The organism is Micromonospora sp. NPDC049201 (genome assembly GCF_055586805.1).
The window spans coordinates 115,099-171,635 of the sequence record NZ_JBVJHM010000006.1 but is presented as its reverse complement, the minus strand read 5'-3'; the positions used below and the strand labels follow the sequence as shown (position 1 = coordinate 171,635).

51 protein-coding genes (2 of these 51 only partly in view) are annotated in these 56,537 nt (G+C 74.5%); 29 read left to right on the top strand and 22 right to left on the bottom strand.

Annotated elements, in window-relative coordinates; all coding sequences use genetic code 11:
* Together ACZ6O5_RS14915 and ACZ6O5_RS14910 are read right to left on the bottom strand one after the other, a co-directional pair.
* Positions 1-21, bottom strand: the start of a protein-coding gene (locus ACZ6O5_RS14915; protein ID WP_465977461.1) for a GNAT family N-acetyltransferase. The gene continues 1,107 nt to the left of window position 1, outside the view; 21 of the gene's 1,128 nt are visible here — the first part of the coding sequence; the start codon lies at positions 19-21; its stop codon lies beyond the left edge, outside the window.
* A gap of 81 nt (positions 22-102) precedes the next feature.
* Positions 103-807 carry an ACT domain-containing protein gene (locus ACZ6O5_RS14910; RefSeq protein WP_465977459.1) on the bottom strand — a complete coding sequence of 235 codons (705 nt, stop codon included), beginning with the start codon at positions 805-807 and terminating at the stop codon, positions 103-105.
* Positions 808-955: 148 nt separating this feature from the next.
* Here ACZ6O5_RS14910 and ACZ6O5_RS14905 point away from each other — a divergent pair, with 148 nt between their 5' ends.
* Positions 956-2,029 (top strand): phosphotransferase family protein, encoded by a 1,074-nt coding sequence (locus tag ACZ6O5_RS14905; RefSeq protein WP_465977457.1) that lies wholly within the window; start codon positions 956-958, stop codon positions 2,027-2,029.
* Positions 2,029-3,240: an acyl-CoA dehydrogenase family protein gene (locus ACZ6O5_RS14900; RefSeq protein ID WP_465977455.1), complete on the top strand. Its 1,212-nt coding sequence runs from the start codon at positions 2,029-2,031 to the stop codon at positions 3,238-3,240. The genes ACZ6O5_RS14905 and ACZ6O5_RS14900 overlap by 1 nt, the downstream gene beginning before the upstream one ends.
* Positions 3,241-3,395: 155 nt before the next feature.
* Here the strand turns inward: ACZ6O5_RS14900 and ACZ6O5_RS14895 are convergent, their stop codons facing one another.
* The 5 genes from ACZ6O5_RS14895 to ACZ6O5_RS14875 all read right to left on the bottom strand — a co-directional run bounded on the left by ACZ6O5_RS14895 (position 3,396) and on the right by ACZ6O5_RS14875 (position 9,288).
* Positions 3,396-4,442, bottom strand: coding sequence for a LacI family DNA-binding transcriptional regulator (locus tag ACZ6O5_RS14895; RefSeq protein WP_465977453.1), 1,047 nt, complete (start codon positions 4,440-4,442; stop codon positions 3,396-3,398).
* 84 nt (positions 4,443-4,526) lie between these two features.
* Positions 4,527-5,960, bottom strand: a complete 1,434-nt coding sequence (locus ACZ6O5_RS14890) for a GH1 family beta-glucosidase (protein ID WP_465977451.1) — start codon at positions 5,958-5,960, stop codon at positions 4,527-4,529.
* Positions 5,957-6,859 carry a carbohydrate ABC transporter permease gene (locus tag ACZ6O5_RS14885; RefSeq protein ID WP_396776187.1) on the bottom strand — a complete coding sequence of 301 codons (903 nt, stop codon included), beginning with the start codon at positions 6,857-6,859 and terminating at the stop codon, positions 5,957-5,959. Before ACZ6O5_RS14885 ends, ACZ6O5_RS14890 begins: the two co-directional genes overlap by 4 nt.
* A 10-nt stretch (positions 6,860-6,869) precedes the next feature.
* Positions 6,870-7,847, bottom strand: coding sequence for a carbohydrate ABC transporter permease (locus ACZ6O5_RS14880; protein WP_405093066.1), 978 nt, complete (start codon positions 7,845-7,847; stop codon positions 6,870-6,872).
* Between the two features lie 121 nt (positions 7,848-7,968).
* The gene (locus tag ACZ6O5_RS14875) at positions 7,969-9,288 is read right to left on the bottom strand and encodes an ABC transporter substrate-binding protein (RefSeq protein ID WP_425790792.1); all 1,320 of its coding nucleotides are present in this window, start codon (positions 9,286-9,288) and stop codon (positions 7,969-7,971) included.
* Positions 9,289-9,620: 332 nt separating this feature from the next.
* On the opposite strand from ACZ6O5_RS14875, the gene ACZ6O5_RS14870 reads away from it, so the two are divergent.
* The 10 genes from ACZ6O5_RS14870 (at position 9,621) to ACZ6O5_RS14825 (ending at position 21,664) form a co-directional block, all read left to right on the top strand.
* Positions 9,621-10,394 carry a pyrimidine reductase family protein gene (locus ACZ6O5_RS14870; protein ID WP_465977449.1) on the top strand — a complete coding sequence of 258 codons (774 nt, stop codon included), beginning with the start codon at positions 9,621-9,623 and terminating at the stop codon, positions 10,392-10,394.
* 316 nt (positions 10,395-10,710) lie between these two features.
* The gene (locus ACZ6O5_RS14865; RefSeq protein WP_465977447.1) at positions 10,711-12,459 is read left to right on the top strand and encodes an ATP-binding protein; all 1,749 of its coding nucleotides are present in this window, start codon (positions 10,711-10,713) and stop codon (positions 12,457-12,459) included.
* Between the two features lie 13 nt (positions 12,460-12,472).
* Positions 12,473-13,621, top strand: coding sequence for an exonuclease SbcCD subunit D (locus ACZ6O5_RS14860; RefSeq protein WP_465977445.1), 1,149 nt, complete (start codon positions 12,473-12,475; stop codon positions 13,619-13,621).
* Positions 13,621-16,095 carry an AAA family ATPase gene (locus ACZ6O5_RS14855; protein ID WP_465977443.1) on the top strand — a complete coding sequence of 825 codons (2,475 nt, stop codon included), beginning with the start codon at positions 13,621-13,623 and terminating at the stop codon, positions 16,093-16,095. The genes ACZ6O5_RS14860 and ACZ6O5_RS14855 overlap by 1 nt, the downstream gene beginning before the upstream one ends.
* A 207-nt stretch (positions 16,096-16,302) precedes the next feature.
* Positions 16,303-17,283: a hypothetical protein gene (locus ACZ6O5_RS14850; RefSeq protein ID WP_465977441.1), complete on the top strand. Its 981-nt coding sequence runs from the start codon at positions 16,303-16,305 to the stop codon at positions 17,281-17,283.
* Positions 17,283-18,140, top strand: coding sequence for a spermidine synthase (locus tag ACZ6O5_RS14845; protein ID WP_465977439.1), 858 nt, complete (start codon positions 17,283-17,285; stop codon positions 18,138-18,140). Before ACZ6O5_RS14850 ends, ACZ6O5_RS14845 begins: the two co-directional genes overlap by 1 nt.
* 82 nt (positions 18,141-18,222) lie before the next feature.
* Entirely contained in the window at positions 18,223-18,927 is a 705-nt protein-coding gene (locus ACZ6O5_RS14840) for a sigma-70 family RNA polymerase sigma factor (protein WP_465977437.1), read from the top strand.
* Positions 18,924-19,706 (top strand): anti-sigma factor family protein, encoded by a 783-nt coding sequence (locus ACZ6O5_RS14835; RefSeq protein WP_465977435.1) that lies wholly within the window; start codon positions 18,924-18,926, stop codon positions 19,704-19,706. Before ACZ6O5_RS14840 ends, ACZ6O5_RS14835 begins: the two co-directional genes overlap by 4 nt.
* A 208-nt stretch (positions 19,707-19,914) precedes the next feature.
* Positions 19,915-20,571 (top strand): hypothetical protein, encoded by a 657-nt coding sequence (locus tag ACZ6O5_RS14830; RefSeq protein WP_396776173.1) that lies wholly within the window; start codon positions 19,915-19,917, stop codon positions 20,569-20,571.
* 178 nt (positions 20,572-20,749) lie between these two features.
* Positions 20,750-21,664 carry a DNA-3-methyladenine glycosylase family protein gene (locus ACZ6O5_RS14825; protein WP_465977433.1) on the top strand — a complete coding sequence of 305 codons (915 nt, stop codon included), beginning with the start codon at positions 20,750-20,752 and terminating at the stop codon, positions 21,662-21,664.
* A gap of 4 nt (positions 21,665-21,668) precedes the next feature.
* Here the strand turns inward: ACZ6O5_RS14825 and ACZ6O5_RS14820 are convergent, their stop codons facing one another.
* Positions 21,669-22,196: a DUF1990 family protein gene (locus ACZ6O5_RS14820; protein WP_281935234.1), complete on the bottom strand. Its 528-nt coding sequence runs from the start codon at positions 22,194-22,196 to the stop codon at positions 21,669-21,671.
* Positions 22,197-22,241: 45 nt separating this feature from the next.
* Between ACZ6O5_RS14820 and ACZ6O5_RS14815 the strand changes: the two genes are divergently transcribed.
* Positions 22,242-22,730 carry a GNAT family N-acetyltransferase gene (locus ACZ6O5_RS14815; RefSeq protein ID WP_465977430.1) on the top strand — a complete coding sequence of 163 codons (489 nt, stop codon included), beginning with the start codon at positions 22,242-22,244 and terminating at the stop codon, positions 22,728-22,730.
* A gap of 21 nt (positions 22,731-22,751) precedes the next feature.
* Here the strand turns inward: ACZ6O5_RS14815 and ACZ6O5_RS14810 are convergent, their stop codons facing one another.
* Entirely contained in the window at positions 22,752-22,964 is a 213-nt protein-coding gene (locus tag ACZ6O5_RS14810) for a hypothetical protein (protein WP_465977428.1), read from the bottom strand.
* Positions 22,965-23,099: 135 nt separating this feature from the next.
* Here ACZ6O5_RS14810 and ACZ6O5_RS14805 point away from each other — a divergent pair, with 135 nt between their 5' ends.
* The gene (locus ACZ6O5_RS14805; protein WP_465977426.1) at positions 23,100-24,212 is read left to right on the top strand and encodes an ATP-dependent DNA ligase; all 1,113 of its coding nucleotides are present in this window, start codon (positions 23,100-23,102) and stop codon (positions 24,210-24,212) included.
* A gap of 43 nt (positions 24,213-24,255) precedes the next feature.
* The gene (locus tag ACZ6O5_RS14800; protein WP_465977876.1) at positions 24,256-25,842 is read left to right on the top strand and encodes an alpha/beta hydrolase; all 1,587 of its coding nucleotides are present in this window, start codon (positions 24,256-24,258) and stop codon (positions 25,840-25,842) included.
* Positions 25,843-25,857: 15 nt separating this feature from the next.
* Here the strand turns inward: ACZ6O5_RS14800 and ACZ6O5_RS14795 are convergent, their stop codons facing one another.
* Positions 25,858-27,129 carry a YncE family protein gene (locus tag ACZ6O5_RS14795; protein WP_465977424.1) on the bottom strand — a complete coding sequence of 424 codons (1,272 nt, stop codon included), beginning with the start codon at positions 27,127-27,129 and terminating at the stop codon, positions 25,858-25,860.
* A gap of 168 nt (positions 27,130-27,297) precedes the next feature.
* On the opposite strand from ACZ6O5_RS14795, the gene ACZ6O5_RS14790 reads away from it, so the two are divergent.
* Positions 27,298-28,446 (top strand): RsbRD N-terminal domain-containing protein, encoded by a 1,149-nt coding sequence (locus tag ACZ6O5_RS14790; protein ID WP_465977422.1) that lies wholly within the window; start codon positions 27,298-27,300, stop codon positions 28,444-28,446.
* A 10-nt stretch (positions 28,447-28,456) separates the two neighbouring features.
* Here ACZ6O5_RS14790 and ACZ6O5_RS14785 read toward each other — a convergent pair whose 3' ends face one another.
* Positions 28,457-28,939, bottom strand: a complete 483-nt coding sequence (locus tag ACZ6O5_RS14785) for a potassium channel family protein (RefSeq protein WP_465977420.1) — start codon at positions 28,937-28,939, stop codon at positions 28,457-28,459.
* 51 nt (positions 28,940-28,990) lie between these two features.
* Between ACZ6O5_RS14785 and ACZ6O5_RS14780 the strand changes: the two genes are divergently transcribed.
* Positions 28,991-29,443 carry a GNAT family N-acetyltransferase gene (locus ACZ6O5_RS14780; protein ID WP_465977418.1) on the top strand — a complete coding sequence of 151 codons (453 nt, stop codon included), beginning with the start codon at positions 28,991-28,993 and terminating at the stop codon, positions 29,441-29,443.
* A gap of 81 nt (positions 29,444-29,524) precedes the next feature.
* Complete coding sequence (locus ACZ6O5_RS14775; RefSeq protein WP_465977416.1) at positions 29,525-30,124, top strand: hypothetical protein; 600 nt, start codon at positions 29,525-29,527, stop codon at positions 30,122-30,124.
* A 53-nt stretch (positions 30,125-30,177) separates the two neighbouring features.
* On the opposite strand, the gene ACZ6O5_RS14770 is transcribed toward ACZ6O5_RS14775, so the two are convergent.
* The 4 genes from ACZ6O5_RS14770 to ACZ6O5_RS14755 all read right to left on the bottom strand — a co-directional run bounded on the left by ACZ6O5_RS14770 (position 30,178) and on the right by ACZ6O5_RS14755 (position 37,941).
* Entirely contained in the window at positions 30,178-30,891 is a 714-nt protein-coding gene (locus tag ACZ6O5_RS14770) for an ABC transporter ATP-binding protein (protein WP_465977414.1), read from the bottom strand.
* Complete coding sequence (locus tag ACZ6O5_RS14765; RefSeq protein ID WP_405093046.1) at positions 30,888-31,922, bottom strand: ABC transporter ATP-binding protein; 1,035 nt, start codon at positions 31,920-31,922, stop codon at positions 30,888-30,890. Before ACZ6O5_RS14765 ends, ACZ6O5_RS14770 begins: the two co-directional genes overlap by 4 nt.
* 1 nt (position 31,923) lies before the next feature.
* Entirely contained in the window at positions 31,924-34,641 is a 2,718-nt protein-coding gene (locus ACZ6O5_RS14760; protein WP_465977412.1) for an FtsX-like permease family protein, read from the bottom strand.
* 114 nt (positions 34,642-34,755) lie between these two features.
* Positions 34,756-37,941 carry an ABC transporter permease gene (locus ACZ6O5_RS14755; protein ID WP_465977410.1) on the bottom strand — a complete coding sequence of 1,062 codons (3,186 nt, stop codon included), beginning with the start codon at positions 37,939-37,941 and terminating at the stop codon, positions 34,756-34,758.
* A 272-nt stretch (positions 37,942-38,213) separates the two neighbouring features.
* Here ACZ6O5_RS14755 and ACZ6O5_RS14750 point away from each other — a divergent pair, with 272 nt between their 5' ends.
* Entirely contained in the window at positions 38,214-39,047 is an 834-nt protein-coding gene (locus ACZ6O5_RS14750; protein ID WP_465977408.1) for a hypothetical protein, read from the top strand.
* A gap of 22 nt (positions 39,048-39,069) precedes the next feature.
* On the opposite strand, the gene ligD is transcribed toward ACZ6O5_RS14750, so the two are convergent.
* Positions 39,070-40,101, bottom strand: coding sequence for a non-homologous end-joining DNA ligase (gene ligD, locus ACZ6O5_RS14745; protein ID WP_465977406.1), 1,032 nt, complete (start codon positions 40,099-40,101; stop codon positions 39,070-39,072).
* Between the two features lie 47 nt (positions 40,102-40,148).
* On the opposite strand from ligD, the gene msrB reads away from it, so the two are divergent.
* Positions 40,149-40,559, top strand: a complete 411-nt coding sequence (gene msrB, locus ACZ6O5_RS14740) for a peptide-methionine (R)-S-oxide reductase MsrB (RefSeq protein WP_396776144.1) — start codon at positions 40,149-40,151, stop codon at positions 40,557-40,559.
* A gap of 10 nt (positions 40,560-40,569) precedes the next feature.
* Here the strand turns inward: msrB and ACZ6O5_RS14735 are convergent, their stop codons facing one another.
* Entirely contained in the window at positions 40,570-40,845 is a 276-nt protein-coding gene (locus ACZ6O5_RS14735; RefSeq protein ID WP_465977404.1) for an isoamylase early set domain-containing protein, read from the bottom strand.
* 153 nt (positions 40,846-40,998) lie between these two features.
* On the opposite strand from ACZ6O5_RS14735, the gene ACZ6O5_RS14730 reads away from it, so the two are divergent.
* From ACZ6O5_RS14730 to ACZ6O5_RS14715, 4 genes are all read left to right on the top strand, one after another.
* Complete coding sequence (locus ACZ6O5_RS14730; protein ID WP_107159255.1) at positions 40,999-41,259, top strand: Prokaryotic metallothionein; 261 nt, start codon at positions 40,999-41,001, stop codon at positions 41,257-41,259.
* A gap of 138 nt (positions 41,260-41,397) precedes the next feature.
* A complete protein-coding gene (locus ACZ6O5_RS14725) occupies positions 41,398-42,075 on the top strand; it encodes a hypothetical protein (RefSeq protein WP_465977402.1) in 678 nt (225 codons plus the stop codon).
* A 62-nt stretch (positions 42,076-42,137) separates the two neighbouring features.
* On the top strand, positions 42,138-42,578 hold the full coding sequence (locus tag ACZ6O5_RS14720; RefSeq protein ID WP_396776141.1) for a GNAT family N-acetyltransferase: 441 nt from the start codon (positions 42,138-42,140) through the stop codon (positions 42,576-42,578).
* A 112-nt stretch (positions 42,579-42,690) separates the two neighbouring features.
* Positions 42,691-43,806 (top strand): lytic polysaccharide monooxygenase auxiliary activity family 9 protein, encoded by a 1,116-nt coding sequence (locus tag ACZ6O5_RS14715; protein WP_465977400.1) that lies wholly within the window; start codon positions 42,691-42,693, stop codon positions 43,804-43,806.
* Between the two features lie 115 nt (positions 43,807-43,921).
* Here the strand turns inward: ACZ6O5_RS14715 and hemQ are convergent, their stop codons facing one another.
* Genes hemQ through hemE form a run of 3 tightly spaced genes read right to left on the bottom strand, consistent with a single transcriptional unit; the run spans position 43,922 to position 47,129 of the window.
* Entirely contained in the window at positions 43,922-44,623 is a 702-nt protein-coding gene (hemQ, locus tag ACZ6O5_RS14710) for a hydrogen peroxide-dependent heme synthase (protein WP_107159247.1), read from the bottom strand.
* Positions 44,620-46,029 (bottom strand): protoporphyrinogen oxidase, encoded by a 1,410-nt coding sequence (gene hemG, locus ACZ6O5_RS14705; RefSeq protein ID WP_465977398.1) that lies wholly within the window; start codon positions 46,027-46,029, stop codon positions 44,620-44,622. Before hemG ends, hemQ begins: the two co-directional genes overlap by 4 nt.
* A gap of 8 nt (positions 46,030-46,037) precedes the next feature.
* Positions 46,038-47,129: a uroporphyrinogen decarboxylase gene (gene hemE / locus ACZ6O5_RS14700; RefSeq protein WP_465977396.1), complete on the bottom strand. Its 1,092-nt coding sequence runs from the start codon at positions 47,127-47,129 to the stop codon at positions 46,038-46,040.
* A gap of 183 nt (positions 47,130-47,312) precedes the next feature.
* Between hemE and ACZ6O5_RS14695 the strand changes: the two genes are divergently transcribed.
* Positions 47,313-47,885, top strand: a complete 573-nt coding sequence (locus ACZ6O5_RS14695) for a DUF3000 domain-containing protein (RefSeq protein ID WP_281935285.1) — start codon at positions 47,313-47,315, stop codon at positions 47,883-47,885.
* A 98-nt stretch (positions 47,886-47,983) separates the two neighbouring features.
* Here ACZ6O5_RS14695 and ACZ6O5_RS14690 read toward each other — a convergent pair whose 3' ends face one another.
* Positions 47,984-48,880: a hypothetical protein gene (locus tag ACZ6O5_RS14690; RefSeq protein ID WP_465977394.1), complete on the bottom strand. Its 897-nt coding sequence runs from the start codon at positions 48,878-48,880 to the stop codon at positions 47,984-47,986.
* 110 nt (positions 48,881-48,990) lie between these two features.
* On the bottom strand, positions 48,991-50,280 hold the full coding sequence (locus ACZ6O5_RS14685) for a S1C family serine protease (RefSeq protein WP_465977392.1): 1,290 nt from the start codon (positions 50,278-50,280) through the stop codon (positions 48,991-48,993).
* A gap of 663 nt (positions 50,281-50,943) precedes the next feature.
* On the opposite strand from ACZ6O5_RS14685, the gene ACZ6O5_RS14680 reads away from it, so the two are divergent.
* From ACZ6O5_RS14680 to ACZ6O5_RS14665, 4 genes are all read left to right on the top strand, one after another.
* On the top strand, positions 50,944-52,266 hold the full coding sequence (locus tag ACZ6O5_RS14680) for a ribonuclease D (RefSeq protein ID WP_465977390.1): 1,323 nt from the start codon (positions 50,944-50,946) through the stop codon (positions 52,264-52,266).
* A gap of 106 nt (positions 52,267-52,372) precedes the next feature.
* Positions 52,373-53,569 (top strand): thiolase family protein, encoded by a 1,197-nt coding sequence (locus ACZ6O5_RS14675; protein WP_465977388.1) that lies wholly within the window; start codon positions 52,373-52,375, stop codon positions 53,567-53,569.
* The gene (locus ACZ6O5_RS14670) at positions 53,566-55,665 is read left to right on the top strand and encodes a 3-hydroxyacyl-CoA dehydrogenase NAD-binding domain-containing protein (RefSeq protein WP_465977386.1); all 2,100 of its coding nucleotides are present in this window, start codon (positions 53,566-53,568) and stop codon (positions 55,663-55,665) included. The genes ACZ6O5_RS14675 and ACZ6O5_RS14670 overlap by 4 nt, the downstream gene beginning before the upstream one ends.
* A gap of 184 nt (positions 55,666-55,849) precedes the next feature.
* A protein-coding gene (locus ACZ6O5_RS14665; RefSeq protein ID WP_281935295.1) for a hypothetical protein crosses the window boundary here: on the top strand, positions 55,850-56,537 show its 5' portion. 83 nt of this gene lie beyond the right edge of the window; the window shows 688 of its 771 coding nt (coding positions 1-688); the start codon lies at positions 55,850-55,852; its stop codon lies beyond the right edge, outside the window.

The window sequence follows — 56,537 nt, the reverse complement described above, 5'->3', positions numbered from 1 at the left end:
TCGGATCCGCCACAGCGCCATGGTTGTCTCCCTTCCTCACCACCGACCATGCCGGTCGCCTGTTGCGCGCCCGTTGCCCCGGCGTGACGCCCCGCCACCGGGTCAGGTGACGGTGGTCACCGGCGGCGCGCCCACCAGGTCCAGCCGGTCACCGAGGATCACCGCGCTGGCGCGGACGAGTTGGGCGAGCCGGTCCACCTCGGTGGCGTGGAACGCGGCCGCCGAGAGCGGCTCGCCGTGGTCGCGGGAGACCACCAGCACCAGCCCGGCCCGGCCGAACGGCGCCACCGCGTAGTGGTGCCCCTCCGGGCTGGTCAGCGCGCGGGCGCGCAGCGGGGTCACCTCGGGCAACCGGGGCGGCGTCGGGGCCCGCCAGCTCGCGTGCCCGACCGTGGCCGAGCCGGCCCCACCGGGACGCGCGGCCCAGTCCAGCGGCACCACCGCGGCCACCGCCCAGTCCGCGGCGAGCAGGCCGGGCACGGCGTCGACGAGCGTGGCCACGCCGTCGGTCGGGTTCGCCGCCACCTGGGCGAGCAGCTCGGCGTCCTGACCGGTGGTGGTCGGCGTGCCGATCGCCCGCCACACGCCGTCCACCCGGACGCCGGGGATCGCGGCCAGCCCGGCGAGCAGCCGTTCCACCCGCGCCGCGCCCGGCCAGACCACGGTGAAGTCGTCCACCGCCCGCCCACCGAGCCGCTCCAGGACCACCACCTGGACGATGTCCGCCCCGGAGACACCGAGTGTCCGGGCCACCTGGCCGAGCGTGCCCGGTCGGTCGGGCAGGGTCACCCGAACTCTCAGCAGCATGTCTGATCCCCTCCGCTCGGCGGGCCGGCGCGTGGCCGGCAGGCTGTTCCCAGCCTGCCGGCCGGCCGTTTCGTCCCCGTTGCCGCGGCATGTCCCGCCGGGAAAATCCGACCTTGACAACAAAGCTGAGCTGCCGTCGACTATCCGGATGACCGATCCGGCCGTCGACGCCACCCGGCCACCGACCGGTCCGGCCCCGCGCGGGCTCGACCTCGACCGACTCGCCGCCCACCTGGCCACCCACCGGCCCGAGCTGGCCGGGCCGCTCTCCGCGCGGCTGATCGCCGGCGGCAAGTCCAACCTGACCTACCTGCTGCGCGCCGGTGACCGCGAGGTGGTGCTGCGCCGGCCCCCGCTCGGGCACGTGCTGGCCACCGCACACGACATGGCCCGGGAACACCGGGTGATCTCGGCGCTGGCCCCGACCGGCGTGCCGGTCCCCGAGGCGCTGCTGCTCTGCGCCGACGAGAGCGTCATCGGCGCGCCGTTCTACCTGATGGCCCACGTCGACGGCGAGGTCTACCGGCGGCGCGAGCAGACCGACGCGCTCACCGCCGGCCAGCGGCGTGACCTCGCCATGGCGATGATGGACACGCTCGCCACGCTGCACCGGGTGGAGCCGGCCGAGGTCGGGCTGGCCGACTTCGGCCGCCCCGACGGTTACCTGGCCCGGCAGGTCCGGCGCTGGGCCGGGCAGCTCGACCGGTCCCGCAGCCGCCCGCTGCCCGGCATCGACGAGCTGCACGGCGCGTTGGCCGGCAGCGTGCCGGAGGGCGCGAACGCGGGCCGGATCGTGCACGGCGACTACCGGCTGGACAATCTGCTCGCCGCCGTCGACCCGGTGACGGTGCGGGCGGTGCTCGACTGGGAGATGGCCACGCTGGGCGACCCGCTGGCCGACCTCGGCCTGCTGCTGACCTACTGGGACGTGCTGGGCGACAGCGACCTCGCCGAGGGCAACCCGGTGGCCGACGGGATCGGCCCCCGGGCCGGCTTCCCCACCGGCGCCGAGCTGATCGACCGCTACGCCGGCCGCAGCGACGTCGACGTCGGCCCGTTGCACTGGCACGTGGCGCTCGGCTGTTTCAAGCTGGCGGTGATCTGCGAGGGCATCCACTACCGGCACACCCTCGGGCAGACGCTGGGCGAGGGGTTCGACCGGATCGGCGAGATGGTGGCGCCGCTGGTCGCGCACGGTCTGCACGCGGTGAGGGAGAAGTGATGGAGTTCGCGTACGACGACCGCACGGTCGAGCTGCGGCAGCGGTTGGAGGCGTTCCTCACCGAGTGCGTCCTGCCGGCCGAGCCGGTGCACCACGAGCAGGTGCTCGCCGCCGGCGACCCGTGGGCCCGGCCGCCGGTGATGGCCGAGCTGAAGGCCGAGGCCCGGGCCCGGGGCCTGTGGAACCTGTTCCTGCCGGACGCGCGCTACGGCGCCGGCCTGACCAACCTCCAGTACGCGCCGCTGGCCGAGCTGACCGGCCGCAGCCCGCACCTGGCCCCGGAGGCGCTGAACTGCGCCGCGCCGGACACCGGCAACATGGAACTGCTGGCCGAGTTCGGCTCCGACGCGCAGCGGGAACGCTGGCTCGCGCCGCTGCTGGACGGCACGATCCGCTCCGCGTTCTGCATGACCGAGCCGGAGGTCGCCTCCTCCGACGCGACGAACATCGCCACCCGGATCACCCGCGACGGCGACCACTACGTGGTCGACGGCCGCAAGTGGTGGTCGTCCGGGGCGATGGACCCGCGCTGCGAGATCTTCATCGTGATGGGCAAGACCGACCCGGACGCCGACCGGCACCGCCAGCAGAGCATGATCCTGGTCCCCCGGGACACCCCGGGCGTGACGGTACGCCGCGGGATGACCGTCTTCGGCTACTCCGACGCCCCGCACGGCGGGCACGCCGAGATCGACTTCACGGGTGTCCGGGTGCCGGTGGAGAACCTGGTCGGCGCCGAGGGCACCGGCTTCGCCATCGCCCAGGCGCGGCTCGGTCCGGGGCGGATCCACCACTGCATGCGGCTGGTCGGCATGGCCGAACGGGCGCTGGAGCTGCTCTGCCGCCGCGCGCTGGACCGGGTGGCGTTCGGCCGCCCGCTCGCCGAGCAGGGCGTGGTGCGGGAGTGGATCGCCGAGTCCCGGGTCCGGATCGAGCAGGCCCGGCTGCTGGTGCTCAAGACCGCCTGGCTGATGGACACCGTGGGCAACAAGGGCGCGCACACCGAGATCCAGGCCATCAAGATCGCTACTCCGGCGATGGCCGAGTGGGTGATCGACAAGGCGATCCAGGCGTACGGCGGGGCCGGCGTCAGCCAGGACACCCCGCTCGCCGCGCTCTGGGCCCAGGCCCGCACGCTGCGCCTGGCCGACGGCCCCGACGAGGTCCACCGCGCATCCCTCGCCCGCCGAGAACTCCGCCGCTGGTCCTGACCCACCCCACCCGCACCCCTACCCCCGCACCACCCACCCCCACCCCCCACGCCCGCTGATTCACGGAAAGCGTGGTCATCGCGCGCCGAATGACCACTCTTTCCGTGAATCAGCGCGAATCGCGCGGGGGTGGGGTGGGGGGTGGTGGGGGTGCGTCAGGCGGAGGTGCGGTGGATCAGCTCGGTGTTCAGGAGGACGTGCGGGGAGGGGACGTCGTCGCCGCGGATGCGGGAGACCAGGAGGCGGGCCATCTGCCGGCCCATCTCCTCCACCGGCTGGAACACCGTGGTCAGCGGCGGCTCGGCCTGGCGGGCGATCGGGGCGTCGTCGAAGCCGATCACCGCCACGTCCTCGGGCACCCGGCGACCCGCCTCCCGCAGCGCGCGCAACGCGCCGAAGGCCATCAGGTCGGAGGCGACGAAGACGGCGTCCAGATCCGGGCAGGAGTCCAGCAGCCGACGCATGGCGGCGGTGCCGCTGCCCTCGCTGAAGTCCCCGTACGCGATCAGGCCGTTCTCGACCATGCCCCCGGCGGCGCGCACCGCCTCCCGGTAGCCGGAGAGCCGGGCCAGGCCGGCGCCCATGTCCTGCGGGCCGGCGATGGTGGCGACGCGCCGCCGCCCCCGGGCGAACAGGTGCTCCACCGCCTGCCGGGCGCCGCCGACGTTGTCCACGTCGACGAACCACGCCGGCTGGGCGTTCGGGTGCAGCATCCGGGCCGGCCGGCCGCCGAGCACCGCCGGCAGGCCGCGCTCCTCCAGCAGCGTGGGCAGCGGGTCCGAGTCGTGCAGGGACAGCAGCAGTACGCCGTCCACGTGCTGGTTGGTCAGGTGGTGCTCGACCCGCTCCCGCTCGATCGGCGACTGCACCATCGCCAGCCAGAGCTGCATCGGCGTCTCCACCAGCCCGGAGCTGACGCCCCGGACGATCGCGGCGAAGAACGGCTCGGTGAAGACCCGCTCCCCCGACTCGGAGACCACCAGGGCCACCGAGTCGGTCCGCTGGGTGACCAGCGCCCGGGCGGCCCGGTTCGGCACGTAGCCCAGCTCGGCGATGGCCTGCTGGACGGCCGCCCGGGCCTCCGGACTGACCTGCGGCGAGCCGTTGACCACGCGGGAGACCGTGCCGCGCCCGACGCCGGCGCGGGCCGCGACCGCGTCGAGGGTCGGGCGCCCGAGCGAGCGGGTGCGCTGCGTTGTCATCGTCTTGTGCTCCTCCGACGGTCGGGTGGGCCCGGCACCGGTTGAGGCTCCGGCGCCGGGCCACCCGTTACTGGCTGGCCCAGCTTATTGTGCGGCCAGGCCGTTACGTCGGATCACGTCGGCGTACCACCTGGCGCTGGACTTCGCGATCCGGGCCTGGCTGTCGTAGTCGACATAGACCATGCCGAACCGCTTCGTGTAGCCCCAGGCCCACTCGAAGTTGTCCATGAGCGACCAGGCGAAGTAGCCCTTCAGCGGCACCCCGGCCTCGATCGCGGCGTGCGACGCGCGCAGGTGCGCGGCGAAGTAGGCCAGCCGGTCCGGGTCGTCGACCCGCCCGTCGGCCAGCGTGTCGACGAACGCCGAGCCGTTCTCGGTGACGTAGAGCGGCAGGTCGGTGTACTCCCGGTGGACCCGCTCCAGCGTCTCGGTCAGGCCCGGGGCGTCGATCTCCCAGTCCATGTCGGTCACCGGCACACCCCGGGTGACGAACCGGACGTCCTCGCTGCCCGGCCAGCAGGACGGCGCCCGCCAGTAGGGCTCCGGCTCCCCGCCCTCGACCGGCGCGGCGACCACGTGCCGGCTGTAGTAGTTGACCCCGACCATGTCCAGCGGCGTGGAGATGGTGGCCAGGTCGCCGTCGCGGACGTGCCCGAGGTCGGTGACGTTGCGCAGGTCGGCGATCAGATCGGCCGGGTACGCGCCGCGCAGCACCGGGTCCAGGAAGAAGCGGTTGGCCAGCGCGTCGATGCGGCGGGCCGCGTCGGCGTCCGCCGCCGACCCGGTGGCCGGGGTGACCGGGTAGAGGTTCACCGTGATGCCGAGCTCCGCCTGCGGGCGGGACGCCCGCACCGCCTGCACGGCCAGGCCGTGCCCGAGCATCAGGTGGTGCCCGGCCCGGACCGCGTCCGCGCCGTTCGACCGGCCCGGCGCGTGCACGCCGGAGCCGTAGCCGAGGAACGCCGAGCACCACGGCTCGTTCAGCGTGGTGAAGTACTTCACCCGGTCGCCGAGCGCGTCGGCGACCAGCGCCGAGTATTCCGCGAACCGGCCGGCGGTGTCCCGGGCCGGCCAGCCGCCGGCGTCCTCCAGCGGCTGGGGCAGGTCCCAGTGGTAGAGCGTCACCCAGGGCTCGATGCCGTGCCCGAGCAGCTCGTCGACCAGGCGGTGGTAGAAGTCCATCCCCTCCTGGTTGATTCCGCCGGCGCCACCCGGCTGTACCCGGGGCCAGGAGACGGAGAAGCGGTAGGACCGCAGCCCCAGGTCGGCCATCAGCCGCACGTCGTCCGACATCCGGTGGTAGTGGTCACAGGCCACGTCGCCGGTGTGCCCGGCCACCGTCCGACCCTCGGTGTGGCTGAAGGTGTCCCAGATCGACGGCGTACGGCCACCCTCCGCCGCGGCGCCCTCGATCTGGTACGCGGCGGTCGCCGCGCCCCAGAGGAAGCCGGGCGGGAACGTGACGGCCGGGCCCTCGTCGAGAACGCCGACGGCGGGCGGGCTGGCTGGGTTGCTCACGACTTGACGGCGCCTTCCATGATGCCGCCGATGATCTGGCGGCCGAACAGAACGAACACGATGAACAGGGGCAGGGTCGCGATCAACGTACCGGCGAAGATCTGCGAGTTGTCGGCGAAGTACGCGGTGTTGAGGCTACGGAGCGAGATCTGGACGGTCGGGTTGGACGGGTCGGCCAGCACCACGAACGGCCAGAAGAACTGGTTCCACTGCTCCATGAAGGTGAGCAGGCCGAGCACCGCGGCGGCGGGCCGCAGCGCGGGCATCACCACGTGCCAGTACACCCGCCAGGTCGAACAGCCGTCCACCCGGGCGGCCTCGATCAGCTCGTTCGGGACCGCCTGTTCGGCGTACTGGCGCATCATGAAGATCCCGAAGCCGCCGATGAGGAACGGCACGGTGACCGACGGCATGGTGTTCAGCCAGTCGAGCTTCGCCATCAGGATGTAGAGCGGGAGCACACCGAGCTGGATCGGCACCATCATCGAGGCGAGGATGATCAGCAGCAGCGCGTTCTTGCCCCGGAAGCGGAGCTTGGCGAACGCGAAGCCGGCCAGCGAGCCGAAGAACACCGTGGCGATGGTGATCGTCCCGGAGACCAGGAACGAGTTCATCAGGCCCTTGACGACGTTGGCGTCGCCGTTGGCCAGCACCCGCTCGATGTTCTCGCCGAGCTTGCCGCCGGGCAGGAACGGCGGCGGCCAGGAGTTGGCCGCGTCGTTGGTCCGCGAGGCGATGACGATCATCCAGTAGAACGGGAACAGCGACAGGAACACGCCGAGGACCAGCCCGAACCAGGTGAGCGGGCTGGCCTTGAAGAGCCGCTCGGCCTGGTGGGTGGCCTTGACCTTGGCGGGCGCGGGCGGCCGGGTGGGCGGACGGAGTGTGGTGGTCGTCATCTCGTCACCTTCACTTGTCGGAGCTGATGCGACGGGCCAGCAGGTAGTTGATCGTCGACATCAGTGCGATGAGCACGAAGAGCACGAGCGCGACCGCCCCGGCGTAACCCCACCGGAAGCGCTGGTTCATCACGTCGAGCAGGTACATCGTGATGGTCTGGAACTGGCCCTCGGAGCCGCCGGAGAGGCCGCCCGACCCGCTGGTGAACAGCAGCGGCTCGGTGAAGAGCTGGAGCCCGCCGATGGTCGAGATGATCAGCGTGAAGATGATCGTGGGGCGTAGCTGCGGGACCGTGATCGACCAGAACTGGCGACGCCGGGACGCCCCGTCGAGCGCGGCGGCCTCGTACATGTCCTTGCTGATCGACTGCATGGCGGCCAGGTAGATCAGCGCGTTGTAGCCGACCCACCGCCAGTCGACCATGGTGGAGATGGCGAACCAGGAGGCGAAGCGGTTCGCCCGCCAGTCGATCGGGTCCAGGCCGACGGCGTCGAGCAGCCAGTTGATCAGGCCGAAGTCCTTGGCGTAGATCATCGAGAAGATCAGCGCGACCACCGCGGTCGAGGTGATGATCGGCATCGCGATGGCCATCCGGAAGAAGGTCTGCGCGCGCAGCTTCCGGTTCAGCGCGTTGGCCAGCATCAGCGCCAGCATCAGCTGGGGCACGGTGGAGAGCACGAACATGCCGAACGTGTTCACCACCGCGTTCCAGAACTGCGGGTCGTCGGTGAGCAGTTCGACGAAGTTGTCCAGCCCGACGAAGGAGATCGTCGCGTTGAGCGGGGACCGGTCGGTCAACGCGATCCAGACCGTGTACACGATCGGGTACGCGCTGAACACGGCGAAGAGCAGGAAGAACGGCAGGACGTACAGGTAGGGCGAGTACTTCAGGTCCAGCTTGGTGGCCGAGCTGGCGCGGCGGTGCGAGGTGCGGGCGCGCGGCGGGCGGGGCTCGGGCGGCGCCGTGGCGTGCAGGTCGAGGCTCATCAGGAGTCCTTCTCCTCGGCCGGCGTCGCCCGCCTCACGGGCGGCGCCGGGCTCTGCGGGCACCGCGGGTGGCGCCGGCAGCACAGGGCTGCCGACGCCACCCGCGAGCGGCTCAGCCGGATCACTTACCGGCGGCCGCACCGTTCTTCAAAGCCGCCTGCCACTGCTCGTCGGCGGACTTGCCCTGCTCCACGGCGCGCAGCGTGTTCTCCACGGCGGTGCGGACCGCGTTGTTCTTCGGGCCGAGGTAGACCGGCTTCAGGTCGGTGGCGCCGGCGGCGAAGATCTTGCCGACCGGGGCCTTGCTGAAGTAGTCGTTGGTCGAGTCGGCCACGGCCGGGTCGGTGAGCGCCTGCGGGTTCGACGGCAGGTTGCCGACCGCCTTGTACGCGCCGATCTGACCCTTGGCGCTGGTCAGGAACTTGGCCAGCTCCGCGGCCTCCTTCTGGTGCTTGCTCGACTTCGGCACGCCGAGGAAGGAGCCGCCCCAGTTGCCGCCCGCGCCGGGGGCCTTGGCGATGTCCCACTTGCCGGCCGCCGCGTCACCGGCCTGGCCCTTGATCACACCGGTCATCCACGCCGGGCAGGCGATGGTGGCGAAGGTGCCGTTCTTGAAACCGGCGTTCCACTCGTTGGAGAAGGACTGCAGGTTGTTCGACAGCCCGGCGGAGATCATCTTGGTGGTGAGCTGGTACGCGGCCTGCACGTCCGGGTTCTGGTCGATGACCAGCTTGTTGCTCTTGTCGTAGTACGTGTAGCCGGTGCCCTGGCCCGCGACCTGCATCAGCACCACGTTGTAGAAGTTGGTCGCCGAGTCGACGAACTTGTGCTTCTTGTCGGCGCCGGCGAACTTCTGGCCGGCCTCGATGAACTTGTCCCAGGTCGGCCAGAGCGCGCCGACCTGCTCGCGGTCGGTGGGCAGGCCGGCGGCCTTGAACAGGTCGGTGCGGTAGCACAGCGCCATCGAGCCGACGTCGGTGCCGAGGCCCAGCACCTTGCCGTCGGGGGTGGTGCCCTGCTCCCACTTCCACGGCAGGAAGTTGCCCTTGAGGTCGTTCGCGCCGTGGTCGGCCAGGTTCACGAACTTGTCGGCCTGCGCGTAGAACTGGACGATCGTGCCCTCTTCGAGGGCCACCACGTCACCGGCGCCGGAGCCGGCGGTGATCTGCTGGGTCAGGCGGGTGTTGTAGTCGCCGAGACCGAGGCCCTTGCCGCGCTCCTGGATCTTGACGTTGGTGTGCTCGGCTTCGTACTGCTTGTACAGGTCTTCGTAGCCGAAGCCCTGGTCGCCGAAGACGTCGACGACCAGGGTGACCGGGCCGCCGCTGTCCCCGCCGCCTGACGAGTCGTCGTCATTGCCGCAGGCCGTGGCGCCGGCAAGCACCATGGCGGACGCGAGTGCGATGGCCGCAAAGCGCCGACGGTGAATCGGGACGCTCATCTTCAGACCCCTCTTTTCGGTGGTGAGGCGAGATATCTGTGGTGGGGGGTGCGTTTGGCGCCGGGCCGGAGCGGGCAGAAAGGAGATTCACACCACTGCCGGGAGCGCTCCCATGAGATTGCCGGCAGGTAACAGGGGTGTCAATAGGCCGCTGGGAGCGTTCCCATTTCGTTACCGCGTACGCTCCGCCGTCCCGGCGCGGCATAGGCTGCCAGCATGATCTGCCGAGCCTGCCGGGAGCGGCGGCACCGCGACTGCCGAGGCCGGACGTGGTGCGACTGCCAACACCGCGCACCCGGGCCCACGCCGCCGGTCACCGGGCCGGCCGGCGAATGAGCGGCGACACCCCGATCGAACGGGTCTGGCCCGCACCCGGCACCGGTCCGCTCACCGACCCGCAGCTCACCGCGCTCTACGACCGGGCGGCGCAGCCGCACCTGCGGGTCAACTTCGTCGCCAGCGCGGACGGCGCGGTCACCCTGGACGACTATTCCGCCGGGCTCTCCGGCGAGCCGGACAAGCGCGTCTTCGGGTTGCTGCGGATGCTCTGCGACGGCCTGCTGGTGGCCGCCGGCACGCTGCGGCACGAGGGCTACGGCGCGGTCCGGCTGAGCGCCGACCGCCGCGCCTGGCGCCGCGAGCGGGGTCTGGCCGAGTTCCCGACGCTGGTGGTGGTCTCCGGCTCGCTCGACCTCGACCCGGCGCAGGGCTGCTTCGCCGACGCCCCGGTCCGGCCGCTGGTACTCACCCGCTCCGACGCCACACCACCGGCCGGGCTCACCGAGGTCGCCGACCTGATCCGCTGCGGCACCGACCACGTCGACCTGGCCGCCGGGCTGGCCGAGCTGCGCCGCCGCGGGCTGGGCCAGGTGCTCTGCGAGGGCGGCCCGCACCTGTTCGGCGCGCTCACCGCCGCCGACCTGGTCGACGAGCTGTGCCTGACCGTGGCGCCGCTGCTCGCCGGCGCCGGCCCCGGCCGGATCACCGCCGGGCCCGGCAGCCCCGCACGCCACCTGCCACTGCGGCACGTACTGGCCGCCGCCGACGGCGTGCTGATGCTGCGCTACGCCCGCGACCCGGGCAACCCGCCGCCCCCCATCCCCTGACCACCCCACCCCACCCCACCCCCGCCGATTGCGCGCAGATTCTCGGAAAGAGTCGTCATTTCGCCCCGGACAGGCCCGCTTTCCGTGAATCAGCGCGCAGTCGTACGGCTCGGCGGGCCGGCTCTCCGTCCTGTTGCGGGATCGCCTGCCGAAGGGCACGTCGGGAGCGGGAATCACACGTAGCGTGTTCGCCCGGATCCGCCCGGCGAGCGGCCGGCGTGGCGTCCGACGCGTCGCGTGGCAACCTGTCGCATCCCTCGGGCAGGATGCAGGACGTGCGCCGCCAATCCGACGACCAGCCGACCGGAGACCGCCGATGACCGACGACCAGCTCGACGGCCCCGGCGAGGGGGTCGGCCGGGTGCTCGGCACCGCCGACGCCACTCCGCTCACCTTCTGGACGGCCGTCGCCCCGGGGAGCTATCTGCAACTCGACGACGTGGTGGTGACCCGACGCGAGCTGCCCGACCGGGAGCCGGTGACCATCGCCGGCGTGGTGACCCAGGTGCGCGCCCGGCACGAGGGGGCGCAGTTCGACTCCGACGTCTTCGCCATCGCCGACGGCACGCTGCCGGCGCAGGTGCAGGAGGCCGCCGAGATCACCACCACCCGGGTCGATCCGGAGTTCTACGTCCCGCCCACGCCGGGCGCGGTGGTGCACCGGGCCGAGGGTGACGCCCGGGCCCGGGCGCTGCACTTCGACCGGATGGAGCGGCGGATCCCGATGGGGATGGGCCGCGACGGCGTGCCGGTCTACCTCAACGCCGACTTCCTCGACGGCACCCGGGGCGCGCACATCTCCATCTCCGGCATCTCCGGGGTGGCCACCAAGACCAGCTTCGCGACCTTCCTGCTCTACTCGGTGTTCCGCTCCGGCGTGCTCGGCGGCGACGCGGTCAACGCCAAGGCGCTGATCTTCAACGTCAAGGGCGAGGACCTGCTCTTCCTCGACCACCCGAACACCCGGCTCGACGACCCGACCCGCGCGGCGTACGCGAAGCTCGGTCTCGACGCCGGCGCGTTCCCCGACGTGCGGGTGTACGCCCCGCCCCGGGTCGGCGACTCCTCCGGCACGCCGGACGTGAGCAGCCGGCTCACCGGCGTGGACAGCTTCTACTGGACGCTGAGCGAGTTCTGCGCCGACCGGCTGCTGCCCTACGTGTTCGCCGACGCCGACGACGAGCGCCAGCAATACACCATGGTGGTCCACTCGGTCGCCGCCCACCTGGCCCGGTACGCCCAGCCCGCCGACGGCGGGGTGAGCATCGACGGGGTCCGCCTCGGCTCCTACGCCGACCTGGTCGACCACGTGGTCGAGCAGCTCAACGACGACGAGACCCGGGGCGACTGGGCCGGCAGCGCGGTCGGCCTGGGCACCGTCAACGCGTTCGCCCGCCGGCTCATCGGCAGCAAGAAGGACCTGGGCCGGCTCATCCGCGGTGACCTGGCCACCCGCCGCCCGCACTCGATCAACACCGCGGAGAGCGCCCAGGTCACCGTGGTCGACCTGCACAACCTGCCGGACCGCGCGCAGCGCTTCGTGGTCGGCGTGACGCTCAAGAGCGAGTTCGAGCGCAAGGAGAAGGCCGGCACCGCCAAGCCGTTGCTCTTCGTCGTGCTCGACGAGTTGAACAAGTACGCGCCCCGCGAGGGCTCCTCCCCGATCAAGGAGGTGCTGCTCGACATCGCCGAGCGGGGCCGCTCGCTGGGGGTGATCCTGGTCGGCGCGCAGCAGACCGCGAGCGAGGTGGAGCGGCGGATCGTCACCAACTCGGCGATCCGGGTGGTCGGCCGGCTCGACCCGGCCGAGGCGTCCCGCCCGGAGTACGGCTTCCTGCCGCCCGCCCAGCGCCAGCGGGCGCTGCTGGCCAAGCCCGGCACCATGTTCGTGAACCAGCCGGACATCCCGGTGCCGCTCTGTCTGGAGTTCCCGTTCCCGGCGTGGGCCACCCGGGTCTCCGAGGCGGGCCGCGCCCCGTCGGAGACGCTACGGTCGATCACGCAGGCCGCCGACCCGTTCGCGGTGGTCGGCTCCGGCACCTCCGACGACGACATCCCGTTCTAGGCGGCGACCCACCATGAAGATCCTGCACACCTCCGACTGGCACGTCGGCAAGGTCCTCAAGGGGCAGTCCCGGGCCGAGGAGCACACGCAGGTCCTCGCCCAGGTGATCGACATCGCCCGCGAGGAGCGGCCCGACCTGGTGATCGTCGCCGGTGACCTCTACGACACCGCCGCGCCGACGCCGGAGGCGACCCGGCTGGTCACCCGCGCGCTGACCGCGTTGCGCCGCACCGGCGCCGACGTGCTGGCGATCGGCGGCAACCACGACAACGGCGCGGCGCTCGACGCGCTGCGCCCGTGGGCCGACGCCGCCGGCATCACGCTGCGCGGCAGCGTGCGGGAGAATCCGGCCGAGCACGTCATCGACGGGGTGACCCGCGACGGCGAGCGGTGGCGGGTCGCCGCGCTGCCGTTCCTGTCCCAGCGCTACGCGGTCCGCGCGGTGGAGATGTACGCGCTCACCCCGGCCGAGGCCAACCAGACCTACGCCGACCATCTCGGCCGGGTGCTCGACAAGCTGGCCGAGGGCTTCACCGAGCCGGACCGGGTGCACCTGGTCACCGCACACCTCACCGTGGTCGGGGCGAGCACCGGCGGCGGCGAGCGGGACGCGCACACCGTGCTCGGCTACGCGGTGCCGGCGACCGTCTTCCCGGGCAACGCGCACTACGTGGCGCTGGGCCACCTGCACCGCTCCCAGCGGGTGATCGGCCCCTGCCCGATCCGCTACAGCGGCAGCCCGCTCGCGGTCGACTTCGGCGAGCAGGAGAACGTCGGCTCGGTGACGATCGTGGAGGTCACCGCCACCACCGCCGCCCGGGTCCGGGAGGTGCCGGTGCCCGGCGCGGTGCCGCTGCGCACGGTGCGGGGCACCCTCGCGCAGCTCGCCGAGATCGAGCCGCCGGACGGCTGGCTGCGGGTCTTCGTCCGGGAGCAACCCCGGGCCGGGCTGCGCGAGGAGGTCCAGGAGCTGCTCCCCCGCGCGCTGGAGATCCGGATCGACCCGGAGCTGATGCCGGCGCCGGGCAGCGGCACCCGCACCGCCCAGCGGGCCGGCCGCTCGCCGCGCGAGCTGTTCGCCGACTACCTGGGCAGCCGCGGGCACGCCGACGACGGCGTCCGGGAACTCTTCGACGAGCTGCTCGAGGAGGTGGAGCACTGATGCGGCCGATGCGGCTGGACATGGCCGGCTTCACCGTGTTCCGCGAGGAGACCACCGTCGACTTCACCGACGCCGACTTCTTCGCGCTGGTCGGGCCGACCGGTTCGGGCAAGTCGACGGTGCTCGACGCGATCTGCTTCGCGCTCTACGGCACGGTGCCACGCTGGGGCGGCACGCGCGGGCTGGCCAACGCGCTGGCCCCGTCGGCCGCCGAGGCCCGGGTCCGGCTGGTCTTCGAGTCCGCCGGCGACCGGTACGTCGCCACCCGGGTGGTCCGCCGCGACGGCCGGGGGACGGTGAAGACGGCCAACGCCGGGCTCCAGCTCATGCCGCCCGGCTTCGACGTGACCAAGCTGGACACCGGTCTCAGCCCGGAGGATCTGGGCGACGTGGTGGCCGGCACGCCGGCCGAGATGGAGCAGGCCGTGCTGGACGCGGTCGGCCTGCCGTACGAGCAGTTCACCTCGTGCGTGGTGCTGCCGCAGGGGCAGTTCGCCGACTTCCTGCACGCGAAGCCGGCCACCCGGCAGCAGATCCTGGTGAACCTGCTCGGGCTGGGCGTCTACGAGGGCGTGCAGAAGAAGGCGGTCGAGCGCGCCGGGCAGGCCGAGGCGAAGCTGGAGACGGTCGACAAGGTGCTCGGCGGTCTGGCCGACGTGGACGACGCGCGGCTGGCCGACGCCCGGGGCCGGGTCGAGGCGGTGCGGGAGCTGGCCGGGGCGGTCGCCGCGGCCGTACCGGAACTGGAACGGGCCCGGGCCACGGCCGGTGAGCGGGCCGCGGCGCTGGCCGCGCTCGACGCCGAGCTGGGCGTGCTGTCCGGGGTCCGGCCGCCGGACGGCACCGCCGAGCTGGCCCGCGCGGTGGCCGCGGCCCGGGTGGCCGTCGACGAGGCGACCGCGGCGGTCGGGCTGGCCGAGGAGCGCGAGGAGAAGCTGCGCGGCGAGCTGGCCGCGGCCGGCGACGAGAGCGCGGCGCGCCTGCTGCTGCGGGCGTACGCCGACCGGGAGCGGTTGACCGGCGAGGCGGCGACGGTCCGCGCGGCGGTCGACGCGGCGCGGGCCGAGCACGACACGGCGGTCGCGGCGTTGGACGCGGCGCGGGCCGCCGCCGAGCGGGCCGAGGTCGAGCTGGAGGCGGCGTTCCGGGCGCACGACGAGGCGAAGGCCGCCGACCAGGCGGTGGCGCTGCGGGCGCACCTGGTCGACGGCGCGCCGTGCCCGGTGTGCGAGCAGGTGGTGGTCGCCGTGCCGGCGGTGCCGAAGGGCTCGGCGGTGAGCCGGGCGCTCGCGGCCGGCAAGGCGGCGCGGGCGGCCAGCGAGGCCGCCAAGCGGGTGGTGGCCGAGCGCGACGCCGCCGCCCGTGACCTGGACCGGGTGCTGCTGCGGGTCCGGGCCGAGCAGGACGGGCTCGCCGCGCGGCTGGCCGAGCTGGACGGGCAGCTCGCGGACGCCGCCGCGCCGGAGGCGCTGCGCCGGTCGCTGGCCGAGCACGCCCGGCTCCGGACGGCGTTGGACGAGGCGGGTGGCGCGGTGCGGGCCGGTCGGGAGGCCGCCCGGCGGGCGCGGGGCACGCTCGACGGCGCGCAGGACCGGCTGCGCCGGGCGTGGCGCGACTTCGACGCGGTGCGGGACGGGCTGGCCCGGTTCGGCCCGCCGGCCGCCGACCGGGACGACGTGGCGTCGGCCTGGACGGCGCTGGCCGGGTGGGCGGGCGAGCAGGCCGACCGGCGGCGGGCCGACCGGGGCGGGTTGGCCGGGTCGGTGGACGCGGCCCGGCGGGCGGCGGCCGAGGTGTCCGACCGGATCGGCGCGTTGTTCACCGCCGCCGGGCTGGACGCGCCGGACGATCCGCTGCGCGACGCCGCGGTGGCGGTGGAGCGGGCCGAGGCGGAGTTGCGTCGGCTGACCGAGCGTCGCGAGCAGGCGACCGAGCTGCGGGAGCAGCGGGCCGGCCACGAGCGGCAGGCGCGGGTGGCCCGCGCGCTCGCGAGCCACCTGCGGGCCAACAACTTCGAGCGCTGGCTGCTCACCGAGGCGCTGGACCTGCTTGTCGACGGCGCGTCGCGGATCCTGCGGGAGCTGTCCGGCGGGCAGTACGACCTGGTGCACGACAAGGGTGAGTTCTTCGTGGTCGACCACCACGACGCCGGGCTGCGGCGCGGGGTGCGGACGCTGTCCGGCGGGGAGACGTTCCAGGCGTCGCTGGCGCTGGCGTTGGCGTTGTCGGAGCAGTTGGCCGGCATGTCGACGAGCGCGGCGAGCCTGGAGTCGATCGTGCTGGACGAGGGTTTCGGCACGCTGGACGCGGCCACGCTGGACACCGTCGCCGCCACGCTGGAGAGCCTGGCCGCCCGGGGCGACCGGATGGTCGGGGTGGTCACCCACGTGCCGGCGCTGGCCGAGCGGATCCCGGTCCGCTTCGAGGTCCGCAAGGACGCCCGCACCGCCCGCATCGAGCGGACCGGCCTGTGAGCGCGAGGAGTGCAGCGCAGCGGAGCCCCGCAGTCGCGAACGAAGGCCGGCACGGTGAGCGCGAGGAGTGCAGCGCAGCGGAGCCCCGCGGTCGCGAACGAAGGCCGGCACGGTGAGCGCGAGGAGTGCAGCGCAGCGGAGCCCTCGCAGTCGCGAGCGGAAGGCCGGCACGGTGGGGGCGCGCGACGGCGCGCGGCGGGGCGCCGCGTGACCGGGCCGTCCCGGGCCGGCGCCCGGTTCTTCGTCGACTCGTGGGACCCGGCGTACGGGGCGTCGTTCGAGGCGGCCGGCGGGACCGGGCCGGCGACGCCGAGCAGCGCCCAGGTGGAGGCCGACGTCGAACTGCCGGTCACCGACTGGCGGGCGATCGATCCCCGTCCCGGGGTGCGGTCGCCGGACGTGGTGCTGCTCGTCGACGGCGTCCGCCGGATCGACGCCAGCGTCTGGACGGCCGAGGAGGACGGCGGCTCGTTCCCCGGCATCGCCGCCTCGTACGCGGCCGGGGTGGTCCGCTGCGACCTGGACCGGGGCGCCGCCGAGCTGGCCGGTGCCCGGGTGGGCCGGGGGTTGTTCACCGCCAGCCCGTCGGCGCAGGAGGTGGTGGCCGGCTCGGTCCGCTATCCGGTGCACCGGGTCGGCGGCACCGGCGAGCTGAGCAAGCTGCCGGCCGCGGTGCAGGGCCCGCTGACCGCGCTGGAGGTGGCCGTCTCGGACGCGGTCCGCGCCGACGGCGACCTGCTGGTGGTGGACGGTCCGCTGCGCAGCCGCCGGAACCTGCCGCGCACCCTGGGTTACATCAAGACCCAGCACAGCCAGTATCTCGACGCCCGGCTGACCGCGGTGGTGACCGGGCTGGCGCCGGGCCAGCGCTGCCCGGTGTTCCGGCTGGGCACGGCGTGGGGCGGCTGGTCGTGGTATCTGCGTCTGCCGGTGGCCGCCGGGGCGCCCTGGGCGGGCATCGTCCGGATGGAGTGCTCGGCCGAGCTGACCGTGCCGGAGGCGGTCGCGCTGGCCGACCTGTCCCTGGTCACGCTGCCCCGGTTCGCGTCCACCCCGTACAAGGACCCGCGGGCCCCGCAGAACCTGGTGCCGATCGCCGGGTTGGAGCGCAGGCTGCGCGGGATGCTCGGCGACGCGCGGCTGCTGCACCGGGTGCTCACCTCGGCGGCGCGTGGAATGCGGCGCTGATGGGCCGGCGACGGGACGCCGACCGGGTGGTGGCGGACGTCGACACCGGGCAGGCCGAGCTGGTGCCGGACCGGGACCGTCCCGGCTCGTGGACGCTGCTGCTGGACGGCGCACCGCAGTCGCATGTGGACCTGACCGATCCGACGCACCTGGAGTTCGAGTACGTCCGGCGGCTGGCCGCCGCGATCGACCTGGTCGCGCCCGCCGGCGCGCCGTTGCGGGTGCTGCACCTGGGCGGCGGCGCGCTGACGCTGCCCCGGTACGTGCGGGCCACCCGGCCCGGTTCCACGCAGCGGGTGTCGGAGGTGGACGGCGCGCTTGTGGAGCTGGTCCGGCGGGAGCTGCCCTGGCCGGCCGATCCCCGGCTGCGGGTGCGGGTGGGCGACGCCCGCGCCACGCTGTCGTCCAGCCGGGACGGCGGGTACGACGTGATCGTCGCGGACGTCTTCGCCGGCGCCCGCACCCCGGCGCACCTGACCTCGGTGGAGTTCGCCGCCGAGGTGGCCCGGGTGCTGGCGCCGGACGGCTGCTACCTGGCGAACGTCGCCGACGGCCCGCCGCTGCGGCACGCCCGTGGGCAGGTCGCCACCGTGCGGACCGTGCTGCCCCGGGCCTGCCTGGTGGGCGACGCGGCGGTGCTGCGCGGCCGGCGGTACGGCAACCTGGTGCTGGTGGCGTCCCGGGTGGAGCCGCCGGTGCCGGAGCTGTCCCGGCGCGCGGCCGGCGACTGGTTCCCGGGCCGGGTGGTGGCCGGCGACGAGCTGGACCGGTTCGCCGGCGGTGTCCCGGTGGTCTCCGACGCGGACGCGGTGGACTCCACCCCGCCGCCACCGGGAATTTTTTCCGTCAAACGTTGATCCGATCGGCGGGGCGCTGCGTACCACCGGGCGGCCATGCCCGTGGGGGGCCGGCTGATGTCATTGGACACCGGAGGTCTGCATGCATGCGGTGGCGGCCGGCTGGCACGGCGAGGTGGCGCGGCCCGAGTGGATGTTCGCCCGGGCGCAGCCACACTCCCGCGCGTCGCGTTCGGGTCGGGGGGTCGACGCACGTCCCGCCGATCGCCAGAATGACCCGGTGCCGCCTCGACCCGCCCCCGGACGCCACCAGGCGACCTCCGCCGAGGCCAGCCACTCCGACCAGTTGATCCGTCTGCTCTACGCGGAGCACGCCGGCCCGCTGCTGATGTTCGTGATGCGACTGACCGGCGGGGACCGGCAGCGCGCCGAGGACATCGTGCAGGAGACGCTGCTGCGGGCCTGGCGCAACGCGCACCGCCTCGGCGTGCAGGGTGGTCAGGGGGGCTCGCTGCGCCCCTGGCTGGTCACGGTGGCCCGGCGGATCGCCATCGACGAGCACCGCAGCGAACAGGCCCGCCCGGCGGAGACGTACGACCGGGACCTGACCGCGTTCGCCGAGTCGGACAGCACCGACCGGGTGCTGCGCACGATGACCGTGGCGGACGCGCTGCGTACGCTCAGCCAGTCGCACCGGGAGATCCTGGTGGCGACGTACTTCCGGGGTCGGACGGTGCCGGAGGCGGCGGAGGAGCTGGGCCTGCCGCTGGGCACCGCGAAGTCCCGGGTCTACTACGCGCTGCGCGCGCTGCGCACGGCTCTTCAGGAGAGGGGGGTGACGGAATGAGCCGGGCCGACCACATGGACGTCGCCGCGTACGCGCTCGGCGTACTGGATCCGCAGGACATGGAGCGGTTCGAGGAGCACCTGGCCACCTGCTGGGCGTGCGCGGCCGAGCTGGAGACGATGGTCCCGGTGGTGGGGATGCTCTCCGGCATCGACGGCGAGGCGATGGCCGCGTTGGAGCAGACCCACACCGATCCGGCGCTGCTGGACCGGACGCTGGTGGCGGTACGACGGGACCGGCGGCGTACCCGGGTCCGGCAGTTGCTGGCCACCGCGGCGGCCGTGGTGGTGTTCGGCGGCCTGAGCGGCGTCGCGGCCGGGTTCCTCGGCGACGAGCCGCCGTCGACGCCGCAGGCCGGGCCGACGCAGAGCGTGCCGACCGCGGCGCCGAGCAGCGAGCCGGCCGATCCGAACCGGCCGGGTGTCGGCGGCGAGAAGGACATCGAGGGCGACGAGCACAACGCCACCGATCCGGGCACCGGCGTGACGACCACGATGTGGCTGGCGCAGAAGGAGTACGGCACGCAGATCGCCGTGCAGCTCAGCCGGCTGCCCGGGCCGCGCACCTGCCGGCTGGTGGTGGTGCGCAAGAACGCCACGAGCGAGGTGGTGGGCACCTGGTCGGTGCCGGGCGGCGGCTACGGCACCAATCAGAACCCGCTCGCGCTGGAGCTGAGCGCGTCGACCTCGGCGCCGCTGGCCGACATCGAGAAGGTTCAGGTGCAGTCCGTGGACGTCAACGGCGTGGCGAGCCCGTTGGTGACCGTCTCCGACCTCTGAACCCACCGCGCCGACGGCGCCGGGCGGCCACGGCCGTCCGGCGCCGTCGTGTCGTTTCCGGACCGTTCCGTCCCGTCGTGGTGGCGCACGGGCCACGGACCGGATCGGTTCAATCCGTCCACTGTGAAATGGCCCACCCTTTTGACTTCAACCTTGACAGCACCGTCGCCCGTACTACCCGGCGAACTGCCAAGAACGAGGAGGGCACGTGGCACACCACATGCGGACGACCGTCATCGTCGCGAGCGCGATGGTCGCACTTACGGCCTGCGCCCCCGCAGGCTACGACGGGGCGAACTCGAGCGCGGCGGAGCCGGTCGCCGTCGCCGCGGCCGAACCCACCGCGGCGGCCGAGCCGGAGGCGTCGGCCCCCCCGGAGACGCCCGCCGCCGACCAGGCGCCCCCGTCGGACGTGAAACTCACCGACGAGTTGGTCGGCAAGAAGCTGCCCCGGATGGGCAAGGTCGTCACCGACCAGGACGGCTGGGTGCTGTACCGGTTCGACAAGGACTCGTCGAACCCGGCGCAGTCCAACTGCGTGGACAAGTGCGCCGAGGTCTGGCCGCCGGCGCTGACCGACGGCAACCCGCAGCTCCAGGGCGTCTCCGACGACAAGGTCGGCACCGTCACCCGCCAGGACGGCACCCGGCAGATCACCATCGGGGACTGGCCGGTCTACCGCTACATCGGGGACAAGAAGCCGGGCCAGTGGAAGGGCCAGGGCGTCGGCGGCACCTGGTTCGTCGTGGACCCGAACGGCAAGAAGAACCTGACCTGCCTGCCGACCGGCACCCCGAAGCCGGTCGCCCCGCCGGCGTCGGGTGGCTCCGGCGACTCGGGCGGCGGCTCGGACTACTCGTACTGACCGCACCGGACACGGTGACCGGCCGCCGCCGGGGAGGGCGCGGCCGGTCACCGTGGTGGACCCGGGAGGTGGGGCGTACCGGCATCGCCCCGCCTCCCGGCACCGACCCACCGCCGCGCGCCCGAGGGTGCGCGGCGGTGTCCGTCGTCACCGCGGAGCCGCGTGGCAGAGTGGCGGGGTGACCTCGCCCGCCGCCCGCCGTACGCTGCGCCCCCCGGCCGGCTACCGGCTGGCCGCCTCGGTGCGGGCGTTGACCTTCAGCCCGTACGACCCGTGCGCGCGGATCGCCGCCGGCAGCTTCTGGTGGGCCACCCGCACCCCGGACGGTCCGGCCACGCTGGCGCTGCGCCCCGAGGCGGGCGAGCTGATCGCCGAGGGGTACGGCCCGGGCGCGGCGTGGGTGGTCGACCGCGCCGACCGGGTGGCCGGGCTGGCCGACGACCTGACCGGCTTCGCCGCGCTGGCCGCCACGCACCCGCTGGTGGCCCGGCTGGCCCACCAGCACCACGGGGTGCGGATGCCGGCCACCGGCCAGGTGTTCCCCCGGCTGCTGCGGGCCGTCTTCGAGCAGAAGGTCACCGGCAAGGAGGCCTACCGGGCGTACGCGGCGACCGTGCGGCACTTCCGCGAGCCGGCGCCGGGGCCGCTGCAACCGCTGCTGCTGCCGCCGACGCCGGAGGCGGTGGCCGCCACGCCGTACTGGGTGTTCCACCCGTTCGGGGTGGAGCAGCGGCGGGCCGACACGCTGCGCCGCGCCGCCGCCGTCGCGGACCGGCTGGAACGCTGCGCGGACGCCGCCGAGGCGACCCGCCGGCTCACCGCGATCCCCGGCATCGGGCCGTGGACCGCCGCCGAGGTGGTCCGGATCGCGTACGGGGACCCGGACGCGGTCAGCGTCGGCGACTATCACGTGCCGAACACGGTGGCCTGGGCGCTGGCCGGGGAACCGCGCGGCGACGACGCCCGGATGCTGGCGCTGCTGGAGCCGTTCCGGGGCCACCGGGGGCGGGTGTGCGTGCTGCTGGAGGCCGCCGGCGTGCAGGCGCCGAAGTACGGCCCGCGCGCACCGATCCGCTCGTTCGCCCGTTACTGAGCGGTCACCGGCCGGCGCAGAGCCGACGCAGCGTCCGCCCCAGCCACCACGCGTACCCGAGCTGAAAGCCCCGGGTGACCGGCCCGGCGGCACGCACGTACCAGTGGGCCGGCCGGCTGAACGCGGTCACCTCGAACCAGGTCCCGTCCGCGCCGCGGGTGACCAGGAACGCCTCCTCACCGATCTCCGGATGCCCGGGCAGCGTGCCGTAGCCGAAGCCGGCCCGGTCCGGCTCGTCCACGGCCCAGACCACCTCGGTCGGCCCCCAGATCCGCGCCGGCCCGACGCCCAGCCCCGGCGTGACCCGCACCCCGGGCGCGGCGCGCGGCGCGTCGGCGCGCATCACCACGCCGGCGGCGCGGTGCAGCCGCCAGCCGAGCACCGCGTCCGCCGCGACCGGAAACGCGCCGTCCGGCAGCCGGACCCGGTGGCGCAGGTGGTGGTAGCCGGCCGGTCGACCACCGTCGCGGGTCGCGCCCACCTCGGGGTACGTCAACTCGGGCACGTCGGCCACCTCCTCGCGCGGGGACACCCGCCAGGGTACGTCCGCCCGGGGCGGATGTGGTGAGCTGACCCGGTGACCGACGACGTGACCATCGCCCCCGCCGTCGTCGCGGACGCCGGTGAGATCCTCACCGTGCAGCGTGCCGCGTACCTGGTGGAGGCGCAGCGGTACCGGGACGTGTTCCTGCCCCCGCTGACCGAGACGCTGGACGAGGTCCGGGCGGCGCTGGCCGGCCCGGTCGTGGTGCTCGCCGCCCGGCGCGGGACCCGCCTGGTCGGCTCGGTGCGGGCCCGCCTCGACGGCGACACCGCCCACGTCGGCCGCCTCGCGGTCGCCCCGGACCAGCAGGGACGCGGCATCGGCGGGCGGCTGCTCGCCGCGGTGGAGCACGCCTGCGCCGGCCGGGTGGCGCGGTTCGCGTTGTTCACCGGCGCGCGGAGCGCGGACAACCTGGGCCTGTACGCCCGGCGCGGCTACCGGGTGGTGGCGCACCGGCCGGACGAGAACGGCAACCGGCTGGCGGTCCTGGAGAAGGTCAACGCTCCTCGCAGCGACGCCTGAGCCCGTCCGGCCGGGCTGGGGTCAGGCGGCCTCGCGGAGGTCGGCCAGGCCGACCGGCGCGTACCGCCGGAGCAGACACTCCAGCTCGGCCACGGAGCCCACCTCGCCGACGACGTTCGCGCCGCCGCCGTGCGCCGCCGGGTAGCGGTGCACGAGGCGGTAGCGGTACCGCCCTCGGACCAGTTCCACGCTGACCCGCCAGCGACCGCAGCATCCGCAGCTCCACTCCGACACGCCGCGACGGTAGCTCTGACCTGCGGTTTCACCATCCGGTCCCGGGTGACGAAAGGCTCGCGACGGGACACGCCGCACCCGGGGCGGCGGTGAGATGGCTCACGGGTGTCGGCGGGGTCTGGTTGACTGGTCGCCGTGGACCTGCCGATCAACCCGCCGGTCGAGCCGATGCTCGCCAAGAGCCTGGCCGAACTGCCCACCGATCCCGGCCTGACCTACGAGCCGAAGTGGGACGGCTTCCGCTGCATCGTCTTCCGCGACGGCGACGAGGTCGAGCTGGCCAGTCGCGGCGGCAAGTCGATGACCCGCTACTTCCCCGAGGTGGTCGAGCAGGCACGCCGCCAGCTCCCCCGCCGGTGCGCGATCGACGGCGAGCTGATCGTGATCCGCCGGGACGGTCCCGACGGGCAGCCGCGGCTCGACTTCGAGCTGCTGGCCCAACGGATCCATCCGGCCAAGTCCCGGGTGACCATGCTGGCCGAGACCACGCCCGCCGACTTCGTCGCGTTCGACCTGCTGGCGCTCGACGACGAGCTGCTCACCGACCAGCCCTACCCGCAGCGCCGGGAACGACTGGAGCAGGCCCTGGCCGGGGTCCGGCCGCCGGTGCACGTGACGCAGGTGACCACCGACCCGGCGACGGCCCGGCGCTGGTTCGAGGTGTTCGAGGGCGCCGGCCTGGACGGGCTCATCGTCAAACCGGCCGACCTGCCGTACGAGCCGGGCAAGCGGTTGATGTTCAAGGTCAAGCACGCCCGCACGGCGGACGCGGTGGTGGCCGGTTTCCGCTGGCACAAGTCCGGCCCGGTGGTCGGCTCGCTGCTGCTGGGGCTCTACGACGACGACGGGGTGCTGCACCACATCGGCGTCAGCTCCTCGTTCACCATGGCCCGGCGCAAGGAGCTGCTCGACGAGTTGGAGCCCTACCGCGAGGTCGGCGACGAGCATCCGTGGGCGCACGGCGACCACGAGCGGGGTCAGCGCATCCCGGGTGGGGCGAGCCGGTGGACCGGCGGCAAGAACCTGGAGTGGGAGCCGTTGCGCCCCGAGCTGGTGGTCGAGGTCGCCTACGACGCGATGGAGGGCGACCGGCTGCGGCACACCGCCCGGTTCCTCCGCTGGCGTCCCGACCGGGATCCCCGCTCGTGCGGGTACGGCCAGCTCGACCGCCCGATCCGCTACGACGTCGACGAGGTGCTGCGCGGCGATCCGGCGGCGACGGTGAGCGACACCCGCGGCGGGGCGTAGCCTGGCGGTCGACCCGATCATGGAAGGCGTCCACGTGACCCGTCTGACCGACCGGCCCCGCCGGGTCCGGCCCGCGCTGGCCGCGTTCGTCGCGGCGCTGGTGCTCACCGCCGGTTGCACGCTGCCGGCGTTCGCGCCGCGCGCCGAGAGCGGGGGCGCGGTCGAGGCGGCCCCTCCCGGCAGCGCGCCCACCTGGCGGGCCTGCCCCGAGGTGCCGGGCGAGCTGGTCGGCCGGGGCGCGCCCGACATGCGCTACGAGTGCACCCGGATCGCGGTGCCCCGCAACTGGGGCGCCGGGGCCGCCACCGGCGCGACGGCCGGGCCGGGCACCGGCGAGACGTTCGAGATCGCGCTGATCCGGGCCCGTTCCACCAAGCAGCGCGACCGGATCGGGTCGCTGGTGGTCAATCCGGGCGGCCCGGGGGCGTCCGGCGTGGACACCGCCGTCTACCTCTCCTTCGGCCCGGCGTTCGGCGGGCTGCCGACGGCGGTCACCGACCGCTTCGACATCGTCGGCTTCGACCCGCGCGGGGTGGCCCGGTCCAGCCCGGTCAAGTGCATTCCGGACGCCGACCTGGACGCCAGTTTCGGCTACGACCCCGACCCGGAGAGCCAGGCGTCGTTCGACGGCTTCGTCGACCTCAACCGGCGTATCGGCCAGCGGTGCGGCGCGAAGTACGGCGACCAGCTCCCGCTCTACGGCACCGAGCAGGCCGCGCGGGACATGGACGCGGTGCGCGCGGCGGTCGGCGACGAGAAGTTGAGCTACCTCGGCTACTCCTACGGCACGCTGCTCGGCGCGACCTACGCCCAGCTCTACCCGCAGCGGGTGCGCGCGCTGGTGCTCGACGGCGCGGTCGACCCCCGGCAGCAGCTCGTCGCCGGCTCGGAGAGCCAGGCCAAGGGCTTCGAGCGGGCGTTCGACAACTTCTCCGCGTGGTGCGCGGCGAACGCCGGCCGCTGCCCGATCGCGCCGGACGCCCGCGGCGCGGTCACCGCCGCGATCGCCAAGGCCAACGCCTCCCCGGTCCGCGGCGCGGGCGGCCGGGAGGCCACCGCCGGCTGGGTCTTCTACGCGGTGATCTCGTCGCTCTACACCGAGCAGGGCTGGCAGGAGCTGGCCCGCGCGATCGACGACCTCCAGGGCGGCGACCCGGCGGGCGTGTTCAAGCTCGCCGACGCGTACGCCGGTCGCGAGGACGACGGGCGCTACTCCAACCTGTTCGACGCCAACCTGGCGGTGAACTGCGCCGACGAGACCGAGAAGCCGACCCGGGAGCAGGTCCGGTCGTTGCAGTCGCAGTGGCGGCAGAAATATCCGCTGTTCGGCCCGGCGTTGGCAGTGGGGATGCTCGGCTGCGTGGAGTGGCCGGGCGCGCGGGACCCGTACCCGACCGGCCGGGCGGTCGGCGCGCCGCCGATCCTGGTGGTCGGCACCACCGGCGACCCGGCCACGCCGTACGAGCAGACCGGGGCGCTGGCCTCGATGCTGGGCGTCGGCCGGGTGCTCACCTGGGAGGGCGAGGGGCACACCGCGTACCCGCAGACCGCGTGCGTGAACGCAGCCGTCGACGCGTACCTGATCTCGCTCACCGTCCCCCGGGAGGGGCTGCGCTGCCCCGCCCGGTGACGGTGCGGCGGCCGGTCAGCCGGCGGCCGGGGGCGTCCAGTCGGCCGGCAGGTGCCCGATGCGGACCCGCTGCGGGTGGTCGCCGACTCCGACGCTGGCCACCTTCTGCCCGGTGGCGAAGTTGATGGCGGTGACCTGGTCGGCGCCGGATTCGGAGATCACGCAGTCCCGGCCGTCCCCGCTCACCGTGGCCCAGTACGGCTTGCTGGCCGGCACCAGCGTCCCCGGCAGCAGGGTGGCCCGGTCCACGACCGTCGCGTAGTCGTCCATGGTGCCGGCGACGCAGAGCCGCGAGCCGTCCGGGCTGACCGACAGCCCGTGGTGCCGGGAGTCGTTCACCCAGGTGGTGCGGTCCTCGCTGGTGGCCGGGTTCTTCGGCAGCGTGGCGACCCGGGTGATCCGGTCGGCGGCCACGTCGTACTCGACCAGGCCGTTGAAGAAGGACACCTGGAAGTAGAGCTTGCCGCCGTCCGGGGTGAACACCGCCGGGCGGACCGCGTCGGAGAGGTCGCGGCGGCCGGCGGCGTCCAGCCGTTCCCGCATGTCGATCACCTTGACCACCTGGTAGGTGGCGGCGTCGGCGACGGTGATCCGGCGGTCGCCCTTGGTCCAGTCGAGCCAGGGCGCGTCCAGGTCGGTGTTGACCTCGCCGATGGACATGTTCCACAGTCGATTGTCGCGGGTGAAGATGTTCTCGTGCGGCTTGTCGCCGGTGCCGAACGAGCCGAGTTGCGCTCCGGTGCGGATGTCCAGCACGTGCACCGTGTTCGAGGTGGAGGCGGAGACCGCGACCCGGGTGCCGTCCGGCGACACGGCCATGTGGTCGGCGCGGTAGCCGGAGACCGGGAACCGCCAGCGGGTCGCGCCGGTGGTCAGGTCGATCGAGACCACGTCGGCGAAGCTGGGCCGGGACGCGACGAGCGCGGTGCCGTCCGGCGTGGTGTACATGTCGTCGACGAACTGGTCGTGCCCCTCCCCCGGCCCCTGCCGGATGCCGAGGAAGTAGGCCAGCTTGATCGGGTTGAGGTAGATCTCGCGCAGCCGTGCCTCCCGGTCCGGGATCACGTTGATCCGGCCGAGCTTCGCGTAGTCGCCGCGGGAGCGGATGACGTCGGCGGTGCCGTCCCAGTTGTTGCCGACGAACATCACCTCCTGGAGCGCGACGGCCGCGGCGGCGGGCGTGGGCGTGGCGGCCAGCGGCGTCGGCAGGGCCAGCGCGAGCGCGGCCAGCGCGGCGAGGCCGGCGCGGCGGCGGGATCGGGACGGGCGGGGTGGCACGGGGGTCATGGACGCCTCCTGGCAGCCGGTGGGACATCGACGTTTCTCGGTGCCTCGATCGGTGTTACCTTGCGGTAACAACCAGGAGAGCAACCGGCCGGCCACGGCGGCTAGGAACCGGACGCCAACGCCCGACCGGCCCGGTTGTGCCGCGACGACAACGGGAAGCGGGCACCGATGACCCGGACCGGAGACGCCCCCACGTTCGGCACGCTGCTGCGCGACCTGGCCGGCGACGCCGCCGCCGTGGAGGAGGTGGCCCGAGCGGCCCGCGCGGACTCCCCGGAGGTGGCCCGCCTGCCGGCCGGCGAGGTCCGCCGGCAGGTGGTCCTGCTGCTGACCAGCGGGCTGGGCGCGCTGGAACGGCACGAGGACCCGGCCGGGCGGGACTTCACCGAGGCCCGCCGGTTGGGCGCCGACCGGGCGGCGCAGGGCATCTCCGTCGCCGGCCTGCTGCGCGGCGTCCAGGCCGGCCGGGACCGGGCGGTGGAGCTGGTGGTCCGGCACGGCCGGGCCGCCGGCATCCCGGACCAGGTGCTGCTGGAGGGGCTGCTCGTCATCGGCCGGTACGCCGCCGCGGTGGAGCGGGCGGTGGTGGACGGGCACCGCGCCGCCGAGCGGGAACTGGCCGGCACCGGCGCGACGGTCCGGGCGCGGCTGCTGCGCCGGCTGCTGCTCGACGGGCCGACCGGCGCGGCCCCGGCCGAGCTGGCCCGGTTCGGGTTACGGCCGGACGGGCGCTACCACTGCCTGGTCACCGCGCATCCCGACCCGGTGCGGTCGTACGCCCTGCACCGGCAACTCACCCGGCACGGCGGCCTGGTCGGCACCGTCGAGGACCGGCTGGCCGGCCTGCTCCCCCGGCTGCCCGACGCCGCCCCGGCCGGCCTGCTGGCGCTGGTGGCGCCCGCGCAACCGCTGGAGCGGGCCCCGACCATGTACGCGCTCTGCCTGGCGGCGCTGCGCACCGCGACGCGTCGCCGGCTGCGCGGCCTGCGTCGGGTGACGGACCTGGCCGGGGAGACCGCGCTGGCCGCCCAACCGGCGCTGGCCGAGCTGCTGCGGGACGCGTTGCTCGGCGCGCTCGACCCGGCCGACGAGTTCCACCGCGAGCTGGCCACCACGGCGCTCGCCTGGCTGGATCACGGCCAGCGGCTGGACCAGACCGCGGCGGCGTTGCACGTGCACCCGAACACGGTGCGGTACCGGCTGCGCCGGCTCCGGGAGGTGACCGGCGGGCCGCCGGTCGAGGAGGGCGCCCGGTGCACGGTGCCGCAGACCGTGCACTGGTGGTGGGCGCTGCGAAGCTGGCTGGACGGGTGCTGACCCACCGGCCTCACCGGCGGCGGCGCCGGACCCGGGGCCCGACGGGCCCGGTCTCGGGCGTCGGGCGGGGCGGTTCGGGCACCACGACGCCCTGCCGGGCGGCCATCTCCTCCACGAGCGCCCGCAGCCGCCGGACGTCGGCCTTCAGCTCCTCCTGCTCGGCGTGCTCGAACGCGTCGTCGTCGACGATCAGCCGGCTGGCGAAGTGCGCGGTGATCAGCGGGATCACCAGCAGCACCATGGTGGAGATGAGCAGCGCGGCGAGAAACCGGCCCGCGAGCGTGGTCGGGGAGATGTCGCCGTACCCGACCGTGGACGCGGTCACCACCGCCCACCAGACCGAGTCGGCGGCGCCCTTCTGCTCGGCCTGGCTGTAGAGCACGCCGGCCACCACGATCATCAGCAGGTACGAGGTGATAAGCGTCCGGGGCGAGTTGGCGAACCAGACCAGCCCTCGGTAGATCCAACGGAACGGCAGCAGCAGAAGGTCCATGGCGCCATGCTGCCCGGCCATCGCCACCCGCCGTTGTGCCAGGCTGGGCGGATGACCGAGGTGATCTTCCGGGAGGCGGTCCGCGCCGACCTGCCCGACGTGCTGGCCCTGCTCGCCGACGACGTGCTGGGCCGTACCCGCGACCGGCCCGAGGTCGACGCGGCGTACGAGCGGGCGTTCGCCGACCTGGCCGCCGACCCGCGCAACCACCTGATCGTCGCCGACGACGGTGGTGAGCTGGTCGGCTGCTTCCAGCTCACGTACATCCCGGGGTTGGGCCGGCACGGCGCGGAGCGTGCCCTGATCGAATCCGTGCGGGTCCGCGCCGACCGGCGCGGCCGGGGGTTGGGCCGGACGATGATGCGCTGGGCGATCGACCGGGCCCGCGAGCGGGGCTGCGCGCTGGTGCAGCTCACCACCGACAAGCGGCGCGCCGACGCCCACCGCTTCTACCGCGACCTGGGCTTCGTGGCCAGCCACGAGGGGATGAAACTGCCGCTGTAGGGGGTCCCGACTCCCGCCGGCGGGGGAGGCCGTGCGGCTGGCCGCCGACCAGGCTGGGGGCATCAACGCCGAGGAGGCCTGATGCCCGCCGACACGCTGTCCCCGCCTGCCGTCCACCCCCACGACGGCCGCCCGCCGCCACGGTGGGCGGTCCGCGCCGCCCACCTGATCCCGCTCGTCGTGCTCCCGTCCGGGTTGTGGCGGATCGCGCTGGTGGCCGGCCTGCCGATCGGCGCCGTGGTGGCCGGCGTCCCGATCCGGCCCGGGTTCGGCGAGAGCGTCTACATCGTCGCGCTCAGCCTCGTCTCGGAGGGGTTGGCGCTGCTCGCGCTGGGCCTGGTCCGCCCGTGGGGCGAGGTGTTCCCCCGCCGGCTCCCGTGGCTCGGCGGCCGGCGGGTGCCGCCGCCGTTCGCGGTCACCGCCGCCACCGCCGGCGCCGGCGCGCTCACCGCGATCTGGGGGTACGCGATGTGGGGCGCGCTGGTGCACGGCAACGACCTGGGGTTGCCGAACGGTGGCTTCGCGCTCCTGGTCGGCTGTTACGCCCGCTGGTGCTCTGGGGCCCCCTGCTGCTGGCCGTCACCTGGTCCTACCACCACCGCCGCACCCCCACCCCACCCCCCACCCCCCACACCCTCGCGCCCTGATTCACGGAAAGCGTGGTCATTCGGGCCCGAATGACCACGCTTTCCGTGAATCTGGCGCGACAGGGGGGCGAGGTGTCGGGAGTGGGGTCAGTCGGTGACCAGGTGGCCGTCGCGCAGGACCAGGGTTCGGTCGGCCAGCTCGATCAGCGCCGGATCGTGCGTGGCGACAAGCGCGGTCATGCCCCGGGCGTGCACCACGGCCCGGATCAGGTCCATGATCGAGCGGCCGGTCTCGGAGTCGAGCTGACCGGTCGGCTCGTCGGCGATGAGCAGGTCCGGCTCGTTCGCCAACGCCCGGGCCACCGCCACCCGTTGCTGCTGGCCGCCGGACAACTCGTACGGGCGCTGCGCCGCGTGCGCGCCCAGCCCGACCAGTTCCAGCAGCACCGCCACCCGCTGCTCCCGCTCCGCCGCCGGCACCTTGGCCAGCCGCAGCGGCACCCCGACGTTCTCCGCCGCGGACAGGATCGGCACCAGACCGAACGTCTGGAAGACGAAACCGACGGTGCCCCGGCGCAGCGCCAGCAGTTCCCGCTCCCCCGCCGACGTCACGTCGTGCCCGGCCACCTCGATCCGGCCGGCGTCCGGCCGGTCCAGACCACCGATCAGGTTCAGCAGCGTGGTCTTGCCGGCCCCGGACCGGCCGCGCACGGCGACCAGCTCCCCCCGGCCGGCGGTGAGCGAGACGTCCCGTACGGCGTGCACGGCGTGCTCCCCCCGTCCGAACGTGCGGCTCACCCCCTCGACCCGCACCACCTCGTCGACCGGCGTCGTCGGCAGCACCACAGCCCGGTCGGTCATCGCTCGTTCTCCTCGGCGTACGTCCGGTCGCCGGGGCGGACCTCGACGTGGTCGGGTTCCAGGTCCAGCCGGACCCGGTCGCGCAGGGCCAGCGCCTCCACGAACGGCGCCGGCAACTGCATCCGGCCGGTCCGGTCGAGCACCGCGTACTCCTCGCTGACCAGCTCGGTGCCGCCGTCGGCGGTGACCCGCGCGGTCCGGCGTACCTCGGAGGCGGTCCGGCCGTCGCGGATGGCGACGGTCCGGCGGACCTGGCCGGACACGGCGTGGTCGTGGGTGACCACGACGATGGTCACCCCCAGCTCGGCGTTGATGGTGCGCAGCGCGGCGAAGACCTCCGCGCCGGTCGCCTCGTCCAGCTCGCCGGTCGGCTCGTCGGCGAAGAGGATCTCCGGGTCGTTGGCCACCGCCACGGCCACCGCGCACCGCTGCTGCTCGCCGCCGCTCATCTGACCCGGCCGACGGTCCGCGCAGTAGCCGACCCCGACCAGGTCGAGCAGCCGGCGGGCCCGCTCCCGCCGGTCCCGCCGGCCGCCGGGCCGCCGGGCCAGCCGCATCGGCAACTCCACGTTCTCCACCGCGGTCAGGTACGGCAGCAGGTTGCGGCCGGTCTGCTGCCAGATGAAGCCGACCATCTCCCGCCGGTACGCCAGCCGCTTCCGGTTCGAGAGGGCGAGCAGGTCGTACTCGGCGACCCGGGCGATACCGGCGGTCGGGGTGTCCAACCCGGACAGGATGTTGAGCAGGGTGGACTTGCCGGAACCGGAGGCGCCCACGATCGCGACCAACTCGCCGCGGTCGATGACCAGGTCGAGGCCCTGGAGTGCGACCACCTCGACGCCCTCGGTCTTGAAGATGCGCACCAGCCCGTCGCAGACGATGTGCCCGCGCAGCCGGTCCCGTCCGCCGGCCCGTTCGGCGGCGCGCTCCGCGGCACGCTGTTGCAGGGCGGCCAGGTCCGGCACGGCCGTCGGCGGTCCGGGATCGTGGCGCGGCGCCGGACGCGCCGAGCCGGAGGCGGTCGCGGTCATCTCAGCTCTCCTCTCCGAGCCGCAGCACCTCGCCGAGGCGCATCCGGCGGTTGTTCACGGCCTCCACGGTGATCGCGAAGCCGAGGGCCAGCAGGGCCAGGGCGGACACCCCGGCCACCAGGCCGGGTTCGAACGCCGGACGCACGGTCACCCCACCGGTGAACGCGGGCAGTCCGAGCACCGGGGTGAGCAGCAGCGGCAGCAGCGCGCCGACCACCGCCCCGGTGAGCACCGACACCAGCACCAGCGGCGTCAGCTCGACCAGCAACAGGCCGCGCCACTGCCGTCGGGACAGGCCCATGGTGCGCAGCCGGGACAGCACCTGCCCCCGGGACCGGGCGCCGGCGAGCACCGCGAACGCGAGCCCGAGCAGGCCCAGCACCGCGCCGCCGCCGGCACCGAGCACGAACCCGAACACCAGCAGTCCGTTCACGCCGCTGCCGCCCAGCTCGGCGCGGACGGCGGCGCGGCTGGTCACCTGCGGCGGGCGGGCCCGGTCCCCGTTCTCCACCGTTCCGATCCGCAGGTAGCGGCGCTGCCCCTCGGTCGCCACCCGGTTCACCTCGGCCCGGTCCGCGCCGGGCCCGGCCAGCACGAAGCCGGTGGGGGCGAGCGGGTGCGGGGCGTCCGTCGGCAGGCTCGGCCAGGGCAGCACCACGAACCGGGTCGCCTCGCGGTCGACGAGCGCGAACCCGTCGACGGTGGCGGCGACGCGCAGCGGCAGCCGGTTGCCCTGCACGTCCAGCCAGGCGGGACGGCGTCCCTCGGCGTCCGCGAGCCCGGCGTCGGCCAGCTCCGCGGCGACCGTCGGGGACACCAGCGCCGGCAGCGGGGCGCTGCCGTCACCGCCGCCGAGCAGCGGGCCGGGCACGCGCACGGGTACGCCGGCACGTCGGGCCACCTCGGCGAACCGGTCACCGTCGACCATCAGCACCCGCAGCTCCCGGATCGGGGCCGGCCGGCCGGCCCGGTCGACGTACGGGCGCTGGGCCCGCACGGTCAGCAGCGGGGCCACCGCGCGGACGCCGGGCAGCGCGGCCAACTCACCGGCGGTGTCCGGCGCGAACCGCTCGCCGTCGACCAGCAGGTCGCCGGGGACGGCGCGGGCGGCGGCGGTGTCCCGGCCGGCCTCGATGCCGGTGGCCACCACCCCGCAGAACGCGGCGGTGGCGACCGCCAGCACCACCACGACCAGCGGTCCGGTGCTGGCGGCCCGACCGGCGCGGGCGGTGCCGAGGAACGCGACGCTGCCACGCGCCCGCGCCGTCACGCGGCTGAGCAGCCGCAACGGCCATGGGTACGCGCGCAGCGCCAGCAACGCCGCGGCCACCGCCAGCAGCACCGGCACGGAGACCAGCAGCGGATCCACCGAGCCCGGCGTGAGCCCCCGCCGACGCAGCAGGAACGCCCCGAGCACGGCGACCCCGAGCACCGCCACCTCGACGGTCAGCCGCAGCGCCGGCGACCGGCCACCGAGGTCGGCGCGGCCGGCGACCCGACGGCCCACCGCGAGCGCCGCCAGCGGCGGAAGCAGGGTGGCCAGCACCGCGGCGACCAGTACCCACCGTGCCGACGCGCCGGCGCCGGGCAGCAGGCCGGCGAGCAGCCAGCCGATCCCGGCCGCCGCTGGCAGCACCAGGACGGACTCGGCCAGGCCGCGACGCAGCACGTCGCCGGTCGCGCCGCCGCGCGCCCGGATCAGGTGGAACTCGGCGCGGCGGCGCCGCGCGGCGAGCCGGGCGGACAGCAGGGCGAGCCCGGCCAGCGTGGCGAGCAGGCCGGCGGCGATGACCGCCAGCAGCGTACGGGCGGCGGCGAGCGAGGCGGCGAAGCGGCGCAGCGGAACGTCCACGCCCTGGGTCAGGGTGACCGAGGCGGGCCGGGTCCGCTCCAGCCCGTCGATGCCGGCGATCAGCGCGTCGAGCCGGCCGGCGGCGAGCCGGTCCGGGGCGATCCGGTACCGCCAACCGAAGCTCACCGGCCATCCGACCGCGGCGGCGGCATCCACCCCGGCGTCGCCCGTGTAGGCGACCGCCACGAACGGGTCGCCGTCGCCCTCGGGCGGGGTGAGCCGCAGCATCGAGGGCAGCGCGTCCCAGACCCCGTTTCCCGGGTCGTTCGGCCGCCACACGCCGACCAGTTCGATCGGGCGGGACTCGAGCGGAGCGCCGCTCGGGTCGAGCAGCGACAGGCGGAACCGGTCGCCGGGCCTGACGCCCAGTCCGGTGGCCACCGCTTCCGCGAGTGCCACCTCGATCGCGCCGGCCTCGGTGACGCCGCGTTCCGGCCACCGCCCGCCGGTCAGCGTGGCCGCCTCGCGCAGCCCGGTGCCGCCGCGCAGGGCGAGGTCGATCAGCCCCTTGTCGGTGGAGAGCGTCGGGCCGCGCAGCCGACCCGGCACGGCCTGCGCGACGTACCAGCGTTGCCCGATGACGTCCCGGACCGTGTCCGGCATCCGGTCCTCGATCGCGGCGAGCTGGGCCGCCTGCGGGGCGACCTGGTCGCCGGTCGTGAACGTGGTCGGCGCGGTGGCGTAGGTGACGTCGCGCCGGGCCGGCGGCTGCCCGGCCACGTACTCGGTGAGCCCCTGGCCGGTGAGCCGGTCGGCGACCCGCGGCACGCCGGTGATCAGCAGCGCGGTCACCGCGGTCAGCACGGCGAGCAGCAGGAACTGCCCCCCGTACGCCCGGACCCGCCCGGCGGCGCCTGGCAGCCTCATCGGTACTCACCTTCATTCGCGACTGCGGGACTCCGCTGCGCTGCGTTCCTCGCGCTCATCGGTGCTCACCTTCATTCGCGACTGCGGGACTCCGCTGCGCTGCGTTCCTCGCGCTCATTGCTCCCCCCCGATCCGGAGCTGCACGGCGGCGATCCGCTGGCGGATGCCGGTGGTGACGACGGCGGCGAACGCGAGCGCGGCGAGCAGCAGCCCGGCGGCGGTCAGCCCGACCGGCGGCCAGGGCACCGTGAAGACCGCCTCGGGCACCGGCCGGCCGGCCGCCGGGGTGAGGATCACCAGCGGCACCATGGTCGCCGCCACCACGGCTCCGACCAGCAGCCCGACGCCGACCCCGATCGCGGCCAGGAACGTCTGCTCGGCCAGGTACGCGCGAGCCAGCAACCGGCTGGTCGCGCCGAGCGTGGTGAACACGGCGAACTCGGTGAGCCGGCGTCGGGTGGTGGCCCACCCGTCCACGGCCAGGCCGACCAGGGCCAGCAGCACCGACCCGAGCGCGGCGGCGAGCAGCCCGGTGCGGGCCCCCCGCCAGTACGGGTCCCGGGCGGCCTCCTCGGCCACCTGTCGCCGGTCGTGCAGGACGGTGCCGTCGGCCCCGGTGAGCGCCCGCGCGGCGGCGGTGTGCCCGCCCGGCCCGGTCCGCAGCCACCACTCGGCCACCGACCGTACGCCGCCGCGCTGCTGGAGCATCTGGCCGGCGGCGGCGGGCAGGTCGAGGAGCACCCCGTCGCCCTCGGTGCCGGGGACCGCGGCGACCTGACCGACCACTGTGACGTCCAGCGTCACCTCGGCCAGCGACAGTTTGAGCGAGTCACCGGTGCGCACGCTCAGCGCCGCCGCCACGCCCGGGGTGATCAGCACCGGCACCGGCGGGGCGTCGGACCGGGGCACCACCGCGAAACGGGACGGCGGTGTGCCCGCGTACTGGAGGAGCCCGTCGGGCACCCGGAAGCTCCGGGTGGCGTCCACGGTGGTCGGGGTGGTCTGCGCGCCGCCCTGCGGCCCGGTCGCCGGATCGACCACCTGCCAGGCGCCGGTGAGGGGCAGCGGCAGCGCGACGCCCCCGGCGTCGGTGAGCCGCAGCCCCGCCACCAGCAGCCGGTAGGAGCGGCCGACCACGTCGCCGCCGTCGGCCTCGAAGCCGGCCAGCCGCAGCGGCACACCACCGGTGTCGGGCAGCGCGACGGAGAAGCGCACCGGCCGGCCGTCGCCGTCGGCCTCGGCCAGCCGCACCCGCCAGGCGGCACCGGCGTCGGTGGTGAACAGCGCGGTCACGGCCACCGTGGGCGGCGTGTACCCGGTGTCGACCGGGGTGCTGACGGTCCCGGACAGCGTGCGCGCCGCCGCCGGCAGGAGGGTCCCGGCGGGCGTGCCCCGGCCGCCCGCCAGCCGATCCAGCAGCGCGGCGGTGGACGCCCCGCCGTCGGCGTCGTCGAGCCGGAGCATCCCGCGCGCGGCGACGGCGTCCAACGCGACCGCGGTGGCCGGGCGGGCCTCCCGACCGACCCGGATGTCGTCCCGCCAGGCCGGCAGCACCCGGTCCAGCCCGGGGGCGGCGGCCAGCGCGGCGGCCCGGCCGTCGGGGGCGGTGCCGTCGCGTTCGGTCAACCGCAGGTCGGTGCCGACCGTGTGCCAGGCCTGGTCCCGCTGCGACCGCTCCCAGGAGGCCACCAGCGACCAGGCCAGCGTGCTGCCGCCGACGGCGAGCGCGAGCAGCAGCACCGGCCCGGCGTGCGGGCGGCGGCCCGCCTGCCACATGCCGAACATGGTCGCGTTCCACGGTCGCCGGTCGACGAGCCGTTCGGCGAGCCGGGTGGCCGGCGGCAGCAGCCGCAGCGCGATCACGGCGCCGGCCAGCACACCGATGGTGGGCGCGGCGGCGAGCAGCGGGTCGATGCCGAGACTGCCGTTCGCGCCGGCCAGCGGCGACGAATACTGCCGCAGCTGGGTCCAGGCGAGCACGGCCAGCGCCACCAGGGCCACGTCGACGCTGGCGCGTTGCACGGCCGCACCCCGACTCGGCCGCGAGCGGGCGGCCATGTCGGCGACGTAGGTACCGGCCCGGCGCAGGGCCGGCACCACCATGGCGAGCAGGCAACCGACCGCGGCGGCGAGCGCCACCAGCCAGACCCGGGCCGCGCCGCCGTCGGCCAGCCCCAGGCCCGCGCCGAGGTGCCGGACCGCCTGCCCGGTCAGCACCGGGGCCAGCAGCACGGCCGGCGCCACCACGAGCGTCGCCTCGCGTACGGCGAGCCCGGCGAGCTGGCCACGCGCGGCCCCCCGGGCCCGCAGCAGCGCGGTCTGGGCCCGCCGGTCCTCGTTGAGCAGCGCGGCGACCAGCACCAGCGCGTACCCGCCGAGCACCACGATCAGCAGCAGCGGGGTGAGCAGGGCGGACCGGCCCACCAGGTCGGCCCGGCCGAGCCGGTCCACCAGCCGGTCCAGGTGGCTGACCTGCTGCGCGGAGGAACCCAGGCCGGTGGCCGCGGGCAGCCGCTCGGTGACGTCGGCCAGCGCGGCGGTGACGGCGGGCAGCCGGCCCGGCTCGACGCCGGTCAGGTCCGGGACGGCCAGCCAGGCCGCCGAGACCGAGCCCGGGAAGGTACGCGCGAAGTCCACCGGATCCAGCGCGAACGGCCCGTACGAGGTGCTCGCCGCGTCGCCCTGGCTGTCGCCGACGCCCGGGGCGAGCCGCCAGTACGCGTCGGCCGCGTCGCGGGGCCGCCACGTGCCGACGACGGTCACCGCGCCGGGCCGTTCCGCCGCCCGGTCGAACAGCGGCACCCGCTCCCCGACCACCAGGCCGAGCCGCGCGGCCACCTTCTCCGGCACGGTCACCTGCAACGGAGCGGCGCCGGGCGTGGGCCACGTCCCGGCGGTCAACTCGGCGCGCGCCGGCAGGTCGTCAAGGGTGGCGAGGTTGGCGAACATCGGGTCGTCGTCGGTGCGGGCGGCGCCCACGTCGCCGGTCAACTCCCGCCCGGTGCCGTAGCGGGCGGCGGCCACGGTGACCGGCACCCCGCCCAACCGGCCGGCGAACTGCGCCCGGACCGCGCGGTCCCGCCCCGCGAACGCCGCCGCGTCGGCGCCGCCGGAGCCGCTGACCAGCAGGCTGCGCTCCTCGGGCGGGGCGGCGTCGAGCACCGCCCGGGCGCCCGCCTCGACCGCCCGCCGGTTGTAGTCGGAGAGCCCGGTGACCAGCCCGACCGCGACGAGCGCCGCGACCGCGGCGGCGAGCAGCAGCCCACGGGCCTCGACCGCCCGCCTCCACACCAGCTTCATCCGACGTCCTCCCCTGGCCCGGGTGAGCCGATGACCAGGAAGACCCACCACCCCCACGAAAAGGTTCGCGCCCGTTACATGATCGTTACCCCCACCCCACCCCGCCCCCGCCCGCCCCCACCCGCCCCGCCTCGTCGATCTTGGAGTTGTGGTGCCATGGAATGCGCTTCATGTGGCTTTTGTGAGGTGCCACAACTCCTAGATCGACGAGGCGGGGGCGGGGTTGTCCACAGGGGCGGACGGGGGGACGGGAGGCGCGGGAGGGTGGCGGGGTGTGGCGGTACGAGGAGTTGCGGGGCGGCGGGGTGAGCCGCGGGGCGGTGCGACACCGCGTGGAGGCGGGGCGTCTGGGCCGGCTGTCGAGAGGTGTCTACGGACGCGCGGACGACGAGACGGGCCGGCTGCGGGCGCTCTTCCGCCGGTTGCCGCCCAACGCCGTGGCCGGGTTCCACACCGGTGCCCGGCTGCACCGCTTCGGTGCCGTGTCCGGCGACAAGGTGCACGTGGTCGTTGCGGCCGGAGGCCCGGTGCCGAGCATCCGGGGCGTGGCCGTTCATCAGACCGTCCTGCCGGTCAGGGACGTGGTGGAGGTCGCCGGGGTGCCGTGCGCGCCGGCCGCCCGCTGCGCCGTCGACCTGGCCCGGGTGCTCCGTCGGCCGGACGCGCTGCCGGTGCTGGACCTGTGCCTACGGGTGGGCGCGTGCCGCCGGGCGGACCTCTTGGCGGAGGTGACCCGGCACGCCGGGCTGCGCGGGGTACGCCAGGCCGGCCGGCTGGCCGAGCTGGCCGACCTGCGGGCGGAGTGCCGGCAGGAGAGCCAGCTACGCCTGCTGCTGATCGACGCCGGGTTACCCGCGCCGGAGCCGCAGCTCTGGGTGCCGGACGAGGAGGGCGTGCCGGTGTACCGGCTCGACCTGGGTTACCGCCGGCAGCGCGTCGGCGTGGAGTACGACGGCCGCTCCCACCTCGACCCCGACCGCCTGCACCACGACCGCTCCCGGCTGAACTGGCTGGCCGAGCACGGCTGGCGTATCCGGATCTACACCGCCACCGATCTCTACCGCCGCCCGAACCACATCCGGAGATCCGTCCGGGCGCTCCTCTGAATGCTCGGCGGGGACGGGGTGGTCAGGACGGTTTCGGGCGGTCGCGGTCCTTGGAGGGCTGGACCCGCTTCGGCTCGCCGGGCATCTTCGGGTATTCCGGCGGGTACGGCAGGTCACCGAGACCGTCGGCGGCGTCCCGCTCGGCCCACTCCAGCAGCGGCGTGATGTCCCACGGGGCGTCGTCGATGCCGGCGTGCGGGTCGCCCCGCTCGGCGAACCGGGCCGGCACCGTGCCCAGGTGGAAGTCGTCCGGGTCGACCTCGGGCAGCTCGTCCCAGTCGACCGGGGTGGAGACGGTGGCCCGCCCGTTGGCCCGCAGTGAGTACGCGCACGCGATGGTGCGGTCCCGCGCCATCTGGTTGAAGTCGACGAAGACCCGGCGGCCCCGCTCCTCCTTCCACCAGGCGGTGGTGACCAACTCGGGCCGACGCCGTTCCAGCTCCCGGGCCAGCGCGATGGTGGCCCGGCGCACCTCGACGAACGTCCAGCGGGGCTGGATGCGCAGGTAGACGTGCACGCCCCGGCCGCCGGAGGTCTTCGGCCAGCCCGGCACGCCCAGCTCGTCCAGCAGCCCGCGCAGCTCACCGGCGGCGGTCGCCGCGTCGGCGAAGTCGGTGCCGGGCTGCGGGTCGAGGTCGATGCGCAGTTCGTCGGGACGGTCGGTGTCGGCGGCGCGCACCGGCCAGGGATGGAAGACCACGGTGCCCATCTGCGCCGCCCAGGCCACGTGCGCCAGGTCGGCCGGGCACAGCTCCTGGGCCGTCCGGCCGCTGGGGAAGCTGATCTCCGCGGTGCGGATCCACGGGGGTACGCCACGGGCGGGCACCCGCTTCTGGAAGAACATCTCCCCCTCGATGCCCTCGGGGAAGCGTTGCAGGGTGGTGGGCCGGTCCCGCAGGGCCCGGGTGATCCCCTCCCCCACCGCCAGGTAGTAGTGGAAGACGTCCGCCTTGGTGAAGCCGTGCTGTGGGAAGATCACCCGATCCGGGCTGCTCAGCCGCACGGCCCGGCCGGCGACCTCGATCTCCTCGACCGCGCTTCTGCTGCCCGCCATCAGGCGACCATATGCGATGCCACCGACAGCCGACGTACCGTGGAGCGGTGAGTCTTTCCGACAGTGAACTGCCCCGCACCGAGGACGAGTGGCGGGTCCGGTTGAGCCCGGCGGAGTTCCGGGTGCTCCGTGAGGCCGGCACCGAGGCGCCCTGGACCGGTGAGTACGTCGACACCAAGACCCCCGGCGTCTACCACTGCCGGGCCTGCGGGGCCGAGTTGTTCCGCAGCGACGACAAGTTCGATTCGCACTGCGGCTGGCCCAGCTTCGACGACGCCATTCCCGGCGCGGTCAAGGAGATCCCGGACAACACGCTCGGCATGCGGCGGGTGGAGATCCGCTGCGCGCGCTGCGACAGCCACCTGGGGCACGTCTTCGAGGGCGAGGGCTTCACCCCGAAGGACACCCGGCACTGCGTCAACTCGATCTCGGTACGGCTGGAGCCGAGCGGCGGCTGACCACGCGGCCCTACAGGCGCAGCGGGCTGCCGGCCTCGTCGACCCGGTCGGCGCTCTCGTCGTCCAGCCACACGCCACCGGTGGCGAGGTAGCGGAAGCGGTACTCACCCGGGCCGAGCCGTACGGTCACGGTCCGGGTGCCGTCCCGGCGCGGCACCAGCTCGTGCCGGCCGGGCTCCCAGCCGTTGAAGCAGCCGACCACGCTCACCGTGCCGGCCGGCGCGTCGCGGGGCAGGGAGAACGTCACCCGGGTCTGGTTGCCGAAGAGCTTGTTGCGCTTGATCACGGTTCCTCCTGATTCTCGCCGTCCACCCGGGTCAACGCGCGACACGCCGGCTGCGACACGCCGTCGGGGCCGCCCCGGGTTTGCCGTTCCGGCCGCTCCGGCGCGTCCGTTGCCCGACCCTGGAATGACAAGTCCGTTTTCGGGGGGTTTCGTATGGCTGCCTGTGAGGTCTGCGGCAACGACTACTGGATGGCGTTCGAGGTGCGCACGGTCGACGGGGCCCGGCACACGTTCGACTGCTTCGAGTGCGCGGTGCACAAGATGGCACCGATCTGCGAACACTGTCAGATCAAGATCGTCGGACACGGCGTCGAGGTCTCCGGCCGGTTCTTCTGCTGCGCCCACTGCGCCCGCGCGGTCGAGGGCGACCAGGGCGCCGAGATCCGCGACGCGGTAGGCGCCCGCCCCGCCTGACCGGACGGCCCGATCCGGATGCCGGGCGTCCGCCACGCCGGCGGGCCGGCTCGCGCCGGAAACAGCCCACCGCGACCGGCCCGCACTGCCGGCTGTCCGGTGCAGCGGCCCGCGTTCATCGACGGCTAGCATCCTCCGGTGAACCGACGGATGATCGCCGCGACGGCGATCCTCGTGACGCTGGCCGGCTGCGCCCCGACTCCCGCTCCGAGCGGGCCGACCGGCGCCGCACCGGCTCTCGCCGCACCGGCGCCGACCGACGGCGGCGTCGCCCTCGCGCTGCGGGACCGGCATGCCGCCACCGGCAGCCTCGCCGGCCTGGCCGAGAAGCCCGACCACGCCAGCGAGCGGCTCGACTCGGACGGGATCGCCTGCGGCCGACCGCTGCCGCTGCTCGACCGGAGGCTGGTGGCCTCCACCCGGGTCTTCGGCACCCCGAAGGGCGCTCCGCCGGAGGAGTTCGTCGAGCTGGCCCAGGAGACCGTGGTCTACCCGGACGCGACGGTGGCCGCCGACGCCGTACGCCGGATCTTCGAGGTGCTGGCGGCGTGCGACCGGGACGAGGAGGACGGGCAGGTGACCGCCGGGCACTCCGCCGTCGACCTGCCCGCCGGGGTGGGCGTGTCGGGCCGCGCGGTCGCCGCCACCATGACGCTGCCCGACGGCACCCGGTTCCCGCACCGCTACGGCTGTCTGCACCGGGGGCGGGTGACCCAGTGCGTGGGGGTGTGGACCCGCTCGACCGCCGCCACCGCGACGTGGTTCGACCGGGCCGCCGTCGCCACCGGCGCCGGCCTGCGGGCGGCGGCGCGCTGACCGTCCGCCCGGCGGGTCGGACCGGCGTGGCTCACCCGCGGACCGCGGCCTAACCTGGCGGCATGTCCGTCGAGTTCCACCAGGCCGGCTTCGCCGAGCTGGACACCCGCACGTTCCACGACCTGCTCCGGCTGCGCATCGACGTGTTCGTGGTGGAGCAGTCCTGCGCGTACCCGGAGCTGGACGGTCGGGACGTCGAGCCCGGCACGCGCCATCTCTGGCTGGCCCGCGACGGCGCCGTCGCGGCGTACCTGCGAATCCTGGCCGACCCGGACGGCGTGGCACGGATCGGCCGGGTGGTGGTGGCGCCGGCGGCCCGGGGCGCGGGGCTGGCCGGCGCGCTGCTGACCGAGGCGCTGGCCGTGGTGGGTGACCGGCCGTGCGTGCTGGAGGCGCAGACGCACCTGGTGGGTCTCTACGCCGGCCACGGCTTCACGGTGAGCGGGCCCGGCTACGTCGAGGACGGCATCCCGCACACCCCGATGCGTCGGAATCCCAACTAATTGACGCGTGTCGTTTTCTGTGGCAGCGTGCGGGTCGAGCCGCCACGCGGGAGAGGGCAACTCCCCACAGTCCGGGCGTCGTGCACCGACACCCCACCCCCGGAGGCTTCCCATGTCCACTCCGTACCGTCGCCGCATACCGCTCGGCGCGGCGATCCTCGGCGTCTGCGCGGTCGTCGCGGCGCTGCTCACCACCGCGTTCTCCGGCCCGGCCTCGGCGCACGGGTCGGTGGTCGACCCGGCCTCGCGCAACTACGGCTGCTGGCAGCGCTGGGGCAGCGACTTCCAGAACCCGGCGATGGCCACCCAGGACCCGATGTGCTGGCAGGCCTGGCAGTCCGACCCGGCCGCCATGTGGAACTGGAACGGCCTGTTCCGTGAGGGCGTCGCCGGCAACCACCAGGGCGCGATCCCGGACGGCCAGCTGTGCAGCGGCGGGCGCACCTCCAACGGCCGCTACAACTCGCTCGACACGGTCGGCGCCTGGAAGACCACGCCGATCTCCAACAACTTCCGGATCAAGCTGTACGACCAGGCCAGCCACGGCGCCGACTACATCCGGGTGTACGTGACCAAGCAGGGCTTCAACGCGCTGAACTCGCCGCTGCGCTGGAGCGACCTGGAGCAGGTCGGCCAGATCGGCAACACCCCGGCCAGCCAGTGGACGCCCGAGACGTCGGGCGTGTCGATCCAGGTGCCGGCGAACGCGCCGGGCCGGACCGGCCGGCACATCGTCTACACCATCTGGCAGGCCAGCCACCTGGACCAGTCCTACTACCTGTGCAGCGACGTCGACTTCGGCGGCAGCGGCCCGTCGCCGACCGCGTCCCCCACCACCTCGCCGACCGCGTCGCCGACGGCCAGCCCGACCACGTCGCCGACCGCCACCCCCACCGGTGGACCGACGACGCCCAACCCGGCCGGCGCCTGCACCGCGACCTACCAGATCACCGGTCAGTGGGGCGGCGGCTTCCAGGCCGAGGTGAAGGTCACCAACGGCGGCGGTGCGATCCGCGGCTGGTCGGTGAGCTGGAACTACCAGAACGGCCAGCAGGTCACCTCGGCGTGGAACGCCACGGTCACCACGAGCGGAACGCTCGTCACCGCACGCAACGTGGCCTACAACGGCGCGCTCGCCCCGGGAGCCAGCACCTCGTTCGGCTTCACCGGCTCGTCGAGCGGGACCAACCCGGTGCCCGGGATCCTCTCCTGCACGACGGCCGCCTGACCGCCAGCCCGCCGGCCTGACCCCGGCCCGCCGGCAAGGAGGGGCCCCCTTTTAACACTCCGGTGTGAGAGGGGGCCCCTTCTCTACCGCAGGCGTTAGAAGGGGGCCCCTCCTTTCACACCAGGCAGGTGACGATGTCGGCGATGGGGCGGCGGCGGCCGGTGTAGAAGGGGATCTCCTCGCGGACGTGCCGCCGGGCCCGGGACGCCCGCAGGTCGCGCATCAGGTCGACGATGCGGTGCAGCTCGTCGGCCTCGAACGCGAGCATCCACTCGTAGTCGCCGAGCGCGAACGAGGCGACCGTGTTGGCCCGCACGTCCGGGTAGCCGCGGGCCATCTTCCCGTGCTCGGCCAGCAGTTCCCGCCGCTCCCCCTCGGGCAGCAGGTACCACTCGTACGAGCGGACGAACGGGTAGACGCAGAGGTAGGCGCGCGGCTGCTCGTCGGCCAGGAACGCCGGGATGTGGCTGCGGTTGAACTCCGCCGGCCGGTGCAGCGCCATCTGCGACCAGACCGGGGTGAGCGCCCGGCCCAGCGTGGTGCGGCGGAACCGCAGGTACGCGTCCTGTAGCGCGTCGCTCGACGACGAGTGCCACCAGATCATCAGGTCGGCGTCGGCGCGCAGCCCGGCCACGTCGTACGTGCCCCGGACCGTGACGTCCTTGCCGGCCAGCTCCGTGAAGAGCGACTCGACCTCGTCGACGACGTTCTCCCGCAGCGACGGCAACGGGCTCGACGCCCGGTACACCGACCACATGGTGTAGCGGATGGTCTCGTTCAGCTCCCGCAGCCGGGCCGCGTTGGTCTGCTCGGTCATGTCGCCGATCCTCCCAGTGCTGTGATGATCTCTTCGGCCGCCGTCTCGCCGGAGCGGACGCAGACCGGAATGCCGACCCCGTCGTAGCCGGCCCCGGCCAGCGTCAGCGTCGGGTGCGCGGCGCGCAACGCCGTCCGTGCCCCGGCCACCCGGCCGGTGTGCCCGGGCGGGTACTGCGGCAGCGCGCCGCCCCACCGCTGCACGTGCCGGGCCACCGGGTCGGGCAGCGACGTGCCCAGCGCCGCCGACAGCTCCCGGCGTACGGTGGCGGCCAGGTCGTCGTCGGTGAGCTGGAGCGAGGTCTCGTCGCCGTAGCGGCCGACCGAGGCGCGCACCAGCGCCAACCCGTCGGGCCGGCGCAGGTGCCCCCACTTGGTGGTGAAGAACGTGGCCGCCTTGATCAGCAGGCCCTCGCCGGCCGGCACCAGGAACCCGGACAGCTCCGGCAGCTCCGGCGCGGGCAGCGCGAGCGTGACCAGCGCGACGCTGGCGTAGTCGAGCGCGCCGACGGTCGCCGCCACCTCGGGCGCCTCGCCGGCCAGCAGCCGGGCCGCCGGCCGGGCCGGCACCGCCAGCACCACCGCGTCGGCGTCCACCAGCTCGGGGTCCCGGGTCGGTCCGACGGTGAGTCGCCAGCCGTCCGGGGTACGCCGCAGTTCCCGCACCGCCGCGTCCTGGCGGATCGTCGCCCCGCTGACCCGCGCCGCCGCCTCGACCAGCGTGCTCAGCCCGCCGGCCAGGGTGCCGAAGACCGGGGCGCCGGGGGCGCGCGGCGCGGCGGCCTGCGCGGCGCGTACCGCACCGACGAGCGTGTGCTCCCGACGGGCCGCACGGGCCAGCGCCGGCATGGTGGTGACCAGGGAGAGGTCGTCGGCCCGGCCGGCGTACACGCCGCCGAGCATCGGGTCGACCAGCCGGTCCACCACGGCGTCGCCGAGCCGCTCCCGGACCAGCCGGCCGACCGCGAGGTCCTCGCCGGGGGCCAGCAGCGGGCGGCCCGCGTCCCGGTCGGCGTCCGCCGCCGGCCGGGCCACCGCCGCCACCTTCGCCAGATCCCCGGGTACGCCGACGAGCGTGCCGCCCGGCACCGGGCGCAGCCCGCCGTCGACAAGCAGGGCGGCCTGCCCGACGGTCGGGTGCACGAGCTGCGCGGCCAGGTCGAGGCGGCGCGCGAGGGTCACCGCTGCCGACTCCCCGCCGGCCGGGTCGCGCATCAGGAACGACTCGGCCCCGAACTCGACCGGCCCGCCGGCCAGCTCACCGGTGCGCAGTTTGCCGCCGAGCCGGCCGGACTGCTCGTACACGGTGATCTCGGTGCCGGCGGGGGCGCGGTCGCGCAACCGGACGGCGGCGGCCAGCCCGGTGATCCCGCCACCGACGATCGCCACCCGCCACGGCCGCGCCACGGCTCCCCCTAGCGGGCCGGTCGCGCGGACAGCTCGTGCACCAGCGCGACCACCCGGGTCAGCACGTCGGGGTCGGTCTCCGGCAGGACGCCGTGGCCGAGGTTGAACACGTGGCCGGGCGCGGCGCGGCCCTGCTCGACGATGCGCCGCACCTCGGCCTCGACCACCGGCCAGGGTGCGAGCAGCACGGTCGGGTCGAGGTTGCCCTGCACCGCCTTGTCCGGCCCGATCCGGCCGGTGGCGACGTCAAGCGGCGTACGCCAGTCGACGCCGACCACGTCGGCGCCAGCCTCGCCCATCGCGGCGAGCAGCTCGCCGGTGCCCACCCCGAAGTGGATCCGCGGCACGCCGGCGTCTTCCAGGCCACCCAGCACGTACGACGAGTGGGGCAGCACGAAGCGGCGGTAGTCGGCCTCGGCGAGCGCGCCGGCCCACGAGTCGAAGAGCTGCACCGCGGAGACGCCCGCCTCGATCTGCACCCGCAGGAACGACAGCGTCACCTCGGCCAGCCGGGCGCAGAGCGTGTGCCACAGGTCGGGGTCGCCGTACATCAGCGCCTTGGTCTTCGCGTGGGTCCGCGACGGCCCGCCCTCGACCAGGTAGCTGGCCAGCGTGAACGGCGCGCCGGCGAAGCCGATCAGCGGGGTGTCGCCCAGCTCGGCGACGAGCAGCCGGACCGCCTCGTCCACGTAGGACACCTCGTCGCGGCCGATCGGGGTGATCCGCTCCACGTCGGCGGCGGTGCGCACCGGTTCGGCCACCACCGGCCCGGTTCCGGGCACGATGTCCAGGTCGATCCCGGCCGCCGCCACCGGCACCACGATGTCGCTGAACAGGATCGCCGCGTCCACTCCGTGCCGGCGGACCGGCTGGAGGGTGATCTCGGTGACCAGCTCGGGTCGGCGGCACGACTCCAGCATCGGCACGCTGGCCCGGATCTCGCGGTACTCCGGCAGGGACCGGCCGGCCTGGCGCATGAACCAGACCGGGGTGTGCGGGACCGGCTCACGCCGGCAGGCGCGCACGAACGGCGAGTCGGCCGGCCCGCCGCGGCGGGGTTCTCCGTCTCGGGCGGCAGTGCCCGTGGTGTCGGTGGTCATCGCCGCAATCGTGCCACGCCCCCCGCCCACCCCCACGCCCCCGCCCCCACATGTGACGTGAAAGGAGGGGCCCCCTGTTAACGCCTCCGGTAGAGGCGGGCGCCCCGCTCAACGCCGAGGCGCCCGCGACGCGCCCGGCGCGGCGTCACCCACCGCGCGGCGGAGGCGGCATAGGCTGCCGGCATGGCCCCCCCGATCGCGCTCCCGGAAACGTTCGCCCGCGCGGTCGCGGGACTGCGGTCGGCCACACCCCGGCCGGAGATCCTGCTGGAGGAGGTCGGCGCTCCGCAGCGGCTGGCCCCGTACGCGTTCGCCCTCTCCGCGGCGGTCATGCGCGACGACGACGAGATCGCCAGCGGCCGGCTGATCCTGCTGCACGACCCGGCCGGGCACGAGGCCTGGCAGGGCACGCTGCGCCTGGTCACGTACGTCACCGCCGAGCTGGAGGTCGACCTGGCCAGCGACCCGCTGCTGCCCGGCGTGGGCTGGGCCTGGCTGACCGACGCGCTGGACGCGCAGGGCGCCGGGCACCGGGCGATCGGCGGCACGGTCACCCAGACGCTCTCCACCCGGTTCGGGGAGCTGGCCGGGCCGCCCGCCGCCGGCGACATCGAGATCCGCGCCTCCTGGACGCCGCTCCGCGCCGACCTGGGGCCGCACCTGCTCGGCTGGTGCACGTTGCTGGCCTCGACGGCCGGCCTGCCCCCACCGGGGGTAACCGCGCTGCCCACCCGCCGCTCCGCCGGCGCCGCCTGACCCGGGCCGCTCGGCCAGCCCTGTCGATCATGACGTCGGCGGCCGCTGTGGAGATCCAGCCGGCCGCCAACGTCATGATCGATCAGGTGGGTGGGGGCTCAGAGGTAGTTCTCGGCCTCGTCGCAGATCTTGTCGAGACCCTTGTTGGCTGCCTCGAAGCCCGCCTTGTCGCCACGAGACGCCGCGGTGATGGCGGTGGTCAGCTTGTTCAGGCAGTTCGCGATGACCTTTTTCTGCCGGGCCTGCTCGTCCCGGTCGTTCTTGGTGCCGGTCAGGTCCTGCTCGGTGTCGGCCAGTCGCTCCTGAACCGCCTTGACCTCACCCTTGAGCTTCTCGATCTCCCGCTGGTTCGCCGAGATGGTGCCGTCACGCTGACTGACCTGCCGCTCGGCGCTGGTCAGCTTGCCGTTGGTGGTGACGTAGAGACCGGTCATCACACCGCCGAGGACGAGGAGCAGCCCGGCGACGAGGGCGAGGATCAGCGTGGTCCGGCCCCGGCCCCGGCCCCGGCCACCGCCGGCCGGTGTACCGGTCGGCGTGCCATAACCGGCCGGGCCGTACGGGGGCGCGGCGCCGGGCGGCCCGGACATCGGCTGGGGGCCGAACCCGGGCCCGGAGACCGGCGGCCCGGACATCGGCTGCGGGCCGAAGCCGGGCGCGGAGACGGGCGGCGCCGACATCGGCTGCGGGGGGTAGCCGGCGCCGGAGACCGGCGGCGCGGACATCGGCTGCGCCGGGACGGGGGCGGCACCCGGCGCGTAGGCACCGGGAGCGGGCCCGCCCGCGCCGTACCCGCCGGAACCGTACGCGCCCGAGCCGGGTGCGCCGGAGCCGTACGCGCCAGGGCCGGACACGGGCGGCTGGGGCCGGGTGGGGTCGGGGTGCGCCGGGCCGTACGGCGGGGGCGAGGGCTGGCTCCCGTACGGGTTGCCGTAGACCGTGCCGCCCGGCGGCTGGGGCGGGTGGCCCTCCGCTCCGGTGGGTGGCTGGGACATGTCGTTCCTCCAGTTGTGCTGGTCCCCGCGGGGTGGCCCGGTGGGCCGGGGTCGAGGGGGCGTGGTCGGGGCCACACCCGCACGGCGCGCGCCGCGCGCTGAGCCGCGAATCAGCAGAGCTTGAAGCGGTCGCAGGCGGTCTTGATCGGCACCGCCAGCCCGATGCCCTCGGCGTCACGGGCCTTGGCCGTGGCGATGCCGACGACCTCCTTCGAACCGTTGATCACCGGGCCGCCGGAGTTGCCGGGATTGATCGGCGCGTCGAACTGGATCACCGGGCCGGAGCCTCCCTCGTCCTTGCGGAACGCGCTCACCACCCCGGTGGTGACGCTGTCCTGCAGGCCGAGCGGGGCACCGACCACCACGATCTGCTGGCCCGACTTCACCGGCGTCCGGGCCGCGACCAGGCCGCCGAACGTCGCGGTGGTGCGCAACCGCGCCAGGTCCTTCTCCTTGTCGGTGTCGATGATGGTCGCCTCGAACCGCTGGTCGGTGCGCTCCAGGAACACCTTGCGCTCGCCGGCGGCGAAGACCGACTCCACCACGTGGAAGTTGGTGAGCAGCGTGGTGCCACCGCCGGCCGGCGCCTTGCCGACCGCGAACGCCGTGCCGGTGAACTGGCCGGCCCGGACCCGGAACACGCTGGGCAGCACCGCGCTCGCCACCGCTTCGGGATTGAACGCGGCGCCGGCCTGCTTCTCCAGGCTTCCGGCGCGCTGCTCCAGCCCGTCGAGCCGGCGGGCGTCCGCGCCCTGAGCCTCGGCCGTCCGCCGGTCGGCGGCGGCGAGTCGGTCGTCGAGCCGGTGGATCTGGTACGCCTGCACGCCGGTGACCACGGCCAGCACACCGGCCAGCACGAGCGCCACCACCGGCAGCCGGCCCCGGCGGCGGGACGGGTCGGGGCCACCGGCGAGCGGCGGCCCGCCGAATCCGGTCTGGCCGGACACCCCGGCCGGATACGCCGACCCCGGTGTGGGCTGACCCGGCCAGGCCGACCCGGAGCCCGACTGATTCGGCCAGGCCGGCCCGGACGTCGGCTGACCGGGGAACGCGGGAGCGGACGTCGGCTGACCGGGGAACCCTGGGCCGGACGTCGACTGACCGGGAGACGCCGGGCTCGGCGTCGGCTGGCCCGGATATCCCGGACCGGACGGCGGCTGACCCGGGCTCGACACCGGTCGACCCGGATACGCCGGACCGGAGACCGGTTGGCCCGGATACGCCGGACCGGAGACCGGTTGGCCCGGATACGCCGGACCGGAGACCGGTTGGCCCGGATACGCCGGACCGGACGGCGGCTGACCGGTCGACGGCGCGGCCGGAACTGGTCGGGACGGGTAGGCCGACCCCGCCGCCGGCTGGCCCGACCAGACCGAACCGGCATTCGGCTGGGTCGGCACGGGCGATGCCGCGGGCGCCCCGCCGAACGGCGGGTGACCGGCGTGGCCCGCCCCGCCGCCCCAGGCCGAATCCGGCGTGGGAGCGCCCCGACCCGGGTCGGGCGTGGCGGCGTCCCAGGTCGAGCCCGGCGCGGCAGCGTCCCAGGTCGAACCGGACGCGGCGGCACCCCGGGATGCTTCAGGCGCGGCCGCGGTGCCCCAGGCCGGACCGGACGCGGCGGCGCCCCGAGCTGCTCCGGGCGCGGCAGTGCCCCGGACCGGTTCCGGCGTGGCGACGCCCCGGGAGAAATCGGGACCGGTGGGCGCACCGGGGAACGGGGCCGCCCGGCCGGACGGAGCGATGCGTGGCGGCAGTGGCCCCGGCCGGTCGGCCGCTCCGTCGCCGCCCTGCCCCGGCACGCCGTCGCCGGTCTCGTACCCGCCTGCCATGATCGCCTGTCCTCCCCCGCCGGCTCCCGCCGGCGCGCCGACCGTTACCCGGCCGCCCCCGCGCCGCCCACGGCTCGATGGACCGTACCGGCGGGAACGGGGTTTGTCTTCCCCGATGTCCGACCCTCTCACCCCCGCGCAACCCGGCGCGTTCCGGACACCCGGCGGACATCTCGTCGACACGCAACGGACCGGCTGCGCGCACCGGATCGTCCGGCCTACTAGGGTTGTCAGGTGACCGACGAACCACCCCTGCGCCGTCGGGCCGCCGAAAGCCGTACGGGAGAGGTGTCTCCGCATCCGTCGACGGCCGTGCCGGAGCCGGCGGGCGCGGGGACCGAGACCGACGCGAGCGCAGCCGTTCCGCTGACCGCACCGCGCGACGGCACCCCCGCGCCGGTGGCCACCCCCAGTGAGCTGGATGCGGTCGTGGCCCGCTTCGCGGCCGGCAACGGCCCGGTGGCCCTGGACGCCGAACGCGCCTCCGGGTACCGCTACAGCCAGCGCGCCTACCTGGTGCAGCTGCGCCGGGCCGGCGCCGGCACCACGTTGATCGACCCGCTGCCGCTGCCCGACCTGTCCGCGCTCGACGCGGCCATCGCCGAGGCGGAGTGGGTGCTGCACGCCGCCAGCCAGGATCTCGCCTGCCTGGCCGAGTTGGGGCTGCGCCCGCGCCGGCTGTTCGACACCGAACTGGCCGCCCGGCTGGCTGGTTTCGAGCGGGTCGGCCTGGCCGCGCTGACCGAACAGCTGCTCGGCTTCAGCCTGGAGAAGCACCACTCCGCCGCCGACTGGTCCAGCCGGCCGCTGCCGGAGTCCTGGCTGACGTACGCGGCCCTGGACGTGGAACTGCTTGTCGACCTGCGCGACGCGCTCGACGCCGAACTCGACCAGCAGGGCAAGTCCGGCTGGGCGGCGGAGGAGTTCGCCGCGCTGGTGCGCAACGGCGCCCGCCCGCCCCGGGTCCGCGCCGAGCCGTGGCGGCGCACGTCCGGCATCCACCGGGTCCGCGGCGCCCGCGCCCAGGCCCGGGTGCGTTCCCTCTGGTACGCGCGGGACCAGATCGCCGCCCGTCGGGACGCCGCGCCGGGGCGGGTGCTGCCCGACTCGGCCATCGTGGCGGCGGCCGAGCTGGACCCGAAGGACGAGAAGACGCTGCTGACCCTGCCCGGGTTCGGTGGTCGCTCGGTGCGCCGGCTGGCGCGTACCTGGTTGGCGGCGTTGGACGACGCACGCCAACTGCCGGACGACGCGTTGCCGGTGAGTCCGACGGTGGAGGGCCCGCCGCCGCCGCACCGGTGGGCGGAGCGTGACCCGGTCGCGGCGGGCCGGTTGGCCCGCTGCCGGGAGGTGGTGGTCGGCACCGCGTCGGCGCACCGGCTGCCGGCGGAGAACCTGATCGCGCCGGACTCGATCCGCCGGTTGGCCTGGCAGCCGCCGGAGGAGGTCACCGACGACACGGTGGCGGAGACCCTGCGCACGCTGGGTGCCCGCGAGTGGCAGCTCGGCCTGCTCCTGCCGGCGCTCACCGAGGCGTTGCGCACCCCCGCGTCCTGAGCCGGCCCGACGCGGGTTGTGAGGTGGGCCACACGGGGGGTGGTGACGCCGCTGGTTACTGGCGAGTAGCATCCGGAGAAATGGCCAGTGCCGAGGGAGGCTCCAAGTGCCCCGTGAAGTCCGAGATGTCGTCTTCGTCGACGGCGTCCGAACGCCGTTCGGCAAGGCGGGTGGGATGTACGCCAACACCCGCGCCGACGACCTGGTGATCCGCTGCATCCGCGAGCTGATGCGCCGCAACCCGCAGCTGCCGCCGGAGAAGGTGGAGGAGGTGGCGATCGCCGCCACCACCCAGATCGGCGACCAGGGCCTGACCATCGGCCGCACCGCCGCCCTGCTGTCCGGCCTGCCCAAGACCGTGCCCGGCTTCGCCATCGACCGGATGTGCGCGGGCGCGATGACCGCCGTCACCACGGTGGCCGGCGGCATCGCCATGGGCGCGTACGACGTGGCCATCGCCGGCGGCGTGGAGCACATGGGCCGCCACCCGATGGGCGAGGGCGTCGACCCCAACCCGCGGATCGTCGCGGAGAAGCTGGTCGACCCGTCCGCCCTGGTGATGGGCGCCACCGCGGAGAACCTGCACGACCGGGTCCCGCACATCACCAAGGAGCGCACCGACGCGTTCGCGCTCGCCTCGCAGCAGAAGACCGCCAAGGCGTACGCCAACGGCAAGCTCCAGGGCGACCTGGTGCCGGTGGCCATCCGCGACGCCGACGGTGGCTGGGGCCTGGCGACCGTGGACGAGGCGCCGCGGGACACCTCGCTGGAGAAGCTGGCCGGCCTGAAGACCCCGTTCCGCCCGCACGGCAAGGTCACCGCGGGCAACGCGGCCGGCCTGAACGACGGCGCCACCGCCGCGCTGCTGGTCGCCGAGGAGACCGCCCGCGAGCTGGGCCTGCCGGTCGGCATGCGGCTGGTGTCGTACGGCTTCGTGGGCGTCGAGCCCGAGGTGATGGGCGTCGGCCCGATCCCCTCCACCGAGAAGGCGCTGCGCATCGCCGGCCTGACCATCGACGACATCGGCCTGTTCGAGCTGAACGAGGCGTTCGCGGTGCAGGTGATCGCGTTCCTCGACCACTTCGGCATCGCCGACGACGACCCCCGGGTCAACGCCTGGGGCGGCGCGATCGCCATCGGGCACCCGCTCGCGTCCTCCGGCGTGCGGCTGATGACCCAGCTCGCCCGGCAGTTCGCCGAGCACCCCGAGGTCCGCTACGGCGTCACCGCCATGTGCATCGGCATCGGCATGGGCGGCACGGTCATCTGGGAGAACCCGAACTGGAAGGGTGAGGACAAGTGAGCGCGCTCGCGGCACCGAACGAGGTCGTCACCAGGGCGCTGCTGCGTCAGGTGGCCGTACCGGGGCTGGACCGCCCGGCCGCCCTGATCACCCTCGACAACGGCTTCGACCACACCAAGCCGAACAGCTTCGGCCCGGGCGGCCTGACCAGCCTGGACGAGGCGATCACCGCCGCCCTGGCGGCGAACCCGGCGTTCGTCGCGGTCACCGGCAAGCCGTACATCTTCTGCGTGGGCGCGGACATCACCAGCCTGCCCCAGCTGGAGAACCGCGAGCAGGCGCTGGAGGTCGGCCGGCTCGGCCACCGGGTCTTCGCCCGACTCAAGGACAGCGACGTCCCGACGTTCGCGTTCGTCAACGGCGCGGCCATGGGCGGCGGCCTGGAGCTGGCGCTGCACTGCCACTACCGGACGCTGTCGGCCGGCGCGGCGGCGCTGGCGCTGCCCGAGGTCTCGCTCGGCCTGGTGCCCGGCTGGGGCGGCACCCAGCTCCTGCCGAAGCTGATCGGCATTCCCGCCGCCACCCAGGTGATCCTCCAGAACCCGCTGATGCAGAACCGGATGCTCAAGCCGAAGCAGGCGGCCGAGATGGGCATCGCGGACGTGCTGCTGGAGCCGGCCGACTTCCTGGAGCGGTCGCTGGAATGGGCCGCCGGCGTGGTCCGGGGCGAGGTCACCGTCACCCGCCCCGAGGTCGACAAGGACATGTGGGCGGGCGTGCTCTACTTCGCCCGGCAGACCCTCGACCAGCGGCTGCACGGCGCGGTCCCGGCCGCGTACAAGGCGTTGGACCTGCTGGAGACCGCGAAGGACGCGGACTTCGCGGCCGGCACCGCGGCGGAGGACGAGGCGCTCGCCGACCTGGTCTTCTCCGAGGAGCTGCGCAGCGGCCTGTACGCGTTCGACCTGGTGCAGCGGCGGGCCAAGCGCCCGGCCGGCGCGCCGGACAAGGGCCTGGCCCGGCCGGTGACCAAGGTGGGCATCGTCGGCGCCGGCCTGATGGCCAGCCAGCTCGCGCTGCTGTTCGCCCGCCGGCTCCAGGTGCCGGTGGTGCTGACCGACCTTGATCAGGCCCGGGTGGACCAGGGCGTGGCCTACGTGCACACCCAGATCGAGAAGGCCGTGAGCAAGGGCCGGATGGACAAGGGCACCGCCGCCAAGCTGTACGGCCTGGTGTCCGGCTCGGCAAAGGCTGACGCGTTCGCCGCCTCGACCCAGGGGCAGCGCACTTCGTTTGCTGACTGTGACTTCGTCATCGAGGCCGTGTTCGAGGATCTGGGCGTCAAGAAGCAGGTCTGGGCCGAGCTGGAGAAGATCGTCGCGCCGGAGGCGGTGCTCGCCACCAACACCAGCTCCCTGTCGATCACCGAGATGGCGGCCGACCTGGAGCACCCGGAGCGGGTCGTCGGCTTCCACTTCTTCAACCCGGTGGCGGTGCTGCCGCTGCTGGAGATCGTCCGCGGCGAGCGCACCGACGACGCCACGCTGGCCACCGCGTTCGCGGTCGGCAAGCAGCTCAAGAAGTCGTCGGTGCTGGTCAAGGACGCCCCGGCGTTCGTGGTGAACCGGCTGCTGACCCGCTTCCTCGGCACCGTCTTCGCCGCCGTCGACGCCGGCACCCCGCTGGACGTCGCGGACAGCGCGCTGGACCCGCTGGGCCTGCCGATGCGCCCGCTCGCGCTGCTCCAGCTCGTCGGGCCGGCGGTGGCGTACCACGTGGGCGGCACCCTGCACGAGGCGTTCCCGGAGCGGTTCACGGTCAGCGAGAACCTCAAGCGGATCGCCGACTCCGGCCAGCCGATCGTGGTCGACGACCAGGTCAACGAGGAGGTCGCCAAGCTGCTCGTGGTCGGCGACCAGCCGCTCACCGCCGAGCAGGTGCGGCAGAACGCGCTCGACGCGCTGGCGCAGGAGATCGGGCTGATGCTCGACGAGGGTGTCGTCGCCGAGGCACAGGACATCGACCTGTGCATGATCCTCGGTGCCGGCTGGCCGTTCCACCTGGGCGGCGTCACGCCGTACCTGGACCGGACCGGCACCTCCGAGCGGGTGACCGGCCGACGGTTCCTGCCGCGCGGTGTGGCCAGCCTGCGCTGACCGGTCCACGCATCGATCGCGGTGCCCGCGCCGTCCGTTTCGGACGGTGCGGGCACCGCGATCGGCGTTCCGGGCCCGGTCACGGGACGGTTCCGGTTTGATCACACCGGCCGTGGCCGGACGGCGGGGTGTCGGCGGCTCTGGCTACCATCACGCGTCCAGAATCTTCACAGGAGCTGCCTTCATGTCCCAGCCGCCGTCCAATCCCTACCCCGGCCACAACCCCTCCCCCTCCGCTCAGCCGGGTGGCTACCAGCCGCCGCAGCAGTACGGCGGTGAGCACCCGCCGGCGCCGCAGCAGCAGTACGGCGGTGACTACCCGCAGCAGCCGCAGTACGGCGGCGACCAGTTCGGCGCCCCGGTCCCGCCGAAGAAGAAGTTCGGGGTCGGCAAGATCCTGCTGATCGTCCTGGCCGTGGTGCTGGTGCTCTGCGTCGGCGGCGGCGTCGCCTTCTGGCTCGCCGCCGGTGACGACGTCAAGGACGTCGTCACCGCCACCAAGACCCGGGTCGTCGAGCCGACGACGCTGGGCGGCCGGCCGAAGGCGACCGAGCCGCAGCTCCAGTCGACCGCGCTCCAGATGAAGTCGGAGCTCGGCAAGGACGTGCCGAACGCGACCAGCACGGCGGGCGCGTTCTACGGCGACCCGGCCAAGAAGGACCTGGTCATGATCGTCGCCGTCTCCGGCGTCATCGCCGACCCGAAGAAGGAGATGGCGGACGCCATCGCCGCGGTCACCCCGGACCTGGGCACCAAGGAGTTCAAGACGGTCGACGCCGGCCCGCTCGGTGGCGACGCCAAGTGCGGCGACGGCAAGGCCCAGGACATCCCGGTCGGTGTCTGCATCTGGTCCGACAAGGGCAGCCTCGGCA

Bases quoted from the DNA above. Each gene is read 5' to 3' on its own strand.
- ACZ6O5_RS14855 (WP_465977443.1), top strand. From the start codon at position 13,621: ATGCGGCCGATGCGGCTGGACATGGCCGGCTTCACCGTGTTCCGCGAG.
- ACZ6O5_RS14860 (WP_465977445.1), top strand. From the start codon at position 12,473: ATGAAGATCCTGCACACCTCCGACTGGCACGTCGGCAAGGTCCTCAAG.
- ACZ6O5_RS14905 (WP_465977457.1), top strand. From the start codon at position 956: ATGACCGATCCGGCCGTCGACGCCACCCGGCCACCGACCGGTCCGGCC.
- ACZ6O5_RS14840 (WP_465977437.1), top strand. From the start codon at position 18,223: ATGCATGCGGTGGCGGCCGGCTGGCACGGCGAGGTGGCGCGGCCCGAG.
- ACZ6O5_RS14880 (WP_405093066.1), bottom strand. From the start codon at position 7,847: ATGAGCCTCGACCTGCACGCCACGGCGCCGCCCGAGCCCCGCCCGCCG.
- ACZ6O5_RS14790 (WP_465977422.1), top strand. From the start codon at position 27,298: ATGACCCGGACCGGAGACGCCCCCACGTTCGGCACGCTGCTGCGCGAC.
- ACZ6O5_RS14695 (WP_281935285.1), top strand. From the start codon at position 47,313: ATGGCCCCCCCGATCGCGCTCCCGGAAACGTTCGCCCGCGCGGTCGCG.
- ACZ6O5_RS14690 (WP_465977394.1), bottom strand. From the start codon at position 48,880: ATGTCCCAGCCACCCACCGGAGCGGAGGGCCACCCGCCCCAGCCGCCG.
- ACZ6O5_RS14900 (WP_465977455.1), top strand. From the start codon at position 2,029: ATGGAGTTCGCGTACGACGACCGCACGGTCGAGCTGCGGCAGCGGTTG.
- ACZ6O5_RS14795 (WP_465977424.1), bottom strand. From the start codon at position 27,129: ATGACCCCCGTGCCACCCCGCCCGTCCCGATCCCGCCGCCGCGCCGGC.
- ACZ6O5_RS14780 (WP_465977418.1), top strand. From the start codon at position 28,991: ATGACCGAGGTGATCTTCCGGGAGGCGGTCCGCGCCGACCTGCCCGAC.
- ACZ6O5_RS14730 (WP_107159255.1), top strand. From the start codon at position 40,999: ATGGCTGCCTGTGAGGTCTGCGGCAACGACTACTGGATGGCGTTCGAG.
- hemE (WP_465977396.1), bottom strand. From the start codon at position 47,129: ATGACCACCGACACCACGGGCACTGCCGCCCGAGACGGAGAACCCCGC.
- hemQ (WP_107159247.1), bottom strand. From the start codon at position 44,623: ATGACCGAGCAGACCAACGCGGCCCGGCTGCGGGAGCTGAACGAGACC.
- ACZ6O5_RS14845 (WP_465977439.1), top strand. From the start codon at position 17,283: ATGGGCCGGCGACGGGACGCCGACCGGGTGGTGGCGGACGTCGACACC.
- ACZ6O5_RS14875 (WP_425790792.1), bottom strand. From the start codon at position 9,288: ATGAGCGTCCCGATTCACCGTCGGCGCTTTGCGGCCATCGCACTCGCG.
- ACZ6O5_RS14775 (WP_465977416.1), top strand. From the start codon at position 29,525: ATGCCCGCCGACACGCTGTCCCCGCCTGCCGTCCACCCCCACGACGGC.
- ACZ6O5_RS14720 (WP_396776141.1), top strand. From the start codon at position 42,138: ATGTCCGTCGAGTTCCACCAGGCCGGCTTCGCCGAGCTGGACACCCGC.
- ACZ6O5_RS14865 (WP_465977447.1), top strand. From the start codon at position 10,711: ATGACCGACGACCAGCTCGACGGCCCCGGCGAGGGGGTCGGCCGGGTG.
- ACZ6O5_RS14835 (WP_465977435.1), top strand. From the start codon at position 18,924: ATGAGCCGGGCCGACCACATGGACGTCGCCGCGTACGCGCTCGGCGTA.
- ACZ6O5_RS14895 (WP_465977453.1), bottom strand. From the start codon at position 4,442: ATGACAACGCAGCGCACCCGCTCGCTCGGGCGCCCGACCCTCGACGCG.
- ACZ6O5_RS14760 (WP_465977412.1), bottom strand. From the start codon at position 34,641: ATGAGGCTGCCAGGCGCCGCCGGGCGGGTCCGGGCGTACGGGGGGCAG.
- ACZ6O5_RS14765 (WP_405093046.1), bottom strand. From the start codon at position 31,922: ATGACCGCGACCGCCTCCGGCTCGGCGCGTCCGGCGCCGCGCCACGAT.
- ACZ6O5_RS14785 (WP_465977420.1), bottom strand. From the start codon at position 28,939: ATGGACCTTCTGCTGCTGCCGTTCCGTTGGATCTACCGAGGGCTGGTC.
- ligD (WP_465977406.1), bottom strand. From the start codon at position 40,101: ATGGCGGGCAGCAGAAGCGCGGTCGAGGAGATCGAGGTCGCCGGCCGG.
- ACZ6O5_RS14755 (WP_465977410.1), bottom strand. From the start codon at position 37,941: ATGAAGCTGGTGTGGAGGCGGGCGGTCGAGGCCCGTGGGCTGCTGCTC.
- ACZ6O5_RS14715 (WP_465977400.1), top strand. From the start codon at position 42,691: ATGTCCACTCCGTACCGTCGCCGCATACCGCTCGGCGCGGCGATCCTC.
- ACZ6O5_RS14870 (WP_465977449.1), top strand. From the start codon at position 9,621: ATGAGCGGCGACACCCCGATCGAACGGGTCTGGCCCGCACCCGGCACC.
- ACZ6O5_RS14770 (WP_465977414.1), bottom strand. From the start codon at position 30,891: ATGACCGACCGGGCTGTGGTGCTGCCGACGACGCCGGTCGACGAGGTG.
- ACZ6O5_RS14910 (WP_465977459.1), bottom strand. From the start codon at position 807: ATGCTGCTGAGAGTTCGGGTGACCCTGCCCGACCGACCGGGCACGCTC.
- ACZ6O5_RS14885 (WP_396776187.1), bottom strand. From the start codon at position 6,859: ATGACGACCACCACACTCCGTCCGCCCACCCGGCCGCCCGCGCCCGCC.